The organism is Lactobacillus gallinarum DSM 10532 = JCM 2011 (genome assembly GCF_001434975.1).
Classification (GTDB): domain Bacteria; phylum Bacillota; class Bacilli; order Lactobacillales; family Lactobacillaceae; genus Lactobacillus; species Lactobacillus gallinarum.
On the sequence record NZ_AZEL01000018.1, the window covers coordinates 1 to 57671 of the forward strand.

Below are 57671 nucleotides of genomic sequence, written 5' to 3' on the forward strand. Positions count from 1 at the left end.
GATCATATCTATCAAGCAGCTTAAGTGTTCAATTTATTATTGCAATTTACGAATTTTAAATTAAAGGTTCTCATCCATGTTGAAGGTTAACTTAGACATGTTAATTGAATCAATCATCATTTGGCCCCAAAGCTTTTCAGTTTCCTCACGAGTATGAGCAACTGTCTTTTGGTTTTCCTTAGTCAAGTAATCAGTTAATTCTTCACCTGATTTGCCATCAGCACCCTTAATAATTTCTTCAACACGATCTCTGAAGTAACGGTTAAGTTCAGTTAAGTATGTAGTGTCAAGTTGAACAAATTGTGGGTAATGACTTTCAACAAGTGCAGCAAATGACTTGTAGTACCACCATGCATCATTCATGTTGTAATCCATTGAAGTATTGTTATATGAAGGATCAGTATCATTCATATTAGCAAAGAATGGAACAAATGGAGTAAAGGTTGGACCACCAATACATAGCCACATAATAGCTGCACGATCTTCTGGCACATCACTTCTAATTTGCAAAATGTGGGCATTTTGAGTACGGTTCAAACCAATTGGACGATAGCGGTGCTTTTCTTCTTCAGTACCTTTGCCAAATGGATCATATGGAGTGTCTTGGTAGTGTGAACCCAAAGCAAATTGAATATCTTCTTTAGTGATCTTTTTAGCAGCCTTACGAATGAATGGAATATCACCATCTTGTGGATCTTGTTCAATTTCTGGGTTAAACAACTTTTGAATGTACCATTGACGATTAGTGTTGTAGTGACGGTCTTGTTCAGTGTAAGTACCAAAAATGTGGCGGAAGTTCCAGCCCTCATGATCAGGATTCAAATGATGTTCTTCAACAAATTCTTGAATTCCTTCACTCCACATGAAGTAATCAGGATTATCAAAATCAACTTGTTCAATTGCCACACGGTTACCAGTAGCTGCATAACAATCATCTGGGATACGTTCTGCAACCCAATGGTGACCAGTAACAATTTCCATGTACCAAATTTCGTCTTTATCACTGAAAAGAACTGAATTACCAGCTGGTGAACCATACTTAGCAATCAACTTACCTAAGTATCTAACACCGTCTCTAGCGGAATGAATATATGGCAAAACTGAAGTTTGCATACAGTCTTCATCCAAACCATCTTTAACAAGTGGATCAAATGCTAAAGTACGTTCATTACCATATGTTGATTCAGTACATGACATAGCAACGTTTTCTTCGTTAATACCACTTTCGTCGTAATAACCGCGATGCTTGTAATCAACGTTTGGAACAGCTGGAACACGTTGAGCGTCTTCTGGTAAATCCATTTCAAACTTGTTAAGCCATGACTTAATGTGTTTCTTTTCACCATGACGAGCTGGTTCGATAATAAACTTTTGTGGGGTGATTGGACGGAATGTATCATCATTACGAGCAATCATAGTAGTACCATCGATTGAGGCTTTTTTACCTACCAAGATAGTAGTACATGCACTATATTCTTTCATAAAATTCTCCTTATAAAACTATATACACTTAAACTTTATCACTAGACTAAGCCATGGAAAAGACCAATTGCATAATTTGCGGCATCAAAATCAGCCAAATCTTCAGCTTTTTCACCAAGTCCAACCAATTTAACCGGTAAGTTCATCTCATTACGGATAGCCAAGACTACCCCACCTTTAGATGAACCATCAAGCTTAGTTAAAACCAGACCCGTTAATTTGGTTGTCTTATCAAAATCTTTAGCTTGGAGCAAGGCATTTTGTCCGGTTGAACCGTCAAGAACCAATAATGTTTCAGTTGGTTGGTCAGGCAGAAGCTTTTTAATAGTTCTTTGAATCTTTTCTAGCTCAGCCATGAGGTTCTTTTTGTTTTGCAAACGGCCAGCAGTATCAACTAACAAGTAATCAGCTTTTTCATTAATTGCACGTTCAGTTGCATCATAAACAACAGAAGCAGGATCAGCTTTTTCTTTTCCAGTTACTACAGGAACATCAACGCGTTTGCCCCACTCAACTAATTGTTCTACGGCACCGGCTCTGAAGGTATCAGCCGCAGCCATGATAACTGACTTACCTTCATCTTTAAAGCGTTTTGCAAGCTTACCAATAGTAGTAGTTTTACCTGCACCATTGACGCCGACAAAGAGATAAACATTAGGCTTATCTTCGGGGTGATAAATTAACTTTTCATCTTCACTGTTGCCACCCTTGTCATACAAGTCAACCAATTTTTCAACAATAACCTTTTTCAGATCATCACGAGATTTGGCATTTTGCAATTTGGCTTCTTCACGAAGTTCATCGGTTAATTGTTCTGCTGTCTCATAACCTACATCAGATTCAATCAATAAATCTTCCAAATCATCAAAGAAGTCCTCATCAACAGTTCTAAATTTAGCAAAGAATGCATTAAGTCGAGCGCCAAAACCTTTATTGGTTTTTTCCAAACCTTTTTCATAAAGTTCTTCTTGTGAGGAATCTTCATCTTCTTCTAGTTCTTCAGTTTCAGGTTCTTCCTCGTCTGTTTCGGTTTCCGCCTCTTCAGTAGTTTCAGATTCTTGAGGTTCTGTTTCCTGTTCCTCTTCAATTTCAGCGGTTTCTTCAGATTCAGGCTCTTCTTCATCCTCTGCTACTTCTTCTGAAGCTTCAGACTCGTTATCCTCTTCAATGGGTTCTGTTTCTTCTTGCTTGTCAGATTCAGCAGATTCTTCAGATTGTTCCTCTTGAGCAACTGCTTCACTATCGTCCTGTTTTTGCTCTACTTCTTCTTGTTTTTCCTGCTCTTCTTTTTTCTCTTCTTCGTCATCTTTTTTACCAAAGAGAGACTTTTTAATTCGATCAAATAATCCCAATTATTTCACCCCGTTTTTCTTTTTCATTTCTTTTAATGATACTGACAATACTTGAGATATACCAGATTCTTGCATTACCACACCATACAATTGATCAGCTTGCTTCATTGTTCCTCGTCTATGAGTAATCACAATAAACTGTGTCTTTAAATTATATTTAAGTAAAAATTGAGCAAAACGTGTGACATTTGCATCATCAAGCGCTGCTTCAACCTCATCAAGTAAACAAAATGGTACTGGATTTACCTGCAACATTGCAAATAATAATGTTATCGCAGTTAATGCCCGTTCACCACCAGAGAGCAAACTTAAACGCTGTAACTTCTTGCCAGGTGGCTGAGCGATAATCTCAATTCCTGTTTCTAATAAATTATTTGGTTCAGTTAATTCAAGCTTAGCCTTTCCACCGCCAAAGACAAGTGGGAAAATCCGCTTAAAGCTTTCAGCCACTGCCTCAAATGTTGCTTTAAATCGACTCTTAACCTCTTCATCTAATTCATTCATTGATTTTTCAAGGTCATCACGAGCTTTAAGCAAGTCATTTTGTTGACCATTCAAGAAGTCATAACGCTTTTTAACATCTTCATATTCTTGAATAGAATCCAAATTAACTGGACCAATGTCTTCAAGTGACATTCGATGCAGTTTAACACTTTTAGCTAATTTTTCTCGAGTTTCTTGATCATTTTGACCTTCAGCTTGAGCAATAGCGGCTTCAAATGTTAATGCATAATCATCACACAAAGTTTCTAAGCGTTGATCAATCAAACTATTAAACTTTGCAATTTTAACAGAATAATCTTCCTGTTCGATTGCCGCATCCTTACGCAAATCATAATTTCGACTAGCAACTTGATCTAACTGATTAATTTGCGCATCAAATTGTCCGAGTTGTGAACTAAGCTCATTTAATTTATTTTGCAGTTGTTCGTTCTTTTGTTTAATTTTTTCCTTCTGCTTCTTTAAATCGGTGTTCTTCTTAACAGAAAGTTCTCCATTTTGATTAAGATCTGTTAATTTCTCCTTTAAATCAGCAGCCTGCTTTTCATTATTATCAATTTGATTGCGTTTATCTTTTTCTTGAACAGCTAGATTTTCTAATTTATTTGCAAAAACTGCGATTTGTGGATCAAGCTTGGATAATTCACTTTGCACACGTTGACTTAAATTATTAAAGTTCTTAATACGTAATTGCAATTCATTCATTTGGCTCTTTTTCTCTTCACCTTGCTTAGATAAAAGAGCCTGCTTATCATTTGCTTCTGCAATCCGCTTTTGCAATTCAACTATATGATCATTCCGCTGCTTCACACGTGATTCATATAAAGTATTAGCATCTTGAAGTCGCTTAACCTCTTTTTCTTGATTTTGGAAAGAAATAGCTGCTTCATTAATCGTTTGATTAATTTCTTGCAAAGAATCATGCAATTTTTGCAACTTATTTTCTACTTTAACGCTTTGATCAACCAAATCTTTTAATTGTGCTTGGTCTTCCTTAAATGATCTAGTTAAACTACTGATTTGCTTTTCTAACTGATTAATTTCAGTTGCCGTCTGCAATGGTGAATTATTGCGCAGGTTCTTTTGTCCACCAGTCATAGAACCGCCCGGTGAAACAACATCCCCATCTAAAGTAACTATTCGATAACGACCAATTCGTTGAGAAATTGCCATTGCGTTTTCGATTGTATCGACAATCACAACACTGCCTAACAAGTAATTAATTGCGGCAGTAATATTATGATCCGTTTTGCTTTCTACTAGCTCACTGGCAATTCCCTTGAATCCATTAAAGGACTTCAAGGTAGTTACTGTAGATTGTGGAATGGTATATTGGCGTAACCCATCTAATGGCAAAAATGTGGCACGACCAGCTCTACTGCGTTTTAACTGATTAATTGCATTTTTAGCACTATTACGGCTATCTGTAATCAAATCTTGAACGCCGCCACCAAGAGCTGTAGTCATCGCTGCTTCAAGTTCAGCTGGGAAAGTAAGCAACTCACCTACGGCACCAATTACGCCAGGAAAATCATTTAAATGATTCAAGACGTTACGGACACCGTAGTAATAACCTTCATGACGTTTTTGAATATTAATTAAAGCTTCATGACGGGCTTCGATCTTTTCCAGTTTATTCCGCTCATCATTAACTGTTTGCTGCAGACGCCTAATTTGATCATTCAAGTCATTACTTTGATCACTGGCTTCAGCAAAAGCCGCATTTTTGTCTTTACGTTTAGCAGTTAGATCTTTACCTTCGGCTCGTAATTTTTCCAGTTCTGCTTTAGCTTCAGATAGTTGTTTACCCACATCATTGCTTTGATAAGTGGTGTCAGCCTTACTACGCTTTAGCTCAGTATTCAAGTTAATTACTTGATTGTTAACCGCAGCTTGATCTTGCAATAATTGAATGTAGTCGTTACGACAATCCTCCAGTTTCTTATTGAGTTCTTCTGGATTTTCACTCAATTCACCTGTAAGCTTATCCCGCTTTTCTTGTAAAACCGCTTGTTGCTTCTTAAGGCTAGCTTGATCTTTTTGTAAACTTTCCAAATGAGCGTTCAGTTGTACCAGGCTCTTCTTCAGCGTTTCAACTTGATTTTGATATTCGATCTTAGTAGCATCATCAAATTGACGTGATTGTTCAGCCATTTGCAAGTTAGCATTCAAATCTGATAATTGCTGACTTAATTTTAATAATTCATTTTGAACTTTTTCTCGTTCATCCCGAATTTTTTGGTACTCTGCTCTTTTTTCTGAGACCGCATTTTGAGATTCTTTAACTTCAGCATCTAATTTTGATAATAAAATCTTATTCTTATCAGCTGATTTTTGAATAGTTTCTTTTTGCTTATTAATATCTTCGATTTCAAATGCTAATAAACTCTTTAGTTCTTTATCTAAACCAGCCTTTTGAAACTTATATTCTTTGGCTAGCGAACTTTGTTCATGCAGCGGCTCTAAGCGGCCCTCAAGTTCTTTTACTAAATCATTAATTCGAATCAAATTATCTTGAGTCTTCTTAAGTTGCCCTTGAGCTGCTTCTTTTTGCTGTTTAAAGTGAAGCACACCCGCAGCTTCTTCAAAAATTACGCGGCGCTGTTCCGGACGTGAATTTAAGATTTGATCAACTCGTCCCTGAGAAATAATAGCTAAGCTATTTTGCGATATACAAGAATCGAGAAAAAGCGTCCGTACATCACGCATGCGGACTTGCTGTCCATTAATCAAAAACTCACTATCGCCAGAACGTAAAATATTTCTAGTAATTGAAACTTCGTCCGTATCAAATGCTAATTCACGTTTGCGATTATCAAAAATTAAGGTAACTTCAGCTTTATTTAATGGCTTACGATATTGACTACCAGCAAAAATGACGTCCTTCATGTTTGTTCCACGAAGAGACTTAGCGCTGGATTCACCCATTACCCAACGAATAGCTTCTGTAATATTACTTTTACCACTACCATTAGGACCAACAATACCAGTTATTCCATCATTAAAATGAATAGTTGTTCTGTCAGCAAATGATTTAAAACCATCGAGCACTAATTCTGTTAATGGCACCTTTTTAAATCCCCTTACTCTAATTTTTGTAAAGCTGCTTTAGCGGCTTGTTGTTCTGCAGCTTTCTTGTTATGACCTTCACCTTGTGCTTGAACTTGATCATTAATCTTTAATTCAACTACAAAATGTGATGGCAATTGTGATTCACTAAGTACCGAATATTCAATATTTACTGGACCATTTTGTTGTAATAACTCCTGCAAATCGGTCTTATAATCACGTGAATCATCAAATTCGCCTTTATCAATCAATGGATAAACAGTTAAATGCAAAAAATGTTCAACTGCTGGCATCCCTTGGTCAAGGAATAAAGCGCCATTGAATGCTTCAAAAACGTCTTCCAACAATGTTTTACGATTACGAGCACCAGCTTTTTCCTCACCATTACCTAAATGAATTTCATTTTGAAAACCACATTCAATCGCAAATTCAGAGAATCCTTCAGTTCTAACAATATTAGATCTTAACCGTGTTAATTCTCCTTCATTTAATTTAGGATAATGACGGTATAAATAATCAGAAACAGCCAATTCAAGAACGGCATCACCTAAAAATTCCAACTTTTCATAATCACGAATTCCATCGTTAGGATGCTCATTTGAATATGAAGAATGCGTAAATGCTTCTTCTAATAGCTTTTCATTATTAAATTCAATATTATATTCATCTTTTAATTTTTTTAGAAATTTTGTACTTACCATAAAATTGCCCCTTTTATACCTTTAAATTATACCAGTTTTAGTGCTATATTTTGAATGCAAAAAAGTCACTTCTAGAATTAGAAGTGACTTTTCGTTTTTAAGCTTAATTTTACTTAGTATAAGCAACATTGTACCAGTTAGGGAAACCATTACCCATTGAGTCAGATGGCTTAAGTGAGTAGCCAGTAAGTTTCTTGTTAACTGCAGTAATAGTGTAACTGTTTGATACAGGAAGAACGTAAGCTTCGTCATCCATGTACTTTTGCCATTCGTGGAATTTATCAATTCTGTATTGGTGGTTAAAGGCCTTTTGTGAGTCCATTTCATCAAGAAGTTGAGTGTTCTTCTTAGTTACGAAACGAGAATAGTTCATTGGAGCTGTTTGACTGTAAAGGTCGTTTGGTGATGGTTCACTTGAAAGTGACCATGCACCCATGAACATATCAACTGATGGGTCATCGTTTTGAACCTTGTCGTAGAATGAGTTAAATTCAATTAAACGACCGCCAGTAAGCTTAACGTTCAAACCTTCCTTCTTCCATTGTTGGATGTAGTTTTGGATGATTGGTTCTTGGTTAGCATTACCACTCATAGCTGCAAGATGAATAGTCAAAGGCTTACCGTTAGGTTGTACACGATAAGTACCCTTCTTCTTGTATCCAGCCTTGTCCAAGATTTCGTTACCCTTCTTAATGTTGTATGAGTAACCCTTAACATCCTTGTCGAAGTAGTCACCGAATTGCTTAGGAATCAAAGTAGGAATTCTAAAGCTTAAGCCGTATGAGTAACGCTTAGCAACTTGGTTAACGTTCATACCGTAACCAATGGCTTGACGAAGAGCCTTGTTGTTCATCTTGGACTTAGGGTTCATTACGTTTTCGCCCTTCTTAGCGTCCCACTTACCTACCTTAAAGCCAAGGTATGAGTATGAAAGTGGAACAGTAGCAATGAAGTTAACGCCCTTAGTATTCTTAACGTTTGGCCATTGTGAGTTGATAACTTGGATAACGTCAAACTTGTTTGACTTAATACTTTGAGCAACTGAGTTAGGATTAATTACACTAGCAGTAATCTTAGTAATCTTTGGCTTGCCCTTGTAGTAATATTCGTTAGGAACCCAAGTGGTTGATTGACCACGAACAAGTTTTTGTAACTTGTATGGACCAAAGAACAACGGTCTCTTACGAATCTTATCACTAGACATTAAGTCTTTGAATTTAACATCTTTTAAGTAGTGGTATGGTGCAGCTGCTTCCCAAATATAGCCGTTACCACTAGTGTTCATGCCTGGCTTCATATTCTTAAAGTGAAGAACAACCTTACGACCATTTTCACCATCTGGCATTTCAAGACCAGAAATAGTGCTTGCCTTACCTTCGTGGTATTCTTTCAAACCTACCAAGTCAGCTAAACTTGCAGTGTAACGTTGTGACTTAGAATCCTTGTTAGCAATGATTTCGTAAGCATATTCATAGTCTTTAGCGGTTACTTGCTTACCATCTGACCACTTAACACCCTTCTTAATGTTAATAGTTGCAGTCTTAGCCTTTTGATCAATCTTAATAGTAGCTGCACCCTTATTGTTGAACACATAGTGATCATCGGTACCAAAAAGACTCTCAGCACCATATTGCATAACTTCACTATCAGTATTAGAAGTTGAAAGTTCATCATTAAAAATTCCAGTAAATGGTGTATCAGTTTCAACCGCAACCTTTACTGTACCACCATTTTTAGTGGCTTTAGTTGGAACAGCTTGGCTAAATTTAGCGGCGTTAGAAGCTTCATTGGCATTAGAGCCAGATTTACCACAAGCTGCTAGTGTAAGGGCAACACCTGATAAAAGTGTAATGCCAGCAAAAACTTTTGCCTTTTTCATTAGTAAAAATCCTCCATAACTTGGAACAAGTTGACTTATCCATAATATCACTATTACAAAAAAGTTACAACAGCATGAAAACGGCAGGTATCTTTTTTAAGATATCTGCCGTTTTTTTATATTAGTTATTAGATTTTATAATATGAAAGTTTATGTAAAGGATTATTTATTGTTTATAATTTTGGAGATTTTTACTAGTGTGCCTAATTACTTAGCGTAACCTACTTGGTACCATAATTGGTGCCCGTTGTTGTTTTGTGATGGCTTAGTTGAGTAACCGGTGATCTTGTTGTTTACAGCATTGATACTGTATGAGTTGCTGGTTGGGATTACAAAGGCTTCATCGTACATGTACTTTTGCCATTGGTGGAAGACCTTTACGCGGTACTTAGTGTTAAATGACTTCTCTGAGTCCATTTCAGCAAGCAACTTGTTGTTTTCTGGAGTTACGAAACGTTCGTAGTTCATTGGTGAAGTTTCACCGTACATGCTTCCTTGTGATGGTTCAGAAGCTAAGTTCCAACCTGCTTGGAAGAAGTCGATATCCTTAGAATCGTGTTGAACCTTGTCGTAGAATGAGTTGAATTCCATCAAACGACCACCAGTAAGCTTAACGTTCAAACCGATCTTGTGCCATTGTTGTAAGTAGTTTTGAGTAATAGCTTCAGCGTTTGGTGAACCTGACATAGTAGCAAAGTGAAGTACTAATGGCTTACCGTTAGGTTGTACACGCCACTTACCCTTCTTCTTGTAGCCAGCCTTGTCCAATAATTGGTTAGCCTTCTTCAAGTTGTAGTTGTAGCCCTTGATGCTGCTGTCGTGGTATGCACCGAAGCCTGAAGGAATTAAAGTATTAACTCTGAAGCTCAAGCCTTGGGTGTAACGCTTGTTAACGGCATCAATGTTCATTGCGTAACCAATAGCTTGACGCAATGACTTGTTGGCAACCTTGGAGTTCTTATCCATGACATTCTTGCCAGTCTTAGCGTCCCATTTACCCATCTTAAAACCAACGTAGCTGTATGCCAATGGAACTTGAGCAACCCAGTTAACACCCTTGGTGTTCTTAACTTGATCCCATTGTGAGTTAATTACGCCAGTGATATCGAACTTGTGACTCTTAATAGCTTGTGAAGCTGAGTTAGGGTTAACTACTTGGATTACAACCTTGTTTAACTTTGGTTTACCTCTCCAGTAGTACTTGTTTGGTACCCAAGTTACTGATTGACCACGAACAAGCTTATCAAGCTTAAATGGACCAAAGTATAATGGCTTCTTTCTGATTTGGTCACATGATTGAAGCTTGTTAAATGGAATATTCTTTAAGTAGTGGTATGGTGCAGCTGATTCCCAGAAGTAGCCGTTACCTGAGAAGTACATACCTGGTCTCATTTGTTTGTAGTGAATTACAATTGTACGGCCATTTTCACCATCTGGCATTTCAATACCGGAAATAGTCTTAGCCTTGCCTTCGTGGTATTCTTTCATACCTTGAATTGATTCAAGAGTTGAATCGTAACGTTGTGCTTGAGTCTTCTTGTTTGCCAAGATTTCGTATGGATATTCAAGGTCTTTAGCATTTACTTGCTTACCGTCTGACCACTTAACACCCTTCTTAACAGTGATGGTTACTGTCTTGGCCTTACGGTCAAGTTTCATAGTTGCGGCACCTTTATTGTTAATTCTGTAATAATCATCAGTATCGAATAATGATTCTTCACCAGGTGCAGCTACACTTGAGTCAATTGCGGAGGTTGATAATTCATCTGAAAAGATTCCAGTAAATGGAGTATCAGTTTCCAATGCTACAGAAACGGTACCACCTTGCTTGGTAGCTTTCTTAGGAGTTGAATCTGGAAACTTCTTAGCATCCTTTGCTCCTTGGTTATTACTGCTACCGCTTTGACCACAAGCAGCCAATGCTAATGCGGCTGCGGAAACTACTCCTACAGAACCTAAAATCTTTGCTAATTTCATATAATTATTCCTCCATCTAGGACATCTTTTATGTTTTTTATTAATAATCTTTGAATCAAGTTGATGATTAAATAATACCACGATATATTAGTTTTTCAATAGTTTTATGAAATTAATTTTAATTTTTATTTTATTAGAATTGCATAACTTTATTATTATGCAGACACAAAAACAGCTCTATCAAGCGATAGAGCTGTTTTAATATATTTATTAGATTATTAATTTTCACGTTGTCTTGCGTCACCTGCACGTTGTAAGGCACGACCAACATAGTTAATACTTAAGGAAATAACCAAAAGCAAGATAGTAGCTGGGAGCCATAACCATGGACGGTTAATAACGTTAACTGGGTCATTAGCAAATCCAATCAAAGTACCAAGTGATGGTGTAGTGGTTGGCAAACCGTATCCCAAGAAGGACAAACTAGTTTCAATACCGATGTTACCAGCAATAGTCAAAACAACGTCGATGATAATCATTGAAGTGATGTTAGGCAAAACTTCACGGAACATAATTTGGAAGTTAGATGAACCTGAAGTCTTTGATGCCAAAACATAGTCACGGTCACGCTGTGAAAGGATGAATGAACGGTAGTAACGTGCCGTCGGCGTCCATCCAAACATGGCAATCAAGAATACCAAAGTTACAGCGTTGTAGTTAGGAATAACTGTAGTCAAAACAATGATAATTGGCATTTGTGGCAAAATTTGAATGAAGTCAACTATTCTCATGATGATGGCATCAACAACACCACCGTAGTAACCAGAAACTAATCCGACTACCAAACCAACAATTTCAGTAATTACAGTAACTGAGATACCGATCATGATTGAGTTACGTCCACCCATGATGAGCAGTTTCAAAATATCACGACCACCATCGTCAGTACCTAGAAGGTGACCCCCTTGGCCCCAACCGTAGTATGCGTCAACGATGTTCATTTCAGTAATTTGTGCTCTGTTCAAAAACAATGAACCACCGAAAGTAAGCAATAAAATTAAAATAATGATAATTAAAGCTGTAAGTGCAGACTTAGAACGTAAAATTTCACGTACAGCCACCCTGAATCCAGAAGGTGGGAGAGTAGCCTTCGGTGTAGCGTCTTTTTTACTTGCTTTCTTTGTAGCAGTATCTTTCTTTTTATCAGCCATTTCTTCTCTCCTCCCTATTGAATTCTAATACGTGGGTCAATAATACTCATGATGATATCTGAGAGCAAGTTACCAATTAGAGTCAAGATACCAAAGATAAGAATCAAAGCAGTTAAAGTGGTGTAGTCACGTTGACTGATTGAGTCAAGGAACAACTTACCCATACCAGGATAACTGAAGACACTTTCAATAATCATTGAACCACTAAGAAGACCAGTAATAGTGTTACCAAGGAAGGCAGCAATTGGCAATAATGAATTTCTCAAAATATGCTTATGGAAAACTACATTTTCAGGAACACCCTTACTGCGGGCAGTTCTAACGTAGTCCTCAACCTTGTTATCAACAATACCTGTTCTCAAGTACTGTACAGTACCAGTAGTAGCAATCAAGGCATACAAAATAGCTGGAAAAATCATGTGGTAAAGTCTACTGCCAAGTACACCCCAGAATCCTGAGGCGTTGGCTGAAACTGAACCTGAAATTGGGAACCAACCCAAGGTAAAGCCGAAGAGCCATAATCCTAAGATATAGAATACGAAGCCCGGTGTAGCTAAAGTAATGTAGTTAAAAATTTGTACACCAGTATCTTGCCATTGGTCTTGGTGACGACCAGCAGTAATACCAAGAGGAATCGCAATACTATAAGTTAAGATAGTTGTCAAAAGTGATAACCAGAAAGTATTATTTGCACGGTCTGCAATTAATGATGTTACAGGTACGTGTTGAATATAACTTGTACCAAGATCACCATGGAATAAGTTGCCTACCCATCTAAAGTATTGAACATACCATGGATCATAAAGACCAGCAGCTCTTCTTAAAGCTTCGATTTGTTTAGGGTCGGTGTTAGGGTTAATTGATCCACTGAATGGGTCACCTGGCATCATCTTAGCAAGCAAGAAGACCAACAGACTCAAGATAATCAATTGTGGGATCATGATTAACAAACGCCGTAAGATTGTTTTCCACATGCTTAATCACTCTCCTTTTCTTCTCGTTCTTCGAGTTCAGCTTCTTGAGCCATATCTTCAGGCAATGCTACCCAGTGCTTAGGTGCAACCTGTTGCAATGGATATACACGTCCGTCCTTGTCATACCATTTGCCTTGGTTTTCCTCGAATTCTTTTTCTACTTGTTCACGGTGTTTCTTATGTTCTTCACGATGTTCAACGTCAACTTGAGGAATAGCAGAAAGAAGTCGCTTAGTATAAATGTGAATTGGGTGCTTGTAAATTTCTTCACGACTACCTAATTCAACCAAACGACCACGGTGCATAATAGCTAAGTTTTCTGACATGTGCTTAACAACACCTAAGTCGTGAGAAATGAAGAGATATGCAATGTTGTATTGTTGTTGAATATGCTTCATGAAGTTCAAAACCTGAGCTTGAACTGATAAGTCCAAAGCAGAAGTTGGTTCGTCGGCAACAATTAATTTAGGGTTAGTAGCAACGGCACGAGCGACACCAATTCTTTGACGTTGACCACCAGAGAATTCATGTGGGTACTTGTAAATTGCATCACTAGGCATCCCTACGATGTCAAGCAAGTCCTGTACACGATCACGTTCTTGATCGGTAGTCAAATTTTCAAAGTTTCTAATTGGTTCAGCAATGATGTCTTCAATTCTCTTACGAGGGTTCAAACTTGACATTGAATCCTGGAAAATCATTTGAACATCTTTGTTATAATCAAGCTTCTTACGATTGCTTGCCTTAGTGACGTCCAAACCCTTATACATGATTTGTCCGCCAGTAACTTTTTCAACCCCAACGATTGCTTTACCGGTAGTTGATTTACCAGAACCAGATTCACCAATCAAACCGTAGGTTTCACCTTCGTTAATTGAGAAGTTTACACCATCAACGGCACGAACATAATCTGTAATTCTGTTCCAAAAGCCGGAGCGAATTGGGTAATAGACTTTTAAATCTTTTATTTGGATAATTTCTTTTGCCATAAATTACTCCCCGCTTGCTGCTGTTGCTTTTTGCGTACTGTCTTCATCCTCAAAGTGGAATGTCTTCCAGCAGGTACATCTTACCCAGTGACCAGGTGCTACCTCATGAACACGTGGCTCCACCTCATGGGCACTTGCAGGAATCCAAGGAATTCTTGCAGCAAATCGATCACCACTACGTGGCATATTCTTAAGAGATGGTACAGTACCCTTGATAACATGAAGGTCTTCATCAGTATCATCAGATTGAGGCATTGAATTAAGAAGTGATCTTGTATATGGATGAAGTGGATTTTCAAAAATTGTCTTAACATCTGATTTTTCAACAATTTGTCCAGCATACATAACCGCAACTTCATCAGCAGTCTCAGCCACAACGCCCAAGTCGTGGGTAATCAAGATAATACCTGAATGTGACTGTCTTTGAATATCTTCTAGCAAGTCCAAAATTTGAGCTTGAATAGTTACATCCAAAGCAGTAGTTGGTTCATCAGCAATAATTACTTCTGGCTTACATGCAATAGCCATCGCAATAACTACACGCTGACGCAAACCACCTGAAAGTTCATGTGGGTACATCTCGTACATTTCTTCAGGTCTAGGCATTCCTACTTGATTAAATAATTCAATAACTCGTGCGTGACGTGCTTTTTCATCCATATCAGTATGGTAATAAAGGGTCTCGGCAACTTGGTCACCAACACGCATTAATGGATTTAAACTAGCAAGTGGATCCTGAAAGATCATCCCGATCTTATCTCCACGAATCTTGTTGAACAATGATTCATTCAAACCAACAAGGTTCAATTCATTATAAAGAATGTCCCCTGTAACTTTAGTATTTTTATGGTCGTACAATCCAATAATACTTGAAGCGATAGTACTTTTACCACAACCAGATTCACCAACAATGGCTAAAATCTCGTCGCGCTTTAAAGTTAAATTAATATCGTCCGCAGCATCATAGAACTTCCCTTGCAAACGGTACGCCGTATGCAGGTGCTGTATATCTAGTAATAGATCACTCTGCTTTTCCAAAGGTCATTCCTCCATTTATAGCTTTTTTTATTAAAAGCTGTTTAATCTTTTCTATTTATTTTCTAATTATAAACACAAAGTCGGTCGTATGCAAATAACGATAGGGCTTTTTTTTAGGAAATTAACCTTGATGTGACTTAATATATAATACAGCGTCACCAACGGTCTTAATTTTCTCAGCTTCGTCATCAGGAATTTCTGAACCAAATTCATCTTCAAGTTGCAAAATAAATTCAACTAAGTCGATAGAATCAGCGTCTAGATCATTTGTAAAATTAGTATTTTCAGTAATTTTATCTTGATCAACATTAAAATTATCGGCAATTAAGGTTTTAATTTTATTAAAAATTTCTTCTTCTGTCATACAAATTCTCCTTTTTAATAAACTATTGTACTATTTTGTAGCGAATTCGTCTTTAAAATCTTGCACCAAATTTTCTTTAATCATTTTATCAACTTGTTTTAAAGTGAAATAAATTGGACGTTCATTAGAGCGGCCATGAGTTTTAACCACTGGTGCATTAACTCCAAGCAAAACTGCACCGCCATACTTAGCTGTATCAAACTTTGATTTAAGACTTGATAAAGAGCCCTTTACCATCAAAGCTCCCAATTTGGTCATAACACCACCGTTTAACAAGCTATCTTTTAGCAAATGCAAGATTACGCTTGATGTACCTTCAATATTTTTAAGAACAGCATTGCCAGTAAAACCGTCTGTAACTACTACATCGGCTTTGCCTAGTAATAATTCATTCCCCTCAATGTTACCTTGGAAGTTAAGGTTACTATCTTTTAATAATTCATAGGCAGCTTGGTGAACCTCATCCCCTTTATCACTTTCAGAACCATTATTTAATAGCATGATGCGAGGAGTTTGAATGCCACGAATTTTTTCAGCATAATATGATGCCATTTCTGCCCATTGAAGTAAATATTCAGGTTTGCTCTTAGCATTGGCACCTACATCGACCATATTAAAGCCATCATCACTATTTTGAACTGGTAAGGTTGGCATTAAGCCTGGACGAGTAATGCCCTTAATACGACCGATGATAAAAATACCACAGGCTAATAATGCACCAGTATTACCTAAAGAAAGAAGAGCATCGGCCTTTCCTTCTTTAACAAAGTTTGCTGCTACAACCATTGAAGAATCTTTTTTTCTTCTAATTGCCTTAACGGGTTCATCTTCATCGGCAATCACTTCGGTGGTTGCAACTACGCCCAATTGATCATTAATTCGATCAGCAGGAATTAAATTACGTAATTGTTCTTTATCACCGAATAATAAAAACTTAGTTTCAGGCATTTCATCTTTTGCCTTTAAAACAGCTTCAACGATTGCTTCAGGCGCATTATCTCCGCCCATCGCATCAATAGCAATTGTTCTCAATATAATTCACCACAATCTTTTAAATTCTATTTTGTTCTAATTGTTTATATTCTAGCACTTGGTTAAGTGTCTGATGATCAGCTAATTTCGGATCTTGCTGAACTAATTCTCGTGCCACTTTTTGCGCAACAACCAAGGTATTGTAGTTATTAACTACATCTCCCACGCGAAATTCAGGCAATCCAGATTGAGCTTTACCAAAAAGATCACCCTCGCCACGCATTTTAAGGTCTTCTTCTGCTAATTTAAAGCCATCATTGGTAGCAGCAATTATTTTCATTCTTGCTTTACCAGAATCAGTTTTCGGATCAGCTATAAAAACGCAATAACTTTGCGTCTTACCACGTCCAATTCTTCCGCGAAGCTGATGCAGTTGACTTAATCCGAAACGATCCGCATTATAGATGACCATCATATTGGCATTAGCCACATCGACTCCAACTTCAATTACGCTAGTTGTAACCAAAATATTTATTTTTCCACTAGCAAAAGCGGTCATAATTTCGTCCTTTTTAGGACCGGGCATTTGACCATGAAGCAAAACCACATTTTGATTAGGAAAATCATGACTTAACTTAGCATGTAATTCCTCCGCATTCTTTAAATCCAATGTTTCAGATTCAGTAATCAGCGGCGTAACAGCATATATTTGAAAACCTTGTGCAAGTTGCTCCTGCATTTTCTGATAAACATCTTTCATCTGACTACTAGTCTTCCAAGATGAAATGATTGGTTTTCTACCGGCAGGCATATGATGAATTTCAGAAACAGTCATATCTCCATATACTGTTAAAGCCAGCGTTCGAGGAATTGGAGTGGCCGTCATAGCTAGAATATCAGGCTGATCACCTTTATTAATTAAAGCCTGTCTTTGTCCAACGCCAAAACGGTGTTGTTCATCAATGATTACCAAGCCTAACTTTTTAAAAATGACACTGTTCTGAATTAAAGCGTGTGTGCCAATTACCACATTAATTGTGCCATCAGTTAATTCACGATAAATTTCTCTACGCTCGAGTGTTTTGGTATTACCTGTTAATAGAGCAACTCTTACGCCCAAGGGCCTCAGTAATTCATCAATCTTTTTAAAGTGCTGTGTAGCTAAAATTTCAGTTGGCACCATCAGAGCTGCTTGATAACCCGCAGTAATCGCCGCAAAAATAGCATAAACTGCAACAACAGTTTTACCAGATCCTACATCCCCTTGTAACAGACGACGCATTTGACCTGATGAATGCATATCAGCAAAAATTTCATTAACAACTTCTTTTTGATCGTCTGACAATTCAAACGGTAAAGAAGAGGTCAATTGAGCTATTTCTTTTAAATCATAATTTTTAGGATAGCCTGCTTGTTTGCCATCATGGCTAGCCAAAAGAGCTAGCTGCAATTCAAAAATAAAAAATTCTCGAAAGATTGCACTTCTTTTAGCTAGATTTGCTTCAGTACTATTTTTAGGATGATGCATTTTTTGAATAATCTCTTGATCAGTCAACAAACGATATTTTTCTCTAATGCTCTGGGGAACAATATCTTGTACTTTATCTAAGAAACTATCTACCGCTAAATTAATCAAATTAACTAGCTTTTTTTGTTTAACATGACGATTAACAGGATAAATTGGCGCCATGCCACTATCCTTTTCTTTTACTGCAACAAATTTAAAGGCAGAAAGACTTTGACGAGCAACATTATATTTACCATAAATTGCTACTTCTTCGCCAATTTCAATCTTGCTCTTAAGCCATGGCTGATTAAAAAAATTGACCATGATTACATCATGGTCAATTCTCATTTTAAAACTTAGGCGACTCTTCTTATAACCAAAACGACTAACAAAAGGTTCGGTGGCTACAATTCCCTTTAGCATTACTTTTTGACCATCCATGATTTGATCTAAAGGCAATGTCTGCAATTCGTCATAACGAAAAGGAAAATAAAAGAGCAAATCATAAATACTATAAATGCCTAAGCTACCTAGATCAGCCGCAGTTTTTGTTCCTACACCTTTTAAATCCGTTACAGGAGCAAATAATGCGTTTTCTATCATTTTTTATTCAACTGATACTAAGAAGTGATATACAGGTTGACCACCATCATGAATTTCAAATTCAAGATCATCATGACTGGCTTCAAGAGCTTCAACAACCTGTTGTGCCTCATCTTCGCTTGCATCACGACCATACATAATAGTGATAATTTCTGAATCTTCATCAAGCATCTTTTCGATCATTTCGGTAGTAGTCTTGATCAAATCAGCGTTATCAACCTTAATATTACCGTCGATGATACCAAGGTAATCATTCTTGTGAATTTCTACGTCGTCAATTTCAGTATCACGAGTAGCTTGAGTTACTTCACCTGAAACTACAGTGTCGAGATCTTCTGACATAGCTTCAACGTTATCATCAACGGAAGCATCTGGGTTAAATGAAAGCATTGCAGTAAGACCTTGTGAGATAGTCTTGCTTGGTACGATACCTACTGGAATGTCACTAACTTCTGCAGCTTGCTTAGCAGCCATCACGATATTACCGTTGTTTGGCAAAACAATTGCCTTCTTAGCACCTGACTTCTTGATTGCATCAATAAAGTCTTGGGTTGATGGGTTCATTGTTTGACCACCAGAAATAATTCTGTTTACGCCTTCGCTTTCAAACAATTTTCTAATACCGTTACCAGAAGCTACGGCAATAACAGCAAAGTCAACTGATTCTTGTTGTTCTTCATCTTGATCAACGATGCTTTCGTGTTGGATACGCATGTTGTCGATCTTGATCTTGCCTAATTGACCGAATTGACTACCGTACTTGAAGACATCACCAGGGTGTTCGGTGTGAACGTGAACCTTAGCAATTTCACCATCAGATACAGCTAAAAGTGAGTCGCCCAAACCTGACAAGTGCTTTCTGAATTCTTCCAAATCGAATTTCTTCTTGTTTGGCACGTCAGCGTTAAGGTCAACCATAATTTCAGTACAGTAGCCGTTCTTGATATCTTGAGTAGCTAGTTGACTTTGTACAGAAGATTGGTGGTGCATTGCGTTGATCATTTCATCCATTTCAGTTTCGTCAGGTTGATATTGATCAGCAAAGTTTTCACCAAGAAGACCTTCTAAGAAACCTTCATAAATGAACAAAAGTCCTTGACCACCTGAGTCAACAACACCAACTTGCTTCAATACTGGAAGTAAATCTGGAGTTGATTTAAGAGCCTTCTTAGCACCTTCAACAACTGCCTTCATTACTTCAGTAACATCATCAGTGTCATTAGCCTTAGAAGCACCTTCTTGAGCAGCAACACGAGCTACAGTCAAAATAGTACCTTCGACAGGTTTCATTACTGCCTTATAAGCAGTAGCTACACCATTTGAAAAGGCGTTAGCCAATTCTTGTGCAGTTAAGGTCTTCATGCCTTGAGTAGCTTTGTAAAAGCCGCGGAACAACTGTGAAGTAATAACACCACTGTTACCACGTGCACCCATCAACATTCCTTTAGCTAAGCTTTCAGTCAAATCACCAACATTTCTGCTAGGATTTTCAGAAACGGCTCTTGCCCCACTTTCAATAGTTAAATTCATGTTGGTACCAGTATCACCATCAGGAACTGGGAACACGTTCAATGAGTTAACAAACTCAGCGTTCTTACCAATTCTGTGGGTGGCAACACGCACCATATCTCTAAATTGCTTACTATCTATTTCATTTAAAACCACTATTTAAAACCTCCGCTTACGTTATTCGTCAAGTACCTTTACACTTTGAACGATTACATTAACGGCTTTAGTGTTAATTCCTAATTGATTAGAAAGATTAAATTTAACACTATCTTGAACATTCTTACTTACTTCAGAAATCTTAAGCCCATAGCCTACGATAATGTACACATCAACAGTGATTTCGTTATCTTCTGACTTGACAACAACACCGCGCTTATAGTTGGCACGATTAAGAATTCCATCGAATCCATCACGAATGGCATTTTTTGAAGCCATTCCTACAACGCCATAATTAGACGTAGCTGCGCCACCAACAACAGTTGCGATTACACCGTTTGAAATATCAATCAAACCATCTTTTGTCTTGATCTTAACAGCCATGTTCTTCCTCCGTCTTATTATCTACATATACGATTATTATTTTATCATAGTACTGCCGTAATCAATAAATAAAATACGTCCTAAAAAAAGTTGAATTGCGACCAAACATATGATAACCTAATTAAGTATGACACCATATATAAAGGAGGTTTAGCAAATGGCTAAAGATTACGTAACAGGTAAGAAGACCACATTCGGTAACAAACGTTCACACTCATTGAACTCAGCTCGTCGTGCTTGGAAGCCAAACCTTCAAAAAGTTCGCATTCTTGTTGACGGTAAGCCAAAGCGCGTATGGGTTTCAACCAAGGCTTTAAAGTCTGGTAAAGTTACTCGTGCCTAATAACCAGCCTTGCAGATTTATCTGTAAGGTTTTTTGTTTGCTAAAAATTTTGTACATCAAAAAAGGACAACTGATTTTTCAGCTGTCCTTTTTTAAATTATTTCATAATATTATGATTTTTATCATCATTTGAAATTTCATCAGCCATTCTTTCCTTAATTGGAGTATAGGCATATTCAGTAATCATTTCGCTCAATTTAGTTGGCAAGCCCAAGTCTTGGTAAGTAACGTTTCTAGCAAGGCCATTAATAGTTGCTACTTCCTTCTTCTTTTTCTTATCAAAAACGTGAACATGGTTTTTGTGCATTTAATTTTCTACATTTTGTTTTGCGCGATCAAGTCTTGCTTCATAGCGACCATCTTCAAAAGCGGCCACATTCTTTTCAAAATCAATATATTTCATAATTAATCCTTGATTCTTTTTCCTCTATTTTAAGCCAATCATTAAAGATTATGAAAGCGATTAACATCTTTTGAATAAATCGCCGCAAGCATCCCTTTTTCAAAATTAATTTCAAATTGAGAAGTATTCGGCAAAAATTCATTTGAAGAAAACACTCGTGGATAATCTCCAGAATAATGGTGCAACTCATAACGGGCACCTAAAATATTAAAATCTTTAATTGCAGTTAAAGCAGCAAAACCAATATATGGGTACTCTGATACTTTCTTTATTACATGACGTCCCGGATTGAAAAAGACAATTTTATTTTGCTTATCCATTATTGAGACCTGTTCAGCAAATTGTCGCAGAGATGGATCGAGCAGCATTAATAAATTAATTAAAAAATGATCTATTCTGCCCCCTGTTGCACCCAAAATATTTAAATTATCAATCTGATAATCATCAAAAACTGTATGCAGCATCAATTCAGAATCAGTCAAATCTTTAACCGGATTTGAATAACGAATATCTCTTACATTACTTTCAATTTCCGCTAGATCTGCTTTTTTTAATGAGTCAAAATCCCCCAGCGCTACATCAGGAGTTATTCCTAATTCTTCTAAGTACAAAGAACCACGATCTACTCCAACGATAAGATTATTCGTCTTTCTTGCATCTTTAAGTATTTCTTTGATGTTAACAGGCCACAAATCTGTTGGTCCACCTAATAATGCATATGCTTCCATTACTTAATAATTTTTTCTAATTTATGTACTTGATTTGCAATATTACCATTTTCATATAAATAAGAGCCAACTACAAAGACATCAGCACCTGCATCTTTGGCAATTTTAATCGTACGGTCATTAATGCCACCATCAACTTCAATTGCCATGTTTGGTCCTACAATTTCTCTGACTTGCTTAATCTTCTCAGCTGAATCAGCAATAAAGCTTTGACCACCAAAACCAGGATTGACGGTCATGACTAAAACTTGTTTAATTTTTGGCAAAAATTTTTCGACAACGTCAGCTGGAATATCCGGTTTAATTGCTAAAACAGCCTCAACTCCATTAGAAGCCAAATAATCAAGCCAATAATTCAGCTTGGATTCACTCATCGCACCATAATGCAGCTCCATGATATCTGCTCCGGCTTCAACAAAGGCTGGAATAAGATCATCAGGATTATTACTCATAAAGTGAATCTCAGCATCTGTCATGGGAAATTCACGTTTAAAATCACTAATTAATTGTGGTCCAAAAGATAAATTTGGCACAAAATGTCCATCCATAATATCAATATGGAAACGATCAATGCCTACTGCAACAGCATCTTTAATATTTTCTTTTAAATTTAAATTATCTGCGTTCAAAATTGATGGCGCAATAATCATTTTCTTCTCCTATTATTTTAAATATTCGGGTAATCGGCCTTCACTAATTTCTGTCCGCATTGCCAGATAATCATCATAACGATGAGGCATTATTTGGCCTTCTTCAAGCAACTTTTTAACTTCACAGCCAGGTTCCTTTAAATGTTGGCACCCTCTAAATTTACATTTGCTGCTAGCACGTTTAAATTCAACGAAATAGTTACATAATTCATTCAATTTGATCGGTGTTAAATCAATCGAAGAAAAACCTGGTGTATCAGCTAAGAACCCTTCACCTAATTTAAATAATTCGACTTTTCTAGTAGTATGCTTACCACGGTTTAAACTAGTAGAAATTGCTCCCGTTGCCTGATTAGCATCCTTCTTCAACTGGTTAAGTAAAGTAGATTTACCTGCACCAGATTGTCCTGCCAATGTCCAAATTTGCCCTGCTTTAATCATTTGAGGAATTTGAGCTTCTACATCATGATAATCAGTAAACACTGGATAACCAATTTCTTGATAATATGATAGTTCTTCTTTAATTTTAGCTAACTTGTCACCTTTTAATAAATCGCTTTTAGATAAATAAATAGTGACTTGTACTTTTTGCCAAGAAAAGAAAGTTAAAAAGCGATCCAATAATTCTAAAGAAAAATCAGGTTCAACCGCAGAAATAACTAACAATACATGGCTGACATTGGCTACAGCGGGACGACCAATTCTGTTGAGTCGCGGTAAAATCTTTACCAAGTAACTCATACCCTGATCATCTATTTGAATTTCTACATGATCACCTACTGCAGGTTTTTGCTTTTTTTGACGAAAAACGCCGCGAGCACGCGTTCTAACGATACCCGCAGCAGTTTCCACATCATAATAACCAGCAATTAACCCGACAACGGTTCCTTCTGCTAGTTTCATTTATTTTGTCACCTTTTCATTCAAAACAGTTTCTCCGTTACGAACTACGCGCAACTGGCCGTTTCCATCCTTAATTGAAAATGGAATTGAGAAACTCATATCACGTTTAATATATAAGTCACGATAGATATTACTCAAGGAGTGATCATCATCTTTGATATAAATCTGAACATGGTCGACTTTACTATTGTCTTCCTTAGTGTCAGTTTCTCCACTTTTACCATCGGATTTATCATCCTTTTTCAGATCGCTGCCAACATAATTAACAGTAAATGTCTTCGTAATAGTAGTATCTTTTTCTTCTTTTGGACCGTGTGAAACTTTAATGGTTACCGTAGATCCACGATCAACCTTAGTACCCGCTTCCGGCTGCATTGAGATAACCAAACCTCGCTCAACTTCATCAGAATATTCTTGATTAATCTGTAAAGTTAAGCCATGTTCCTTAGCATAATCTTGCGCACTCTTTAATGAGTAATTGTGCAAATCTTTTAAGGTAACGGTATTTATCTTTGGCTTTATCTGTTTTCCTCGAGAAACCACCAAAGTAATTGTAGTCTGCGTTGGTTTTACTTCTACACCAGCAGCAATACTCTGAGAAATGATGTTGCCTTTAGCCATTTTATTTGAATATTGATCTTCTCTAACAACATCGAAGCCTTGATTTTCTAATTTTTCTGCAGCTTCATCGTAATTATCCCCGACTACATCAGGTACCTTTACCATGCTGGTACCACTAGAAACAATTAAAATGATAGCCTTTCCTTGATCCACTCTATTACCGGCTGCTGGTTTAGTACCAATTACATGACCTTTTTTAATGTCATCAGACTGGCGTCTAATTACTTTTCCCACTTGTAACCCGGCGGCTTCTAACCGTTTTTCAGCACGCTTTTCAGTTATATTAGTTACATCAGGAATATGAACTTGACGTGGTTTATTATTATTGCCACTTAGTGCGAAAATCATAATAAAAATAATTAATCCAGCGGCAATAACTGAAAAAATCCACCACCATTTATGACTTTTAACATTTTGCCAAAAGTCTTTTTTCTTTTCCTTTTTATCAGGTTTATTTTCCTCTTCAGATTCTACAGTCTGCTCTTTTTCAGGGGCTTTAAAACCTGGCAGAACGATTGTTTTATCATTATTGTTACCATGATTAGGCACAAAAACCGGCTCATCTGCTCTTTCGGGATCTAAGCTACTATTTAGGTCAGCCTGCATGGCTTGTGCTGTAGCATATCTATCTCGTGGATCCTTAGCAGTTGCTTTTAACACAACATTTTCTAATGCTTGCGGAACACTTTGATCCTTCTTTCTAATAGAAGGTATTGGTTCCTGCGCGTGTTTTAACGCAATTGAAACAGGAGTATCACCATTAAACGGCACAGTGCCTGTAATCAATTCATACAGAATAATCCCTAAAGAATAAATATCGGACTGCTTAGTAACCAATCCGCCTCTAGTTTGTTCAGGTGACATATAATGAACTGATCCCATGACAGAATTAGTCTGCGTCACAGAGCTCTGATTCAAGGCAACCGCAATACCAAAATCAGCAATCTTAATATTGCCTCTCTTGTCCATCAAAATATTTTGTGGTTTAAGATCACGGTGGATGACATTATGTTTATGAGCCAAAGCAACTGCACTTAGAATTTGATCCATAATGCGAATCACTTCATGCAAATCCAAAGGAGCATTTTGACGAATATACTCTTTCAAATCTGGACCATCAACATATTCCATTACCATATATGGCAATCCATGATCAGTTCCTACATCAAGAACAGAGACAATATTAGGATGACTTAATTCACTAGTGGCTAAAGCCTCTCTTTGAAAACGAGCTTGTGTTTGAGGTTCATTTTGTAAATCTAACCGTAATATTTTAACTGCTACTTTACGTTGCAGAATAATATCTTCAGCCAGATAAACATTGGCCATACCGCCTTCGCCTAAAGTATCAATAATGCGATAACGTTCACCAAGCAGATAACCTTTATCGATCACTGCTCTCGTCCTCCTTATTCCAAATTAGGCAAACGGTAATATTATCACCACCACCTAATCGATTGGCTTCACTAATTAATTTATTGCATCGTTCTTTTAAGCTTAATTCTTTTGTAGCTAAAACTTGTTGTATTTGTGGATCACTGAGTGAGTTCGTTAATCCATCAGTACATAGCAAAATGATGTCGTCATCATCAAGCTTAATTTCCTTAACTTCAGGATCAATTGTACTAGATACACCTAGGGCTTGAGTAATAATGTTCTTTTGGGGATGATGCTTAGCCTGTTCCTTAGTAATTTGCCCCATTTTGACTAGCTCATTAACTAAAGAATGATCTTCAGTTAATTGGACAAACTTTCCCTCGGAATAACTATAAGCACGTGAATCGCCCAAATGAGCTATCAACGCATTATCCTTAAATGCAAAAGCTAAAACAATTGTCGTACCCATTCCATTTAAGTCAGGAAATTTATCAGCTGTTTTTAAAATTGTTTCATTTTCAGAATTTAATTGCACATCTAGCCATTTTCGAGCAATATTAGCATCAGTAAAATCTGTTATGCCAAAATTATGTCCTAGGTGAGTGACAGCCATTGTAGAGGCCACATCGCCGCCTTGATGGCCACCCATACCATCACAAACAATTGCTAAGGTAATTCCCTTACGATTCTCAAAAACTTGTACAAAATCTTGATTGCTTTTTCGTACCTTGCCGATACTTGAAGCGTATGCTGTTTCAATCAAAAATCTAACCTCGTAATCTAAATTTTGCAATGAAAAATCCATCATTGCCATCTTGATCAGGCATTATTTTTAACATTCCTGTCTTGGACTCAAGCTTGCTTAATAAAAATGGTTTTAATTCAAAATCAGGATGAGTTCGCAAGAATTGCTTAACTACTTCTTCATTTTCTTCCATTGAAATTGAACAAGTTGAGTATACTAATTCTCCCTCAACTTTTAACAATGTGCTAACAGAATCTAAAATCCCTAACTGAATTTTTTGTAAGCTCTTCAAATCTTGCAAACTCTTGGTATAACGAATCTCAGGCTTGCGTCTTAATAGTCCCAAACCTGAACATGGAGCATCAACTAAAATTTTAGTGAACTCACCTGCATTAAACATTTCTTGCGCTTTTCTAGCATCACATGCCTTAGTTGTTACTTTGTCCGACACATGCATGCGGCGAGCATTTTCTTTTACTAGACGTAATTTCTTTTCATGAATGTCTAGTGCAGTTACATCACCAGTGATATTTTCAGCAATCTGGACAGTTTTCCCGCCAGGTGCACTACATGCATCTAAAACATGTTCAGCTTGATTTTTATCAAAATCAAAAGCTTCTACCACTAAGCTAGCGGCTTCATCTTGAATTGTCAACTCTCCTTGTTCAAATAAATCACTTTCGCTAATGCCACCATGACTTAAAACGGCGTCATTAAGAGATAAATTTGACCATTTCGGTTGATATCCTTCTTTTGTTAATTGATCAAAAACTTGATTTTTATCTGCTAGTGATGAAATTCGCACACTATTTTTGGCTGGTTCATTAATACTGCTTAAAACTGATTTTGCTTTTTGCATTCCCCAATTGTCAATTAAATACTTAACTAACCATTTAGGAACGCTTTCTTTAATACTTAAATATTTAACGGTATCCTTTTCATCAGGTAAAATCACACCGCGTCTAATAAATGCACGCAAGATTCCGTTCACTACTCTATAGCCTGAAGAATGATGTTTGCCAAACTGCTTAGCTAGTTTATTAGCTTCATCTAGTACAGCACGGTTAGGAACCTTGTCTAAGAATATTATCTGATAAAGTGACATCAACAAGAGCGGCTTCAAATATTTTTCAGTGATTTTTGTTTTAAGCAAACCGGTCAATTGATATTCCAAAAAAAGGCGATATTGAATCGTTCCGTAAACAATCCTAGTTGCTAAATTTTGATCAGCAATCGATAAATCAGAATGCTTTAAACTATTGTTCAAACTAATATTTGAATATGAGCCATTTTTTAAGACTTTAATTAAAGTATCTAAGCTAATTGCACGGGCACTTTTATTTGTCGACAATTTCTTCTCCTGGGGCAAATTTACTACCTTGACCATTTAAAAAGTTCTTAATATCCATCTTCTTCTTGCCGCTTGGTTGTACCTCGAGCAAGTTTAAAACAGTACCATTAGCAAAGCTAATTGCAAAGCGGTCCTTATTAGCTACTACGCAACCTGGCTTTAAATCAGTACTATCCTTAGCAACTTCTGCTTTCCAAACCTTGAAGCGCTTGCCTTCAAGCATCATATAAGCACCTGGATCTGGATTAAGAGCACGGATCATATTGTTAGCTTCAGCAGCTGTCATAGTAGGAACGATGCGTTCTTGTTCTTTAGTAATATTAGGTGAAAAGACTACCTTATCTGGATCTTGAGGAATCTTTTTAACGCTGCCATCAATAATCGAAGGTAAAGTCTCCAAAAGTAAGTCTCTACCTACAATTGATAATTTATTAAATAAAGTTCCTGCATTGTCATCTGGCTCAATCTTAATTGCTTTTTGAGAATAAATATCACCAGCATCCATTTTCTTTACCATTTCCATAATAGTGATACCAGTTTCTGCATCCCCATTAATGAGTGAATATTGAATTGGTGCACCACCACGATATTTTGGCAAAAGTGAACCATGGACATTAACAGCAGCAATTTTTACTGAGTTTAAAAACTTAGTTGGCAAGAACTGACCGTATGCGGCGGTGACGATTAAGTCAGCATGCATATCAATCAATTGTTGCATTTCTTCTGAGCCAGACAATTTCACTGGTTGAAAAACAGGTAAATTATGCTTTTCTGCAGCAATTTTAGCTGGGGTCTTAGTGATCTTTTGTTTACGACCAACCTTTTTATCAGGCTGCGTTACAACAGCCTTAATTTCATAATTATTTTTGATTAAGCCTTCTAATACTGGAACTGAAAACTCTGGTGTTCCCATGAATATTACTGATGTCATTAAAACAACTCCTTACATTACTCTTTCTGGTTCATTATCGATAAAAATACTTAAACCATATTTCTTAGCTTCTTGAGCAGAATCTTGAACATGGTGTAATAGTTTATTTAAATTTGGTTCTTTTTTATATTTTACCAGTATTTGGTAATAATATTGATTTTTTACTCTAGAAATTGCACTTGGCGATGGTCCTAAAATTATTGCTTGATTATTTAAATGCTGCAATAAATATCTTTTTATCTTGAATGCTTCTCTAGCCGCATTTTGCTCTTTTTTAGCGGCAACTGATATTAATACTGTATAAAAATATGGTGGGTAATTGCCAGCATGACGCATATGCATTTCATAACCATAAAATCTTTCATAATCCTGCGTTTGTGCCAATTGAATGGCATAGTGTTCTGGATTATAAGTTTGAATTAAAACTTCGCCTTCCTTGTCAGCACGTCCTGCACGTCCTGCGACTTGCGTCAGCAACTCAAATGTTTTTTCTGATGCATTATAATCCGATAACCATAATCCCGTATCTGCGCTAATTACGCCAACTAAAGTTACATTTGGAAAATCTAATCCTTTAGCAATCATTTGAGTTCCTAACAAAATATCCGCCTCATGGTTACCAAATGAATCCAAAATCCGCTTATAACTGCCTTTTCTCCTAGTTGTATCAACATCCATTCTTAAAATTCTAGCTCCTGGTAAAAGTTCTTCAAGTTCTTCTTGAACTTTTTGGGTTCCAGTACCTAAAAAACGGATTTTTGAACTTTGACAATTAGGACATCGAGTAGGAATTGGCTCTGTATGTCCGCAATAGTGACATTGCATGCTATTAGTATCTTTATGCAAATTAAGTGAAACATCACAATTAGGACATTTCAAAACAAAACCACATTCCCGGCAAAGCATGAAATTAGCAAATCCTCGCCGATTAAGCATCAAGATGACTTGCTCTTTTTTCTCTAGTCTTTTCTTAATTGCATCGACTAATTCAACAGACAAGTCAAATTGCCCACCTGCAAATTGAACATGCTTAAGATCAATCAAATTAACTTTAGGTAATTTTTTATGATTTGCACGTTTAGTTAAACGTAATAGATGATATACATCTTTTTGAGCACGTGCTCGACTTCCTAGTGATGGAGTAGCACTTCCTAGTACTAATGGACAATGGTGATATTTACTACGCCAGAGTGCCACATTTTTAGCATTATAACGAGGATTGGTCTCTTGTTTATATGATGATTCATGCTCTTCATCAATTATGATTAATCCAATATTATCTAGCGGAACAAAAACTGCACTTCTTGCTCCAACTACTACTTGAATTTCACCACGACGAATTCTACGCCATTCGTCATATTTTTCCCCTTCAGATAAAGCACTATGTAAAACGGCCACTTTATCACCAAAACGTGCCTTTACTTGCTTTACCATTTGCGGTGTTAACGAAATTTCTGGCACTAGCATCAAGGCATTTCTTCCTTGAGCCAAAGCTTGTCCAATTGCATGCAAATATACTTCTGTCTTCCCACTACCAGTAATTCCTTCAAGTAAAAAGGTCTCTGCATTACGCTGATCAATTGCGCTATTAATTTGATCCAACGCAGCCTGTTGTTCATCATTTAAAGTCACTAGAACTGGCTTTTTTTCATCTTCAAAACCAGCTAAGGGATTACGATAAACTTCGACAGCTTTTCTTTTTAGCCAACCTTTTTTAACAGCTGAATTTAAATTAGCAGCCGATAAGCCTAACTCTTTTATCAAATCACTTTGACTTTTAGGATAATCATCTTTATTTTCAATAATATCCATCATCAATTGCTTTTGCTTAACCGCATTTTGACGCAAAGTATTGTAAATCTTGGTGTATTCTGCAGAATCTAGCGCTAATTCATACTGATTTTCTTTTTTCTCTTTAGCTCTATTTTCTACAACATATTCTATTTTGGCATCATCATTTTTCAGCAATTGATGAACTTTTTTTATTTGCTTCAGATCCGTCATTTTAGCTAAATCAATGGGATCACCTTGAAAGAACGGCATCTTTTTAGCTTTTTTATTTGCAGGTACTAACAGTTTACGATAGCCTGCCCGCATTACCCATGGCAACATTGCTTGTAAAATGGTAATTCGATATGAAAAAATATTTTGTGCCAAATTTTCAGACAATTTTATTAATTCTGGTGTAAGTGGTGGCATTTCATCCACTGTCACTAAAAGATCTTTTAACTTACCTGTAAATTGACTTTTTGCCTCTATGCCTACTACAAAGCCTTGCACTTTTCTTCGACCAAACGGTACTATTACTCTTGAACCAATTTTGACATCTTTTTCTAATTCAGCCGGAATATGATATTCAAAAATACGATCTGTTTGCTTGGTTGCAACATCAACAATAACCTGAGCAATCATCTAATCACCTGTAAAAAAGACCTCCACCCAAAGGATGAAGGTCAGTAAATTAGTCTTCGAGGTTAACCTCGGCATGAGCTGGGTCAACCGTTACTTTACCAGCGGCAATTTCTTCAAGTGCCTTACCAACTGCCTTATCACACTTGAAATGATCTAAAGTTGGTGGATCGCCAGCTTCAAGTTCATGTGCTCTCTTAGCAGCAAGTACAGATAATGAATAACGTGAATCAACACGTGACAACAATTTATCAATTGATGGATAAGTAATTCTCATGATTAATCCTCCTTGACCATCTTACGATAGTCATCAATTACACGCTTAACACTGACATGCTCTGCATCAACAATTGCCTTGATATGGTCTACTGCATTAGCAACTGTATCATTTACAACTGCATAATCATATTCTTCCATTTCCAAGATTTCATTTCGAGCTTGTTTAATTCTACCACGAATTACATCTTCTGACTCAGTACCACGATGTTCTAATCGCAGGTGCAATGTATGCAAATCTGGTGGAGTTAAAAAGATGAACACGCCATCAGGCATTTTCTCACGGACCTTAGCGGCACCGTTAACGTCAATCTCCAATAAAACGTCTTTGCCATCATGTAACATCTTTTTTACAGGACCTAATGGCGTACCATAATAATGTCCAACGTAATTATTATATTCTAATAACTCACCATTTTTAATAGCTTCTTGAAAACGTTCTTCACTTACAAAGAAATAATCTTTTCCATCGACTTCGCCGGGACGAGGCTTACGAGTAGTCATTGAAACTGAATACTCAAATGGAAAGACTTTGTTTTCAACAATAGCACTTTTTACAGTTCCTTTACCAACACCTGAAGGACCCGAAAGTACTAATAACAAACCTTTATCTGCCATGCTGAACTCCTCTTAGTAACTATTAATATATCTAGTTTGCACTAAAATCAATAGTTTTTCAAGTTTTCTCTTTATGTAGTTCAACCGTAGACGTCTCAAGGCATCAAAAAAGTAGACTGATAGCCTATTTTTTGCCTCAATCTACTTTTTCAAAAGTCTCACAAACTACTTCAGTATTTTCACTAAAAATAGTGTTTAAATTTTCTCGACATTCCCATGCAAAAAAATTTTCATGAATTTTTCGCCAATAATCATATGAGCGATCTCCTTCACCCTCTAAATATGCATGTTCAGCAGAAACATTTTTAAATGGCATAATTTCCACGGTTTTATTTCGAATTACGCACACTGGTTTATTTTCTCCATTTAAAACAATAGCATATTGACCGACTGTGGGAACATCTTCATCTGGATCATATACGCTTGTAGTAGCGGTTTTAATGCCACGATTAATTAAATCGCTTAATACATCAGCATCTTGGCTATTTCCGCCAAATGCATAAGCACCTTCTAATTCTCCCGGATTAACATGATGTTTTTGACAAAAATCCATCCAAAACTTATTGATACTATTCATCTTTAATACTCTTAATCAAATCAGCAGCGTTCTTTTTAGCCGCATCTGTTACATCTTGTCCTGCCATCATTTGAGCAATTGCAGTAATAGTTTCTTCCTTGCTTAAAGGTCCTATTTGAGTAAACGTAGAACCATCTTTTACTTGTTTTGCAACTAAATAACGTTGATCACCTGCAGCTGCAACCTGTGGAGAGTGGGTTATAGCAATTACCTGCTTGTCTTGACCAATAGAATGCATCTTTTTACCAATTGCGGCAGAAACACGTCCTGAAACACCTGTATCAATTTCGTCAAAGATCATCGTTCCAACAGGTTCAACATGACTAAAGATAGCCTTCAATGCCAATATTAATCTCGATTGCTCACCGCCTGAGACAATTTTTACTAACGGCATTAGATCTTCACCTGGGTTAGGTGCAATCAAGAATACAATTGCATCTGTACCTTTAGCCGTAAAAGTTTTGGTTTCTTCAAAATTAATAGAAAAGCGGGCCTTTTCCATATAAAGATCTGCTAATTCTTGTTTTATTTGCTCTTCTAGTGAATGGGCAACTTTTTCTCGAATTAGGTGCAATTGTCTAGCTTCTTTGGTCATCTTTTCTTCAACTTGTGCCACTTCTGCTTGCAGCTTTTCTTCATCTAAACCGCCAGTTTCAAACTGACCAAGTTCTTTTTGCACTTTAGCGTAAAAAGCAAAGACATCTGCCAACGTTGGACCATACTTTTTCTTCAATGAATTCAACGTATCTAAACGATTAGTTACATATTGGAAACGTTCTTCATCAAAATCCATCTGATCCATCAAATTAGACAACTCACTACGAGCGTCGTTTAAAGCATACACTCCGTCATCAACAGTCTTAGCAAAATCTTTAAATTTTGAACCAAATTCCGTTAAATCTGTCGCTGCATTTTGTGCATCCCCTAATAACGTTGCAATTCCGTGCTCGTCATCATCGTACAGCTGCATAAAATAATTGGCAGTATCTGCAATTTTTTGATAATTATTTAATTCGTTAAATTCTTCCTCTAATTTTTCATCCTCATCAGGATCTTCCAAATTAGCAGACTCTAACTCATCATTTTGAAATTGAAGAATATCTTGTTTTTGGGCCAATTCTTGTGCATCTTGACGCAAATGACGCAGTTGATTAGTTAACTTTTGCCAATGGCGATAATCCTCTTGATACGCTGATAATTCTTCTTTAAAAGAATCAGATGCATAATCATCAACTAAATCAATTTGACGATCTTGATCCATTAATATTTGCTGATCATGCTGACCATGAATATCAACTAAATAATTGCCGATTTCACGTAAAACATTGATAGTAGTTAATTGACCATTAATACGTACTATATTTCTACCCTTTATTGCTAATTCTCGGCTAATCACTAATTGATCGTCATCATGAGGCAGACCATACTTTTCACAAAGCTCCGCAATCTTTTCTTTTTGATTATCAAGTACAAACAAACCCGTAATTACAGCCTTTTGTTCTCCAGAACGGATCATCTCTTTTTGACTACGGCTTCCCATCAATAATGAAACCGCATCAATGATTATTGATTTACCAGCACCAGTTTCACCGATAATCACGGTCATTTTTTCTTGAAAGCGAACTTTTAAGCTTTTAATAATCGCAAAATTTTTAATATCTAGTTCAACTAGCATTTTTCCACTCCTAGAGACTATTTACAGCACGTTCTACTACTTCTGCTGGGGTACTTGACCACAAATTACGACCACCGTTAGCTTCGTCTTTTTGCAAATGAATCAAAAATTCAATGTTTCCTTTACCACCTTTAATTGGTGAATAATCAACATCTAAAACATTAAAACCAATTTCCATTGCCTTTTGCATAGTATGTTCAATTACATTTTTATGGACTTCATGATCGTGAACAATACCATGCTTACCAACGTTTTCTGGACCTGCCTCAAATTGTGGCTTAATTAGACAAACAGCATCACATTGATCCTTTAGGATTTCATACATTGGCGGCATGATCAAATCAAGTGAAATAAACGAAACATCAGTCATCGCAAAATCAGGTAAGCCTTGATTAAAATCTTCAGGTTTAGAATAACGGAAATTCTGCTTCTCCATTACTACTACACGTGGATCATCTCTTAATTGCCAAGCTAATTGATTGTAGCCTACATCTAACGCATAAACCATCTTGGCCCCGTTTTGCAGAGCAACATCGGTAAAGCCACCAGTTGAAGCTCCAATATCTAAACAAATCTTATCTTGTAAGTCGATGTCAAAAACCTTCAATGCTTTCTCAAGTTTGAAACCACCACGAGAAACATATTTTTTACCATCATCTTTGACGTAAAACTTCTCGCCTTCAGGGAACTTAGTTCCGCTCTTATCAATTCTTTGATGATTATGATCTGAAACTAAGCCCGCCATAATTGCTCTTTGCGCAGCAGAACGAGAATGAAAGATTCCTTGTTCAGCTAATAAAACATCTGCTCTTTGCTTTGCCATTTACAACACCTTTTGATATAGATTCAAAAAACCAGCTAATACTTCTCCATTCAAGCCATGCAAATCATCTTTAGCTTGATCAATCAAATCCTTTAATTCCTTCCGGCTTTGATTAATTCCCAATAAAGTTAAAGTATTATTTTTGCCTTCTTCTTTATCCTTATGAGTAGCTTTGCCGGCTTCTTCACTTGTCTCAACCACATCAACTAAGTCATCATAAATTTGATATGAACGACCAAATGCTTTGGCAAAATCGATTAATTTAACTTGTTCAATATCGCTAGCCTTAGCATAAGTAGCTGCCATTTCCGCACTGGCTTGAATTAAACAACCGGTTTTTAGCCATTCCATCTTGTTGATAAACTTAGCGTCATCAGCCACACTTGCATTATTAGTGGAATCAATATCAAGATATTGACCACCAACCATACCGTTAGGCCCAACTGCCTGTGTAATGATGGCAACTAACTTGGCAGAACGACTGCCTTCTGCTATCCATTGAATGCCTAATGGTAAGAGTGCATCCCCAGCTAAAATAGCCTCAGCTTCACCCCATTTTTTATGACTAGTTAACTTACCACGACGATAATCATCATTATCCATTGCAGGTAAGTCATCATGAATCAAGGAATATGTGTGAATTAATTCAATCCCACAAGCAATTCTAATTTCAGGCTCTTCTATTTTGCGTTCTAATGTATTCAAGATTGCCAAAAACAAAAGGGGTCTTAATCTTTTACCACCAGCCATAACTGAATATGCCATGATCTGACTAATTTTCTTGTCATCAACCTCTGAAGCTAAATGTTTAGCTAGATAATCATCAATTACTGGTGTCCAATCTTCTTTAAAATATTCAAATGCTGTCATATTAATCCTCTGGAGCTGCTGCATTATTTGGATCTAGTTCATGTTCAGTACCATCACTATCAATCAACTTGGCTACAGTTTCTTCTGCACTAGTCAACTTTTTATCTAGTTCACGACTAATCTTTACTCCTTCTTGAAATTCCTTTAAAGCATCTTCAAGTGGTACATTTCCGTTTTCAAGATTAGTGACAATTTTTTCTAAACTATTTAATTGTTCTTCAAAATTATTTTTCTTTGTTGGCATATTTATTTCCTTACCTCTGTAACTGTTGCTGTAACTTGTCCATCTTTAAAATGAAGATTTAAATGATCATCTTTTTTAATTTGATCAACTGAACTAATAGTTTCTCCATCTTCATTAGTAGTATAAACAAAGCCACGTTCTAAAGTTTTAAGTGGACTATAATCATCAAGTTGTTGAACTACTTTACTAAAATCACTACGCTTACTCTTTAGATAATGACGCATATTGTCATTTAACTGTTTAGTCAAAAAATTTTCTTGTTGTTTCATTCCTGCAATTTGCTTATCAGGACTAACGCTGAGCAAACGCTGTTTTAATAAACGATAATTTTGCAAAGAATTATTCACTTTATTTTGAATACTATTTTGCAGGCGCTGCTTTAATAAATCAACTTGTTGAATTTGTTGATCATAAAGTCGGGTAGGTTCTCTCATAATTACAGAGTTTTTAATTCGATTTAAACGATCACGTTTTTGGCTAATATTATTTTGCATTCCTGCAATTAACCGACTCTGTAATTGATGAATTCCTGCCAATTCATCTGCCAAATTAGGCGTCGCATACTCAGCGGCTGCAGTTGGCGTAGCCGCCCGTGCATCAGCTACTAAATCACATAAAGTAGTATCTGTTTCGTGTCCTACTGATGAAATAACCGGCATTGGCATTGCATAAACTTGCCGTACTACTTCCTCTTCATTAAAAGGCCACAAATCTTCTAGTGATCCACCACCACGACCAATAATCATGACATCATATTTATCGCCTTGTGCAGCAATCTGGCGCATGGCTTTAACTAATGAATCAGCCGCAGTATCGCCTTGTACTTGTGCTGGGAATAGATCAATTTCCGCATGAGGAAAGCGGCGGTTAGCTGTCACCATAATATCATGAATAACAGCTCCAGAAGCACTAGTTACGACTGCGATCCTATCAGGAAAACGTGGCAGTTTTCTTTTATGCTCTGGATTAAATAAGCCTTCCTTAGCTAATTTAGCTTGAAGTTGCTTTAATTGTTCATAAAGCGCTCCAAGCCCGGCCGGTTCCATATTCTCCGCATAAAACTGATATGAGCCCTGTGGTCCATAAACGCTAACATAGCCAACTACATATACCTTCATTCCTTCTTCAGGCTTGAATTTCACCTTATCAAAGTAGGAACGAAACATCACCACATTAATTTTAGACTTTTCATCTTTTAATGAAAAATACTGATGTGAATTTCGACGATAACGAAAGTTAGACAATTCACCTTGCAAAAACACCTTATGCAAGTAAGGATCATTTTTAAATTTTTGCGTAATATAATAATTTAAATCTGTAACCGTTAAATACTTATTATCGGTCATTTATTTTGTCTCCTAGTCAATTTAACTACTGCTTCCATCAAGAATTGCACAGTTAAGGGACCTACACCACCTGGAACAGGAGTAATATAACTGGTCTTTTCTTTTACTTTATCAAAATCTACATCACCGACTAATTTACCATCAACGTGGTTCATACCAACATCAACCACAACTGCACCATCTTTAACCATATCTGCTTTAACTAAAAATGCCTGACCAGTTGCAGAAACTAAAACATCTGCCTTTTTAGTAATTTCACCCAAATTCTTAGTTCTTGAGTGCGCAATCGTAACTGTAGCATTTTGTTCCAACATTAAAGCTGCTAAAGGCTTACCTACAATATTGCTGCGGCCAATAATTACAACGTTTTTACCTTCAAGTGGAATTTCATAATGCTTAAGTAAAGCAATGATCCCTTCGGCAGTAGCTGGTTCTACAAAATGGTTACCCATCCAAAGATGACCAATATTAGCTGGAGTTAATCCATCTACATCTTTATTAGGATCAATTCTTTCTAGCAAGGCATCCGCATCAATTTGTTTAGGAGCTGGCAATTGTACCATTAAACCATTGATTGCTGGATCTGCATTTAATTTATCAATTAAAGCTAAAGCTTCTTCTTGCTTTGTATCAGCCGACATTTGATAAATGTCTTGGATAATACCCATTTTTTCAGCACGACGCTTTTTAGTTCGAACATAGATTTTGCTTGCAGGATCGTCCCCAATATTTATTACGCAAAAATGTGGCGTTATTCCCTCATCTTTTAATTTCTTAACCTTTTCTTTAAGATTTTGACCTAATAAATTTGCAAATGCCTTACCATCAAGAATTTTTTCCATTATTTTTTCTCCTTATTACTAAAAAATAGCCGGCAAAGCTGCCGGCTATTCAATCGTTATTAAACAAAGTTTGCTAACATACCATTAATAAATGGTTTTTCTTTTGGCTCAGCAAATTCGTCACATAAATTTAAAGCTTCATTAACTGCTGCCTTAGGATCAATTTCATCACTATTCTTAATTTCAAAAAGTGCAACTTCCATAATAGCAACAACTATTTGACTTACACGTTCAAGACGCCAGCCCTTTTTCAAATGACTAGTTAATTCAGACTGCAAATCTTCACGATTTTCAAGTACGCCTTCAATTAGTTTCTTTGAATAGGCAGAAAGCTGTTTTAAATTAAGTGTTGCGACGACTTTTGCTTCCACATCTTCAGCAGTTAAATCTGGCTCTTGATTAGCCAAATATACTGCTTGCATAGCAACTTTTCGACTTTCGTGTTGGTTCATTATCTCTCTATTCATCCTCCGGAAACAGCTCTGAGGTAGTTTGACTTTCTTCAGCGTCATTTTCATCTTCTGGGAAAGCTAAGCCTACCACATGAACATTGATTGACTTAAGTTCAAGGTCAGTCATTTGTAACAATTGAGCCTTCAATTCCTTTTGAATTTCCATTCCCACTTTAGGAACATTAACGCCACTTTCAAGGTAGACATAAACATCAGCAATTAATTTATTATCTTCGTCAACTTTTACGTTAACGCCCTTACCGTGATCTTCACGGCCAAGAACCCAATTAAGTCCTGACTTTAAGCTACCACGCATTCCAGCAACACCATCAATTTTTTCAGCAGCAATCCCCAAAATAACTTCTAGAACACTTGGATCAATTTTAATTTGTTCGCTGTTTTCTTCACCACTTAAGAGAATTTTTGAACTATCTGCCATTTTGTTACCTCAAAAAACTACTTATTTGCACGTGATACGTATGTACCATCAGAAGTGTTGATAGTTAATACGTCACCTTCGTTAATAAAGAATGGTACGTTAACTACCAAACCAGTTTCCATAGTAGCTGGCTTACCACCACCTGATGAAGTATCACCCTTGATGTTTGGTTCAGTCTTAGCTACCTTCAAATCAACAGTATTAGGTAATTGAATACCTAAAGTTTCACCTTCGTGCATGATTACGTTAACTACCATGTTTTCTAACAAGTAGTTAGCTTCATCCTTGATTTGTTCATTTGGAATAGCTAATTGATCGTAAGTTGAAGTATCCATGAATACGTAACTTGAACCGTCATTGTACAAGTATTGCATTGACTTAGTTTGAATATCTGCAGTTTCAACCTTTGCAGTTGAACGGAAAGTATATTCTTGAACAGCACCGGTTCTCAAGCTCTTAAGCTTTGAACGTACGAATGCACTACCCTTACCTGGTTTTACGTGTTGGAATTCAACAATACGCCATAAATCGTTATTGTATTGAATAGTTAAGCCATTCTTGAATTCGTTTACTGAAATCATTGTCATAATAAGTCCCTCATTTCTACAATTATTATCTTACCAATCTTAGACCGTTTTGGCTATAACTTCGGCCTATTAAAATATTAACTATAATGAAATTAACTCATCTTTAGGCAAAGTAGATAAAGTTTCAGGCGCTTGATCATGAATCAAAATATCATCTTCGATTCTAACGCCGCCTTTATCAGGCAAATAAATCCCTGGTTCAACAGTGTGAACTATATTATTAACTAGTTTAGTTGTCCTAAAAGGCAGAGCAGGTTGACATAATTCATGGATTTCAAGACCAATTCCGTGACCAATACCATGACCAAAGTATTTACCATAACCTTGCTCAGTTATATAATCACGAGCTGCCTTATCAACATCGTGGCCTGTATTTCCCACAACGGCTGCTTCAATACCTCGGCGCTGTGCTTCATGGACAATATCATAAATCTTGTGCATTTCCTCATCAACGTCACCTAAGGCAACCGTTCTAGTAATATCAGCCGCATAACCATGATAAAAACTACCAAAATCAATGACGATCATATCGCCTTCTTCAAGTTCCTTGTCACTAGCTACGCCGTGAGCCCAAGCCGAGCGCACACCTGAAGCAACAATTGTCTCAAAGTCTGGGCCGTCTCCACCATTTACTTTAAAAAGATAATCTAGTTTAGCACCAATTGCACGTTCCTTTACGCCAGGCTTGATCATTGGCAAAATACCTTTGAAACTTTCCATTGATATATCAATAGCTTTGCGTAAAGCAGCAATTTCAAGTTCATCTTTTACATTTCTGACACGTTCGACTAGTTCTTCAACCATTTCAAAATTAAGATCTGGATTTAATTCCTTTAATTTTGAAAATTCACTAGCTGAAACAAATTCGCCTTCTACCAAAACCTTTTTGATATCCATTTTCTTAAGGGCTTTAGTCAATTCTTCATAGTCACTTGAATGTTTCATTATTACATTCATTTCACCTGGAGCTTGCGCCTTAATTTGTCCTGCAAAACGTGAATCTGACAAAAGAATTCGCTCACCACTGGCCGTCAATATTAATTGTGCCTCTTCGCCGGTAAAATTAGTAAGATAACGATAATTAGCTTGATTAAAGATAATCATAACATCTGCGTTATGTTCCTTAATCAAAGCTGTAACTTGATTAATACGATGGTTAATTAATGTAAGTAATTCCTCTTTATTTTCCATAATCAGATACCTTCTTTGCGTAATATATTTATTAATTATACTAAATCTGCTATGGAAAATACCATAAAAAAAGACGGGTGGCACTAGCTACCCGCCTTATTTTATATCTGAATTACTTAGCTTCTTCAGCTGGGTATACAGAAACTTGCTTCTTGTACTTGCCAAGACGTTCAAACTTAACAACGCCGTTAACAAGTGCAAATAAAGTGTCGTCTCCACCTTGACCTACGTTCTTGCCTGGGTGAATCTTAGTACCACGTTGACGGTAAATAATAGTACCTGCGTGGATAGTTTGACCGTCACCAGCCTTAGCGCCTAAACGACGACCAGCTGAGTTACGACCGTTGGCAGTAGAACCGCCACCCTTGTGGTGGGCAAATAATTTCATACCTAAAATATTCATAATCATTTCACCTCTGAATTAAGCTTCAATCTTTTCAACTGTAACCTTAGTGTAAGGTTGACGGTGACCATACTTGCTGTGTGAGTGCTTCTTAGGCTTGTACTTGAAAGTTACAACCTTCTTTTCCTTACCTTGCTTTTCAACTTTAGCAGTTACCTTAGCACCATCTACTAATGGAGTACCAACCTTAACGTCGTCGCCATTAGCAACAAGGATAACTTCGTCAAAAGTTACTGAGCTACCTTCTTCAGCATCAAGCTTTTCTACAAATACGCTGTCGCCTTCTGCAACTTTGTATTGCTTACCACCGGTCTTAATAATTGCGTACATTTGTACACCTCCAAAAAAATACTTAGACTCGCCGAACTGAGGTGCTTCTTACTCAAGAAGACTTCTAACCCCGAGCCGTGCGGTTGCAGATGTGGAGGTCTCCACAAATACAACTCTTATAGTTTACTACCTAAAAAAGAATTTATCAATAAAAACAAAGCAGATATTAGTTATCTTTTGCTTCTTTATAGTCAATTGTTTGTGTTCCCTCGTAAGCAGGTAATTTATTTTCCGCACGATATAGTGCTCTTTCAAATGACCTATAACCTTTTGATGACGAAACTGCAAATTTCACCCCATATTTTGAAGCAAATTCTTGAATATTCCAAGTCGCATCATGAGCAGCATATGCTGTCATCAAAATCACAATATCAAGATCTTTAATTTGGCGTTCCATGACCTTCTTTTTACCTTCAAAGGCATCAATTGGAATCGGAATGCCATTATAACGATTAACTATTCCCTCTAAAACTCCTTCGTTTTGATTATCACCAATTGCAATACCTACTCGTTGATAGTGCAGATTCATATCTAATTTAGTTAATTCTTCTGCTGCTTTATCTTTGCTCTTGTCTTTCTTCTTATAAGAAAGGTCTGATTGTTTAGGTGGATCTACTTGATAAATCCAGCGAATTTGTACGGCATCAGCAGGATTTTTCTTAATGCGAACATCCCCAGTATACCAAGCTAAATCAACAATTGAGCCATCTTCCAAATGAATATTTTCACCTTGATAATAGCTTGAATCTACTGGAATGGTTATTGCCTTACCTCTGATGCGTAATTTTTGTCCTTTAATATTACGCGTAATTGCCAATTGTCCAGTTCGACCTTGCACAACCGCATAACGAAATTCCTCAATAGGATCATAATCTCGCGTACGTAATTTGCGATAGCCAACAACACGCAAAATTTCAGCTTCAAAATGAGGATTCTCTCGATCTTCTAGTGCTTCTACAATATCTCCGCTTTTCAAATTAAGCGAATGAATTTGTGATTCCTTAATGCGATAAACAATTTGACCATCATCATTAATTAAATTGCAACCAGAAAGTGCACGGATAACTGTATAGCGTCTACCTTTACGATAATCACGCTTAGGTTGCTCTTTAGGCTTCATCGCATCTTCAAAAATCTTTTTATTGACTGCCTCTTTAGTAGTCTTTGACTTTTGAATCGCTTGGTCTAGTTTGCCTAAAACATTGCCATAACGTTTACCCACACCAGGAACAAAAGTTAATTTATGTAGAGCTTCCAATGAAGTTTTCTTAGCTTTTTCATTCCCTGGTGTTTCGATTAAATTAGTTAATCCCATCAATAGTTGCTTAAATTGCTTCAAATCTGCATTTCGTTGGGCAATTGATTGAGTATTGGCATTTTTCTTTGGAGCGCTTTTTACTTTTGGTTTGTCCACATTTCCGCCATCAGCCATAGCAATAATTGCTTTGATGGCATTTAAACTGTTGGCTAAACTTTTGTCGTCTGCCTCCGTTTTATTTAAAATTACTTTAATATTATTACGATAATCGTACATATTTTCACCACTTTTTCAATTTAGCTATATTGTTTTATTTTTACTTACTTTAAGTATATATCAAACCTTTTGCTTTTTAAGTTAAGTCTCACTATAATCTAATAAAAATGATATTGAGACAACGAGGAGGACAATTATGGCTAAAACTCATCCCGAAGACTTAGACTGGAATAAACTCGGCTTTAAGTATCACGATTTGCCTTATCGCTGGGTTGATGAATTTAAAGATGGTAAATGGCAAGGCGGCCACTTAACCCAAGACTCATCAATTACCTTTAATGAAGCAGCTGAAGAACTGCACTATGGCCAAGAGGTCTTTGAAGGACTTAAAGCTTATCGCAGAAAAGATGATGGCATTAATTTATTTAGACCTGAACAAAATGCTAAAAGAATGGCTAACTCTGCAAAACGACTATTAATGGAGCCTTATCCTGAATACGAATTTATTAAAGCCGTTAAGGAGGTTGTTAAAGCTAACCAAGACTTTGTTCCTCCTTATGGTTCTGGCGGAACGCTCTATATTCGCCCATTCATGATGGGGATGCAGCCAATTGTCGGCGTGTCACCATCTGAAACTTATCAATTTAGAATTTATGCCACTCCAGTCGGAGCTTATATTAAAGGACTTAAGCCAATGCCTTATGAGGTCAGCGATTACGACCGTGCAGCTCCAGCCGGTACTGGCCAAGCAAAAACTGCCGGTAATTATGCCAGCAGCTTAATGCCATCATTAATTGCCAAGAAAAATGGATTTGCGGATGCTCTTTATTTGGATCCTAAAGAACACAAATACATTGATGAATTTGGTGGTGCCAATTTCTTCGGTATTACTAAAGATGGTCAATTCCAAACACCTAAATCAGATTCTATCTTGCCATCTATTACTAAGCGTTCAATTTTAAAGATTGCGGAAGAGCTTGGACTTAATCCAATTGAAACAAAAATTCCAATCGATGATGTTGATCGCTTCGTTGAAGCAGGTGCAATGGGAACGGCCGCAGTTATTTCACCAGTCGGCTCACTTACCTACCAAGGTAAAAAGCATGCCTTCGGTGACGAAACCAAAGTAGGCCCAATTACACAAAAACTTTATGATACGTTATTTGGCATCCAAGTCGGCGATTTAGAAGACAAATATAATTGGATAGTTAAGTTAAGTTAAATTAATTTTATCAAGGATTTATCTCGATATTTTATCGAAGTAAGTCCTTATTTTTTATCCAAATTTTCATACAATGGCGCCAAGTCCATAATTGCCTGTGTAATAAAGTCTTCCATATTAACATCATGTTGCTGATCTCTAAAAATAAATTTCCCTATCAAAAACGTTGCATCTTTGAGATCTGATTTAAATTGTGTCTGAATATCGCTTTGCTTTAAATAATCATTTAATTTTGTATGCTTATCAAATTCAGAAGACATTTCGCCATTCCAAATATACCAGTCTTGCAAATCAATTTGCTTACTCCAACTAGGAATGTCAGCCAATAATTTATTATATTGTTCAGGAGCCATTCTTCTTTTTTCACTCTTATAATGCTGAAACATCAAATATACTTGCAATTGTTTCTTATCCAGCATTACGCCAATACAAGGATTAGCATCTGCTAAGTCTTGCAAACGATATGAAGCCCAGTAATGATCGCGCAAATTCCAACCATTAGTCCAGCTCTCTACATGAACTTTAGCAAATTCGCCCGCTGGCAATTTTTTTGCTACAACCTGATTAACAGCCTTCCAAGTTTGCCATACGCCTTTAAATTTGTCCTTTAATTCTGCTACTTCTGCTTCAGTGTGCTGCATTTTGATCTTCTTAAAAGAAAATTCTGGTTGATCAAAAATTTGAAACATTTCATCAGTTAATTGCGTCATATTTATCCCCTAATCCTAAAACGAAAAAATAATCTTTCGCCGATGCAAAAGATTATCTTCAAATTATTAAGCCCTCCATTCTCCGCCTTGACCGTATGAATGCTTACCTAATTCATTAATAATGACATGAATATGTTCCTTAGGAGCGCCTGTATTTTTATGAACGGCTTCAGTAACATCCTTCATTAAGTTAGTAATTTGTTCGTCAGAACGACCTTTAATTAATTCAATGTGTACAAATGGCATAATTCATCCTTCTTTCTTTTTTCCTTTAATTATACAAGTTTTTTCATCGTTTTGTTTCTAAAATTCTCCGATTAAAAAGCACCTCCGCCGCTGCCGCCACCTACACCGCCGGAGGAGCCACCGGAAAAGCCGCCACTGCCGCCAGATGAGGACGACGAACCATAAGATACACCTTCAGAAAAACTACTAGTAAAGTTTCTTTCAAAGCCATCACTACCCGTACTATAGAAAGAACTGCCAACGATGAAGCCAGTCGCATTCAATTCATCTTCAGAGAATTCAAGTCTTAATTGCTTTAAAACTTTTTTCGACAAACCAAAGGCAACCGCGTATGGCATAATATCTTCCCATAAAATCAGGTCACCGACATCTTTCATTTTAAATTTGCCAATGTCATCTAGCATCTTTTCAAATCCACGCACTTGATCAGTTTCAAGCGCGCCTTTTTTTGTATACAGACTAATCTTATTATTGCCGATAAAGAAAGCGATAAATTCAATGATAATTAGTAAAATTCCACCACCAACAACACTGGCTGTAGATGAACCAAGTTGGAATATTGCAATCGCCCAGGCAGCAATACTAATCATAATTCCTATGATAACTAGACTACGATAGTGACTTCTAACCATTTTTAATCCATGATCTAAAAATCCATCTTTTTCGGTCTGTTTATATCTTTTCTTGCACCAGCTATCGAATTTTTTGCCTAATTTTCTGGAAGTATAATTCCTTAATCCCTTGGTTGTAAAAGATTTTCCATCTCCTACCTGTTTAAAGAGAAAGTATAACAAATCATCATCTAAGATACTTTCATCTACAACAGAAATTCGATAATTGGTCTTCTTTAAGTGCTTTGTCTTAAACTCCTCAATTTTAATTTTCTTTTTACCAGCAAGTTGCATTAAATATGCTGTAAATGCCTTTGTATCTGGCCAGGCAGCATTATCTAAAACCTGGGCAGTTACTGGATCCACATTAGGAATTTCATAATTATGAGCAAGATCCCGCTCCTTTTTAGGTTTAAAACCTAATTTTTTACCAAAGAATCCCTTGATAATAACTGCTAACCCACTAATCAAAGAAACAAAGGCTAAGCCCCAACCAAAGTATGATTTTCTTTTTCTTCTTTCATTAGCTTCTTTGGCTAGTTGTGCCTCTTGCTTTTCAATCGCTGCTTTTTTATTCTGATCAACAAAATTTTTATTTGCTGCTGTGACAGCGGTAGGGAAAATCGCATGCACTTCGATTCCAACATCACCTGCTACGCCGTCTGCTTTCATAATGACTTTACCCTTTTGTGGCAAAACTTGAGTATAGCCATCTAACGAGCCATGAGCCCATGCTTTTAGCCCTTTTACCGGTTCAGGAAAAACAACTGTAGCTTGAGCATGATCAATGTCGGTATCCCAACCATTCCCAATAATTTTAAAATTTAATTCAGCAGTATCTTTATAATTAGTGATTAAATTTAAAATTTTATAAGAGTATTCAACTTTAATCCGGCTATCTTCCGAAATTCGATGAAAAACCTTAAACCTATAGGAATTATCTTCCTTGGTTAATTGATAAGTATTATTTTTCTCGTTATTTGTAGCAACCACCGGTTGATTATTTACCTTTACTTGAATATCCTTAATTTGCTGTTTTTGCGTTAAATTTTGTCGATAAAAAACGCCATGTGCATCGCTGTCAAAATCATAATATATCTTTCGATGGATCATAACTGAACCATCACGATTAACCTTAGCAGTAACATTCATATCAGTAATGTCATAATCAACATCAGCCTTTACAGGTTGAGTCCAAATTACAAAAATACTTATTAAACTAAGTATTCCTATTAAGTTTAGAAGTTTCTTTTTCATTATTTCCCTCCTTACTTTTTCCAATTTATTTGAAATAATCATATCTTACCAACACAAAAAAGCGCAAGCAAATTCTGATAAACGAATTCACTTGCGCTTCTATTTATTTTTTATTAATTAAAAGTTACCACACTTAACATACATGTTTTTACCAATACGGTAATAGCTCTTACCATTAATGTAGAATTTTGAACCATATGTCTTAATTGGAGTGCCTTTTCTTAATACACGCCAGCTAGCACGAGAATAACCATTATTCTTATAAACATAAGCATTATGCTTTAAGACACGAGAGTTACCTAAAACATTGCTTGCCATAATGTAACGGTCTGTGCCAACTCTAATAGCGGTCTTACCATTATCAAGCTTAGTTGCTCCACCATAATAATTAATATTGGTATACGCAGCATATGAACCACTTACACGTTCACCCTTCTCATTGTAAACGTATGACTTCTTCATAATGTAGCCAGTAGTTGTTGGTTCATTGTTAGCTGGTTTTGAACTAGCAGTAGGCTTACTTGGAGCTTGAGAAATAGCACCATTGTTTGAAGTTACATTTCCATCAATTGACAATGGAAGAACTGCAACATTACCGTCAACGTTTAGGCCACGCCAGTTATCAGTAAATTGCCAAATTGATACACCGTCCATTGATGGGAAGTAATTAAAGTTAGGATTATCAATTCTACCTGAAATAGCATATGAAGCTACCCATAATGAGTTAGGGTACTTAGCAAGTACGCTGCTGGTATCAATGTTGTTTTGCAAAACAGATGAACTTGCGTAAAGAAGTGGTTGGTAACCAGCTGCCTTAATTGTGTCCATGAATGCAATGATTGCGTTAGCAGTTGGCGTCTTACCACCATAAATGTTGTTGCCTTGGCCAGTTTCATAGTCACAAGCAATATATGAACCCTTTGGCAAACCAAATGCTTGCGCTGCCTTAACAGCATAGTTTGCTTCTGCTACGGCAGCACTTGAGTTAGAACTAAAAGTAGCAAAGTGGTATGCCATTGGCATCATGTTGTTAGAAATAGCTGTAGAAATTTGGCTTGAAGCCTTGGGATTACGATAAGAGGTTCCTTCACTTACCTTAACAATAGCAAATTGTGAACCTGCTTGAGCATGACTTGATAAGTCAGCATTTTGGTAACTGGCAACGTCCACACCAAGTGAACGTGCGGCAACAGATGTAGTTGATGCTTGAACAGTAATTTGTGGTCGATTAATTTTAGTTACTGCTACTCCTGCAGTTCCTAATACGGTTGCACATGCCAATTTAATAATTAATTTTTTGGTTGTAGTCAATCTTCTTTTCCTCCACTATGTGAAAAAATTCAAATTCACACTTGTTGATCTTCTTAATAATACGAAATCAAACTTAGAATAAGCTCGTTTGAGATTTTAGTCAATAGATTCGCTTTAGATGTAAGGTTAGCTTAATTTTTGTCATAATTTTGTATCATACAAAGCTAGTAGATTTACAGCCAAGTTTCTTCATAAATATTTTCTTTAAAACCGCAGGTCAAATGATCATCATCAACGACAAGTGGACGCTTAATCAACTTACCATCTTTAGACATCATCTCGGCAGCTTCTTCAATCGTCATATCAGGAATCTTATCCTTCAGTTTTTGCTGGCGGTAATGTTGACCAGATGTATTGAAAAAGTATCTCAAACCGCGATCTTGGTACTTATTCATCCACTTAATCAAGTCTTCTTTTTTAGGTGGCTCTTCAACTAAATCTTGGAATTCATATTTTACACCATGATCGTCTAACCATTTTTGAGCTTTCTTTGAAGTAGAACAACGTTTATAGCCATAAAATTTAATCATATTAATCCTTCTTCATATGTTCTCTAAAGAATTCAATTTCTTCATCATTAGCAATATCAGCTATTTCATCTTTTTGATTTACGAAAAAGACGTGGTGGCGAGGATGATCTTTATCGCCGTAGGATTTACAAATTGCATGTACACCGCGACCTAGCAAGAAACCGAACAAAGTAAATTGCATATCATGCAAGAAATCTTCATTAGAAGTAATTAAAAATGTTGGTAAGAAATTGGAATCAATGTATTTTTCAACGTCAAGTTGCTCGCGGTGCTTATTTACTGACTCTGGAGTAAAGTAAAGACTTTCAAGACCTTCAAGGCTTTCTGGCGTTAAAACGAATGAAGCAGCGCAGTTAAGCCCGACTGCTCTAAATTTTAAGTTAAGTGGCTTATATGGGAACAATTTAGCATAATCTGGATTAGTTAAAATCGTTACATATTGTTCAGCCATTTGACCACCGGCACTGTCGCCAACAATAAAGACATTATTTCTATCTAAACGATATTCTTCTGCATGGTCATCGACCCAGTGCATGTAGCGGTCGACATCGTCCAACTCATCAGGAAATTCAGCATTTTCTGGAGCAAGACGATAATTAGGGTTAACAAAGGCAAAACCACGTTTAGCTAAGCCCATACCATAATATTGATAGGTTTCTTTAGTACCATAAACCCAGCCACCACCGTGGATATTAATAATTACAGGGAAAGGCTTGTCAGCTTTTTTAGGTAGATAAACATCTAATGTATGCCACTTATCCGGACCGTAAGACAAATCATCAATTCGTTCAACTTCGGGAATATCATGAGGCAAGTCTTTATCACGTTCATCGTCGCTCTTCTTGCATCCCGCTCGATATTCTGCGACAAATTTTTCAAGTCTCTGTGAAAGTTCCATATTGCTTCTCTTTTCTATTATTATTGATCACAAATTCATTATACTTGCTTTGAAAACAAAAGAATAAATTTTTTCAAAAAAATCCTTGCATTTTAAATAGATATTCCCTATAATAGTTTATGTTCTGTTGAGGACATACAAACATACAGATGGTCTGGTAGCTCAGCTGGATAGAGCAACAGTCTTCTAAACTGTGGGTCGTGGGTTCGAATCTCACCCGGATCACCAAAGTAGCAACGCTTGTGGGCGTTGCTTTTTTGTTGCAAAAAATAGGCCAAAGAAAAATGCCGATAATCTTTGCTTTACGCATTGATTGTCGGCATTTTTTTATCTAGTTAAACAGATTTCATGATCAAAGATCTTCTGCATCTCATCATTAAAATTATGTGCGATAAACACAATCGTGGCATCGGTTTTAACTAATCGTTTCAAAATTCTCATTGTTGCAGTTTGGTCAATTGCACTTGTTCCTTCATCAATCAAGATTAGCTTACTATCATGAACCTTACTACGAGCTAAAACTATTTTTTGCCTTTGACCACCTGAAACGTTTAATTTATTCAAATCAATTTCTGTTTCAATTCCATCTGGAAACTTCGATACGTCACTAGCTAGCTGCACATCGTTAATTGCTCCAGAAACAAATTGTTCTAGTTTATCATTAAACATCGTAATATTCTCGGCAATCGTCGCTGGGAACAGCACTGGAGATTGTGGCAAATAACCAATTTCGGCTAAATCTGGCTTAACTACTTTCCCACTCTCATCAAAGTATTCAATTTCACCATGAGTGGCTTTTTCTTCGCCTAAAATCAACTTAAATAAAGTACTCTTACCAGAACCAGAGTCACCAGTAAGTAAGACCTTTTCACCAGCATTAACTTGAATATCAGGGAAAGCTACTTCTTCACCGTTCTTAAATTTGATAGCTAAACCTTTAGTTGAAAACGACACTGGCTGTTTCAAATCAACCGATTTTTCATCAATGATCTTTTTCCTGGCCTGTAAAATTTGCTTACGCAAATCCTTAGTCGCCTTCATTCGACCGCCATAATCAGCTATTCCTTGAAGCGAAGCAAACATTGCTGAACTAAAGTTACCAATGCTTGCAATTAAACCAAAAGCAGCCCAATTATTAACCACCAAAAATCCAGTTAACAGGAAAATCAATGCATCCCCAACTGAATAAGCCAATTGATTTAAATAGTCCAGTTTTTGATCTACCTTTTGTTTTTCAACGTTAGCATTTTCCAATTTACCTGAACTCTTAGCAATCACGTCAAACAACTTTTGTCCTGCTAAATATCTGCGCAGTTCTGAAAGACCAATGAGCCAATCACCCAATGTCTTCAGATACTTTTTATTTGCATCAGATACTAGACTGGTAACCTTCTGTAATTGCTTATCCATCAGTTTAGGCAAATAAATCTGCACTGCCGCAAAAATTAAACACGCAAGAAGTAAGCTCCATTGAAATGTAAACAGTGTAAGGGCTACGCTAAACACGCTAACGAGCATCCCTGCCACATAACGAAATGAGTTTAGATAATCATTGTGTAGCAACGTTAAATCATTAGTCATTCTGTTCTGCACGCTGCCCGCATGATGACTCTTACCATCTTCAAAATAATGATCCGTCAATTCTTGCCTAATCAAATGAAGATACCTTTGCACGTGCTTTTGCCAGATAATTCCCGCAACATTATAAAAAAGATAGACTAAAACGTAACAGACAATCTGCAAAACGGTCCAAAAGATGAACATCTGTAAGTTGCGATTACGTACTGCATTAAATTGCAGCGTTAAAAAGTAAGCTACCCCAATTTCACCTGCTGCACCGGCCATTTGAAGTAAAAGTGCAATGCTAAAACTCCACGGATTTAATTTGAACAATTCTTTCCAGCTCATTATTTACCCTCCAAGTGAATTTCACGATCAAACAACGCCCTTTGCTCTTCACTCAAGTTGTGTGCAATCATCAAAAGTGTTTCTTTGCCCTGCGTTAAATTACGTAAAATCTTCGTCGCACCCTTTTGATCAATCGCACTAGTTGCTTCATCTAAATATAAAATTGACTTTTCATGAACCATTGCCCGCATTAAGACGACTTTTTGTTGCTGTCCGCCTGAAAGCAAATTATGCTTTACTTCAATTTCAGTAGCTAATCCATCCTTTAGTTTTTCTTCATCATGAACAAAAGCATTTGCTTCAACTGCAGAATTAACACGATCGTTCAATTTTGAATTAAACATTGTGATATTCTCCAAAATTGATGCGTCAAACATCGTTAAATCCTGTGCTAGATAGCCTATTTGATTAAAATCTGGATGAATAAGCTCATCATTTTTATTCTTATAAATTACCTCACCACTGCTTAGCTTAATTTGTCCTAACAATACTTTTAATAAAGTAGACTTACCGGTACCGCTATCGCCTATAAGTAGAACTTTTTCACCACGGTTAATGACAAAATTAGGATAAGCAATCTTCTCACCATGCTCATATTTAACAGACAAATTCTTTACTTCAATTGAGGCAATTTCATCAATCGAATCATATTTCTTATCTGCTTCAATTTTTTGCAATTTGGCTAGCTGATCTCTCAAGGTTTTAGTTGATTTAAGCTGAATATACTTAGTTACACAACTATTTACACTGTAAAAGATCCCATTAGCAAAATAGCCAGCAGTTAGAATTGCACCTAAGCTCACTTGATGATTGAAAAATAAAATTCCAGCAATTACTGGTACACCAACACGCCCCATAACATCAAAAATGGCTGCAACCATCCCTACATAAATCATTGACTTATCACGTTGATATTCGCTTTGTTCAAGCTGATGACTTGATTCACCAATTTTCTTTTTCAAAATTGATTTATTTTTATATCTCCGAAGTTCTTCAAGTCCATTGAACCAATTTTCGATTAAATTCAAAAACTGTGCATTCTTGGAAGATACTTTTTCGGTTGCCTTATTTGTATATTTTTCTAATAACCTAGGCACTACAATTGCGAAAAACGAAATCACAAGACTATATGCCACCAATATCCAGTGAAAAGTGAATAAAGTTCCAATTGTAAAGACGATATAAATCAAATCACAGGCAAAGTAGAAATAAACATCATAGTAGCTTGTCTGAATCATCTGCAAATCATTACCCAGATGATTTTCCATATCAGCCACTTTTTCTGGTTTCCGATAATAATGTTTAACAATATTTTGACGCACCTGATGAAATAAATTCTGCGTCTGCTTAGTATTTTGAATATTTGCAACGTTAAAACTTGAATTGCAGATTTGACCAAACACAAATTGCACAGCAATTAATTCAATAAATAAGGCAAATTTTCTTTGTGAAATTGCATTAAGTTCTGGACTAGTCAAGTACGTATAAAAAGTAGTTGTAGCTTGTGTGAGCGTGATTAAAAACAATACTAAAAATGCACGCCTATAGTTTGTTTTAAGATAATCTTTTAGACCCATTATTTTTCCTCGTTATTACTTTTACAACAAATTGACGAACTGTTTTACATCCCTAAACTGATTTATCGCAAAGAAAAAGCACTGTCATTCGCATTCGAATTAACAGTGCAACAAATAAAGGTCGATTTTATAAAGAACCGCCTTAGATTCGCCTACTGCTAATACTGATTGCAAAAAATGGGTACACTAAATAAAGTGTCACTAGTTCATTTTCTAATTAACAAATCAAGTATTAGAGATTCAATAAGCGAATCATAAAGCAATTATCCTCTTTTTCTATAAGTTAATTAAACTATATCATCTATTTTTAATTTTGCAAGATAATTTTTATTTATTTTCATCCAAGTACTTTTGCAATACTCTAAACACACCATTTTCGGTATTGGCCGGTGCAATAAACTTGGCATGTTTCTTAACCTTGTCCATACCGTTAGCCATAGCGTAAGAATACTTGGCAAAATCAAGCATTGGGATATCGTTGCCGCCATCACCAAAGGCGATCAAATCATTGCCGGTCATGCCCATCTTGGCAAGCAAACGTTCAAGACCACTACCCTTACTTACGCCCTTAACATTAACGTCAATTGCAAAAGTAGCTGAAGCAAAAGCCGAAATCTTATTTTCGTGATTCTTGTTAAACGCTTCTTCAACATCAGCTGCATGCTTACTGTCCATGCCAAAAGTAATTTGATAAATATCATCTTCTGGCAAATCATTCCAGTCATCAATCACATCACTATTACCAGCAAAATATGCCAGGAAGTCACGTTCATCCTTGTTAATTTCACTGTGTAAGTATGCAATATCCTTTTGAAAGACCATAGTTGCCATCTTGCCGTATTTAGCTTGAACGTCATCGAGCAGTTCTAAAACGTCTGCTCTATTCATTGGGTAACTTGCGGCATCCTTACCCTTGATAATCAAACGTGAACCATTCAAGGTTACAAAATCCATTCTATCGGCAAAGCCCTTGAAGTCTTGCTTTAAACGGACATAAGGTCTACCTGAAGCTACGATAAAGTGAGCTCCACGCTTTTCAAATTCAGTTAAAAGTTGATCGAATTGTTCATGATCAAATTGCTTACGATCATCCAAAAAGGTACCATCCATGTCAACTGCGACTGCTTTAAATGGTAATGTCATTCTCTTCACCTCAAAAAATTTTTTCAACAGGTTTTATCTTATCATCTAAAGCCGCTCTCATGGCAAATATTTTATCTAATTTTCAACTGCATCCTCCTGCTCCTACGCCAAATTAGTACATTCATCGCAATCAAGATCACTGTGGTAATGACAAAGATCACATTATCATTCCAAAATTCCATCCAACCATACTTAGTAAGCGAACTTGGCGTAACTAGTTCAAGCACAAAGGCATAAATATAAGACACACCAAAAATGCCTGCAATCACACAATTAATTCCTGCTAAAAAGTACACCAAATATGCGCCAATTTTTGCTCGATCTTTGAGTAAATGAATGCCCATGAACATCAACACAAACGAAATGCAAAATGGCAAAACGTAAAATAGCCAAAAGCCCATATCTATCCCTCCATTTTTTGAGATTATTATGTCCAAGATTTTTAAAATTTTGGTAAAACCGTAATTAAGATTTCCCAAAAGGTGTCATCTTTTCTATACATTTTTTATTCAACTATAATTAGGAATAAAGGGAAAAGAAGGCGATTAACTTGTACTAATGAAAGATAGCATTATTAATATAGATGTAGATTGAAGGCATTTTTATGAAACCAGAAAATTTAAAAAAGCTCCTGCACCAAAACAGGCATAAGCTGTTGAAGAATCACTTTAAAGAAGATCAATTAAATATTAGCTATGTAAAAATAAATGATTTAAAAACAGCAAATAAGGCATCGGCCTTTAATATCAAACGCAATAAAGTCATCGATGAGCAGTTAAATAAATATATGCATCCCAACTCCATCCACATTCGCTTAAAGCCCTACTTTGACTCTGGCACTTGGATCAAATGGATCGGCGTCTTGGGGGATGTAACTTTGCCGAATAAAACCAATCTCAACGGTTCATTATTAATTGACAAAATTTCTTGTTACTCAGATAAAGTCGAAATCCTCGATTACCATGCTTGGCTCAATATCGAAAATATTAAATACATTGAACATCATAACCAGCAGCTAGCAATCGGCGACTATATCGAAGGTATCAGTCAAGTTAAGCAATATGGTCAAGGTAAATATGGCTTGGCTGCTACCTATATTAAAAAAGCTGGCATGTTTATCGGCACCAATAGAGCCGAAACATTGGTCAGCACCTATGATAGACAAGATTCTTGGGTGGTTGAATTAAGCAACAATAATCTGACGAAGAAGAATTATAGTGAAAACTTTATAAATAAAGATCTCGCTGAATTTGCTTCAATAGGTGCGCATGTCGATGCTAAGTTCCAACCAAGTCGGTATGAAAAGTTCCAGCAGCGTCTGCAAAATCTGCAACAAGGCGAATCTGACGATGTTTTGCCACTAATTGACAAAAATAAGCAAAAATACACTGCTACGGTTGTTCGTAGCCGTGCAGTAAAGATTCCAAACATCGCCCACAAGATGCCGCAATTAGAGATTAAAGACGTCACGGTCATTGATAGCGGTCGCTTGGTCTTTGCTAGATATTCCTTGCCTTATGTGGGCGACATTAAGAAGCTAGGTGAATTGCGCACTGATGATCAAATCAGCTTCTATAGCGAAGCTGCACCAAATAGTAGCAATTCGTTCAATATGGTGACCAACTTTGAATTGCTTACAAGGCATGATTTTATCCCGCTTCCATCTAATCCAAATGCCTTTTTGGGCTACATTATGTGGCGCCACCCAGAAGAAGGCGAATCGACTTACATCGCCAACTACCAAAACTGGGCTTTGGCTAAGCAGATCCATACTGAAGAGATCGATCATGAGATCGATTCAATTCGCCCTACTTCCAATTTAACTGAGCTTGAATTAGCCAACAATTTAAGTATCGATCAAAAATTGGTTGCCAACGCAAGAAGGCAAGGCTTGATCAAACCGGTTACCAGCAATGGATTAACCAGACGATACGATAGTGATGCTTGGAATCTGCTTAGACAAGTTATCGGTGCTCAAGATAGTACGACAATTGAGCAGTTAAAGCAGATTTATCCAATTTATACCACGGATGATATCGTGAAAAAGACTGGCGTGGATCGTAGCGAAGTCGACACTCGGATCCGTCAAGAAGAATTTTTCCCACTAAACGGACTGCATTGTTCGATCAATATTTATGGTCCAAAGGTGTTTGATCTGTTTAAAGCACGTAAAACTGTGCAAGATCTTTTACCAAATAAGACTGGTGTGGTCACTAAGCGTGAAATTCCGGTTAATAAGTCGCTGCATGAAGTAATTGAAAAAGCTGAAGCTGAAAATAAAGAAAAGCAAAAAGCTGAAGTAACTGAACCTAAGAAGCCAGCGATCAAGTTCATCAAGAGAGCTGAGCCAAAGCCACAAATTACGCAACCTCAACCTAAAGTTGAAAAATCTACTCCAGCAGCTACAAGCTCTATCATTATTATTTCTACCTTTGCCGATGAAAAATATGACTATGTTGCAGCTGATGCCAATAAGGCAATCGCTGAAATCATGGCGGCTGCTGAAAAAACGATGGTTAACAAGATGCTGCAAGTTAAAGACCACACTACAGGTCAGCCTGCAATCATCTCTGTCAAGGCCATCATGAAGATGGAATGTAAGCGTTAAAAACCGAAGTATCTTAAAACCCCACCTTGGCTTGTGATAAGATGGGGTTAATTATATTCAAAATTTATATGCAGCTTGCCTACACTTGGTTTGTCTGTCAGAGTTGATTCATTGGGTAATTTATAGAGCAAATATTTTAGATATTTTTCTGGATCTAAATCATTGCGTTTTGCAGTTTCAATCAAACTAAGAATGATAGCTGAAGATTTGGCTCCGTTAAAACTCTGAGAGAATAACCAGTTCTTGCGCCCAATTACTAGCGTCTTGATTGCCCGTTCAGCGGGTTGGTAACCTGCTTGAGGTCATCCAGCAGCCGATTGAAGCCTACCCTATCGTTGGAGATGGCATAGTCATTAACTTTTTGGCCATTAACCATAATGCATACGTTAGACTTTCGGCTGCTAACGTCAATACCGAAAACAGTTTTCAATAAA

53 protein-coding genes, 1 tRNA gene, 2 pseudogenes and 1 other annotated feature (1 of these 57 running past the window's edge) are annotated in these 57671 nt (G+C 36.7%); of the genes and pseudogenes, 4 read left to right on the top strand and 52 right to left on the bottom strand.

Going from position 1 to position 57671, the window contains the following annotated elements:
- Window positions 1–60: 60 nt before the first annotated feature.
- The 15 genes from FC37_RS03000 to FC37_RS03070 all read right to left on the bottom strand — a co-directional run bounded on the left by FC37_RS03000 (window position 61) and on the right by FC37_RS03070 (window position 20608).
- Window positions 61–1482 (bottom strand): C69 family dipeptidase, encoded by a 1422-nt coding sequence (locus FC37_RS03000; protein ID WP_025005827.1) that lies wholly within the window; start codon window positions 1480–1482, stop codon window positions 61–63.
- A 41-nt stretch (window positions 1483–1523) separates the two neighbouring features.
- Entirely contained in the window at window positions 1524–2834 is a 1311-nt protein-coding gene (ftsY, locus tag FC37_RS03005) for a signal recognition particle-docking protein FtsY (RefSeq protein WP_025005828.1), read from the bottom strand.
- Window positions 2835–6404, bottom strand: coding sequence for a chromosome segregation protein SMC (gene smc / locus FC37_RS03010; RefSeq protein ID WP_025005829.1), 3570 nt, complete (start codon window positions 6402–6404; stop codon window positions 2835–2837).
- Window positions 6405–6418: 14 nt separating this feature from the next.
- Window positions 6419–7105: a ribonuclease III gene (gene rnc / locus FC37_RS03015; RefSeq protein ID WP_025005830.1), complete on the bottom strand. Its 687-nt coding sequence runs from the start codon at window positions 7103–7105 to the stop codon at window positions 6419–6421.
- 109 nt (window positions 7106–7214) lie between these two features.
- The gene (locus FC37_RS03020; RefSeq protein ID WP_056945476.1) at window positions 7215–8984 is read right to left on the bottom strand and encodes an oligopeptide ABC transporter substrate-binding protein; all 1770 of its coding nucleotides are present in this window, start codon (window positions 8982–8984) and stop codon (window positions 7215–7217) included.
- A gap of 207 nt (window positions 8985–9191) precedes the next feature.
- Window positions 9192–10961: an oligopeptide ABC transporter substrate-binding protein gene (locus FC37_RS03025; protein ID WP_025005831.1), complete on the bottom strand. Its 1770-nt coding sequence runs from the start codon at window positions 10959–10961 to the stop codon at window positions 9192–9194.
- 218 nt (window positions 10962–11179) lie between these two features.
- Window positions 11180–12112 carry an ABC transporter permease gene (locus tag FC37_RS03030; RefSeq protein ID WP_025005832.1) on the bottom strand — a complete coding sequence of 311 codons (933 nt, stop codon included), beginning with the start codon at window positions 12110–12112 and terminating at the stop codon, window positions 11180–11182.
- 14 nt (window positions 12113–12126) lie between these two features.
- A complete protein-coding gene (gene opp4B, locus FC37_RS03035; protein WP_025005833.1) occupies window positions 12127–13086 on the bottom strand; it encodes an oligopeptide ABC transporter permease in 960 nt (319 codons plus the stop codon).
- 2 nt (window positions 13087–13088) lie between these two features.
- Window positions 13089–14075, bottom strand: coding sequence for an ATP-binding cassette domain-containing protein (locus tag FC37_RS03040; protein ID WP_025005834.1), 987 nt, complete (start codon window positions 14073–14075; stop codon window positions 13089–13091).
- A 3-nt stretch (window positions 14076–14078) separates the two neighbouring features.
- The gene (locus FC37_RS03045; protein ID WP_025005835.1) at window positions 14079–15113 is read right to left on the bottom strand and encodes an ABC transporter ATP-binding protein; all 1035 of its coding nucleotides are present in this window, start codon (window positions 15111–15113) and stop codon (window positions 14079–14081) included.
- Between the two features lie 121 nt (window positions 15114–15234).
- Window positions 15235–15477 carry an acyl carrier protein gene (gene acpP / locus FC37_RS03050; RefSeq protein WP_025005836.1) on the bottom strand — a complete coding sequence of 81 codons (243 nt, stop codon included), beginning with the start codon at window positions 15475–15477 and terminating at the stop codon, window positions 15235–15237.
- Window positions 15478–15507: 30 nt separating this feature from the next.
- Window positions 15508–16509 (bottom strand): phosphate acyltransferase PlsX, encoded by a 1002-nt coding sequence (gene plsX, locus FC37_RS03055; RefSeq protein WP_025005837.1) that lies wholly within the window; start codon window positions 16507–16509, stop codon window positions 15508–15510.
- Between the two features lie 19 nt (window positions 16510–16528).
- Window positions 16529–18559, bottom strand: a complete 2031-nt coding sequence (gene recG / locus FC37_RS03060; protein WP_025005838.1) for an ATP-dependent DNA helicase RecG — start codon at window positions 18557–18559, stop codon at window positions 16529–16531.
- 3 nt (window positions 18560–18562) lie between these two features.
- Entirely contained in the window at window positions 18563–20224 is a 1662-nt protein-coding gene (locus tag FC37_RS03065; RefSeq protein ID WP_025005839.1) for a DAK2 domain-containing protein, read from the bottom strand.
- A 21-nt stretch (window positions 20225–20245) separates the two neighbouring features.
- Window positions 20246–20608, bottom strand: coding sequence for an Asp23/Gls24 family envelope stress response protein (locus FC37_RS03070; protein WP_003547910.1), 363 nt, complete (start codon window positions 20606–20608; stop codon window positions 20246–20248).
- A 157-nt stretch (window positions 20609–20765) separates the two neighbouring features.
- On the opposite strand from FC37_RS03070, the gene rpmB reads away from it, so the two are divergent.
- Window positions 20766–20951, top strand: a complete 186-nt coding sequence (gene rpmB, locus FC37_RS03075; RefSeq protein WP_025005840.1) for a 50S ribosomal protein L28 — start codon at window positions 20766–20768, stop codon at window positions 20949–20951.
- 97 nt (window positions 20952–21048) lie between these two features.
- Here rpmB and FC37_RS03080 read toward each other — a convergent pair whose 3' ends face one another.
- The 25 genes from FC37_RS03080 to FC37_RS03200 form a co-directional block, all read right to left on the bottom strand.
- Window positions 21049–21258, bottom strand: coding sequence for a hypothetical protein (locus FC37_RS03080; protein ID WP_025005841.1), 210 nt, complete (start codon window positions 21256–21258; stop codon window positions 21049–21051).
- 137 nt (window positions 21259–21395) lie between these two features.
- Window positions 21396–22082: a thiamine diphosphokinase gene (locus tag FC37_RS03085; RefSeq protein ID WP_025005842.1), complete on the bottom strand. Its 687-nt coding sequence runs from the start codon at window positions 22080–22082 to the stop codon at window positions 21396–21398.
- Window positions 22082–22732: a ribulose-phosphate 3-epimerase gene (rpe, locus tag FC37_RS03090; RefSeq protein WP_056945477.1), complete on the bottom strand. Its 651-nt coding sequence runs from the start codon at window positions 22730–22732 to the stop codon at window positions 22082–22084. Before rpe ends, FC37_RS03085 begins: the two co-directional genes overlap by 1 nt.
- A gap of 12 nt (window positions 22733–22744) precedes the next feature.
- On the bottom strand, window positions 22745–23635 hold the full coding sequence (gene rsgA, locus FC37_RS03095; RefSeq protein WP_025005843.1) for a ribosome small subunit-dependent GTPase A: 891 nt from the start codon (window positions 23633–23635) through the stop codon (window positions 22745–22747).
- Window positions 23636–25651, bottom strand: coding sequence for a Stk1 family PASTA domain-containing Ser/Thr kinase (pknB, locus tag FC37_RS03100; protein WP_025005844.1), 2016 nt, complete (start codon window positions 25649–25651; stop codon window positions 23636–23638).
- Window positions 25641–26396, bottom strand: coding sequence for a Stp1/IreP family PP2C-type Ser/Thr phosphatase (locus FC37_RS03105; protein WP_025005845.1), 756 nt, complete (start codon window positions 26394–26396; stop codon window positions 25641–25643). The genes pknB and FC37_RS03105 overlap by 11 nt, the downstream gene beginning before the upstream one ends.
- A gap of 4 nt (window positions 26397–26400) precedes the next feature.
- Entirely contained in the window at window positions 26401–27765 is a 1365-nt protein-coding gene (rsmB, locus tag FC37_RS03110; RefSeq protein WP_081776568.1) for a 16S rRNA (cytosine(967)-C(5))-methyltransferase RsmB, read from the bottom strand.
- Complete coding sequence (fmt, locus tag FC37_RS03115) at window positions 27716–28660, bottom strand: methionyl-tRNA formyltransferase (protein ID WP_025005847.1); 945 nt, start codon at window positions 28658–28660, stop codon at window positions 27716–27718. Before fmt ends, rsmB begins: the two co-directional genes overlap by 50 nt.
- A 12-nt stretch (window positions 28661–28672) precedes the next feature.
- On the bottom strand, window positions 28673–31072 hold the full coding sequence (priA, locus tag FC37_RS03120) for a primosomal protein N' (RefSeq protein WP_056945478.1): 2400 nt from the start codon (window positions 31070–31072) through the stop codon (window positions 28673–28675).
- A gap of 49 nt (window positions 31073–31121) precedes the next feature.
- A complete protein-coding gene (rpoZ, locus tag FC37_RS03125) occupies window positions 31122–31346 on the bottom strand; it encodes a DNA-directed RNA polymerase subunit omega (protein WP_003627587.1) in 225 nt (74 codons plus the stop codon).
- Window positions 31347–31348: 2 nt separating this feature from the next.
- Window positions 31349–31963, bottom strand: coding sequence for a guanylate kinase (gene gmk / locus FC37_RS03130; protein ID WP_025005848.1), 615 nt, complete (start codon window positions 31961–31963; stop codon window positions 31349–31351).
- Between the two features lie 136 nt (window positions 31964–32099).
- Complete coding sequence (locus FC37_RS03135; RefSeq protein WP_025005849.1) at window positions 32100–32540, bottom strand: ASCH domain-containing protein; 441 nt, start codon at window positions 32538–32540, stop codon at window positions 32100–32102.
- Window positions 32533–34215: a DNA repair protein RecN gene (recN, locus tag FC37_RS03140; protein ID WP_025005850.1), complete on the bottom strand. Its 1683-nt coding sequence runs from the start codon at window positions 34213–34215 to the stop codon at window positions 32533–32535. Before recN ends, FC37_RS03135 begins: the two co-directional genes overlap by 8 nt.
- Window positions 34216–34225: 10 nt before the next feature.
- Window positions 34226–35038, bottom strand: coding sequence for a TlyA family RNA methyltransferase (locus FC37_RS03145; RefSeq protein ID WP_056945479.1), 813 nt, complete (start codon window positions 35036–35038; stop codon window positions 34226–34228).
- Entirely contained in the window at window positions 35039–35908 is an 870-nt protein-coding gene (locus FC37_RS03150) for a polyprenyl synthetase family protein (RefSeq protein ID WP_025005851.1), read from the bottom strand.
- Between the two features lies 1 nt (window position 35909).
- A complete protein-coding gene (locus tag FC37_RS03155; protein ID WP_025005852.1) occupies window positions 35910–36152 on the bottom strand; it encodes an exodeoxyribonuclease VII small subunit in 243 nt (80 codons plus the stop codon).
- A gap of 2 nt (window positions 36153–36154) precedes the next feature.
- Complete coding sequence (gene xseA, locus FC37_RS03160) at window positions 36155–37498, bottom strand: exodeoxyribonuclease VII large subunit (RefSeq protein WP_025005853.1); 1344 nt, start codon at window positions 37496–37498, stop codon at window positions 36155–36157.
- On the bottom strand, window positions 37495–38340 hold the full coding sequence (locus FC37_RS03165) for a bifunctional methylenetetrahydrofolate dehydrogenase/methenyltetrahydrofolate cyclohydrolase (RefSeq protein ID WP_025005854.1): 846 nt from the start codon (window positions 38338–38340) through the stop codon (window positions 37495–37497). Before FC37_RS03165 ends, xseA begins: the two co-directional genes overlap by 4 nt.
- A gap of 59 nt (window positions 38341–38399) precedes the next feature.
- Window positions 38400–38792 (bottom strand): transcription antitermination factor NusB, encoded by a 393-nt coding sequence (gene nusB / locus FC37_RS03170; RefSeq protein ID WP_025005855.1) that lies wholly within the window; start codon window positions 38790–38792, stop codon window positions 38400–38402.
- 7 nt (window positions 38793–38799) lie between these two features.
- Entirely contained in the window at window positions 38800–39231 is a 432-nt protein-coding gene (locus FC37_RS03175; RefSeq protein ID WP_025005856.1) for an Asp23/Gls24 family envelope stress response protein, read from the bottom strand.
- Between the two features lie 17 nt (window positions 39232–39248).
- Entirely contained in the window at window positions 39249–39818 is a 570-nt protein-coding gene (gene efp / locus FC37_RS03180) for an elongation factor P (RefSeq protein WP_025005857.1), read from the bottom strand.
- Window positions 39819–39899: 81 nt separating this feature from the next.
- Window positions 39900–41009: a M24 family metallopeptidase gene (locus FC37_RS03185; RefSeq protein ID WP_025005858.1), complete on the bottom strand. Its 1110-nt coding sequence runs from the start codon at window positions 41007–41009 to the stop codon at window positions 39900–39902.
- 112 nt (window positions 41010–41121) lie between these two features.
- Window positions 41122–41412, bottom strand: coding sequence for a 50S ribosomal protein L27 (gene rpmA / locus FC37_RS03190; protein ID WP_007125344.1), 291 nt, complete (start codon window positions 41410–41412; stop codon window positions 41122–41124).
- An 18-nt stretch (window positions 41413–41430) separates the two neighbouring features.
- Complete coding sequence (gene rplU / locus FC37_RS03195; protein ID WP_003627604.1) at window positions 41431–41742, bottom strand: 50S ribosomal protein L21; 312 nt, start codon at window positions 41740–41742, stop codon at window positions 41431–41433.
- 14 nt (window positions 41743–41756) lie between these two features.
- Window positions 41757–41837, bottom strand: a sequence feature (ribosomal protein L21 leader region).
- 71 nt (window positions 41838–41908) lie between these two features.
- Complete coding sequence (locus tag FC37_RS03200; RefSeq protein ID WP_025005859.1) at window positions 41909–43276, bottom strand: DUF2325 domain-containing protein; 1368 nt, start codon at window positions 43274–43276, stop codon at window positions 41909–41911.
- A 133-nt stretch (window positions 43277–43409) separates the two neighbouring features.
- On the opposite strand from FC37_RS03200, the gene FC37_RS03205 reads away from it, so the two are divergent.
- Window positions 43410–44438 (top strand): branched-chain amino acid aminotransferase, encoded by a 1029-nt coding sequence (locus tag FC37_RS03205; protein ID WP_338107498.1) that lies wholly within the window; start codon window positions 43410–43412, stop codon window positions 44436–44438.
- A gap of 47 nt (window positions 44439–44485) precedes the next feature.
- Here the strand turns inward: FC37_RS03205 and FC37_RS03210 are convergent, their stop codons facing one another.
- The 6 genes from FC37_RS03210 to FC37_RS03235 all read right to left on the bottom strand — a co-directional run bounded on the left by FC37_RS03210 (window position 44486) and on the right by FC37_RS03235 (window position 50001).
- Entirely contained in the window at window positions 44486–45148 is a 663-nt protein-coding gene (locus FC37_RS03210; RefSeq protein ID WP_025005861.1) for an HI_0552 family protein, read from the bottom strand.
- Between the two features lie 66 nt (window positions 45149–45214).
- On the bottom strand, window positions 45215–45394 hold the full coding sequence (locus FC37_RS03215) for a 2-hydroxymuconate tautomerase (protein WP_003547962.1): 180 nt from the start codon (window positions 45392–45394) through the stop codon (window positions 45215–45217).
- 71 nt (window positions 45395–45465) lie between these two features.
- Window positions 45466–47262, bottom strand: a complete 1797-nt coding sequence (locus tag FC37_RS03220; protein WP_056945480.1) for a DUF2207 domain-containing protein — start codon at window positions 47260–47262, stop codon at window positions 45466–45468.
- Window positions 47263–47379: 117 nt separating this feature from the next.
- Window positions 47380–48573, bottom strand: a complete 1194-nt coding sequence (locus FC37_RS03225) for a GH25 family lysozyme (protein WP_056945481.1) — start codon at window positions 48571–48573, stop codon at window positions 47380–47382.
- Window positions 48574–48746: 173 nt separating this feature from the next.
- Window positions 48747–49103: an arsenate reductase family protein gene (locus tag FC37_RS03230; RefSeq protein WP_025005862.1), complete on the bottom strand. Its 357-nt coding sequence runs from the start codon at window positions 49101–49103 to the stop codon at window positions 48747–48749.
- A 1-nt stretch (window position 49104) separates the two neighbouring features.
- The gene (locus FC37_RS03235; RefSeq protein ID WP_025005863.1) at window positions 49105–50001 is read right to left on the bottom strand and encodes an alpha/beta hydrolase; all 897 of its coding nucleotides are present in this window, start codon (window positions 49999–50001) and stop codon (window positions 49105–49107) included.
- Window positions 50002–50152: 151 nt separating this feature from the next.
- Here FC37_RS03235 and FC37_RS03240 point away from each other — a divergent pair.
- Window positions 50153–50229 (top strand) — tRNA-Arg (locus tag FC37_RS03240).
- 99 nt (window positions 50230–50328) lie between these two features.
- Here FC37_RS03240 and FC37_RS03245 read toward each other — a convergent pair.
- The 4 genes from FC37_RS03245 to FC37_RS03260 all read right to left on the bottom strand — a co-directional run bounded on the left by FC37_RS03245 (window position 50329) and on the right by FC37_RS03260 (window position 55030).
- The gene (locus tag FC37_RS03245) at window positions 50329–51909 is read right to left on the bottom strand and encodes an ATP-binding cassette domain-containing protein (RefSeq protein ID WP_025005864.1); all 1581 of its coding nucleotides are present in this window, start codon (window positions 51907–51909) and stop codon (window positions 50329–50331) included.
- Complete coding sequence (locus tag FC37_RS03250) at window positions 51909–53486, bottom strand: ATP-binding cassette domain-containing protein (protein ID WP_025005865.1); 1578 nt, start codon at window positions 53484–53486, stop codon at window positions 51909–51911. Before FC37_RS03250 ends, FC37_RS03245 begins: the two co-directional genes overlap by 1 nt.
- Window positions 53487–53813: 327 nt before the next feature.
- Window positions 53814–54629: a Cof-type HAD-IIB family hydrolase gene (locus FC37_RS03255; RefSeq protein ID WP_025005866.1), complete on the bottom strand. Its 816-nt coding sequence runs from the start codon at window positions 54627–54629 to the stop codon at window positions 53814–53816.
- A gap of 71 nt (window positions 54630–54700) precedes the next feature.
- Window positions 54701–55030, bottom strand: a complete 330-nt coding sequence (locus tag FC37_RS03260; protein WP_025005867.1) for a hypothetical protein — start codon at window positions 55028–55030, stop codon at window positions 54701–54703.
- Window positions 55031–55233: 203 nt separating this feature from the next.
- Here FC37_RS03260 and FC37_RS03265 point away from each other — a divergent pair, with 203 nt between their 5' ends.
- The gene (locus FC37_RS03265) at window positions 55234–57237 is read left to right on the top strand and encodes a hypothetical protein (protein ID WP_025005868.1); all 2004 of its coding nucleotides are present in this window, start codon (window positions 55234–55236) and stop codon (window positions 57235–57237) included.
- Window positions 57238–57284: 47 nt separating this feature from the next.
- On the opposite strand, the pseudogene FC37_RS10955 reads toward FC37_RS03265, so the two are convergent.
- A pseudogene (locus FC37_RS10955) lies at window positions 57285–57518 on the bottom strand (transposase domain-containing protein); the annotation flags it as partial.
- Window positions 57518–57671, bottom strand: a pseudogene (locus FC37_RS03270) (IS110 family transposase) (its annotated part continues 5 nt past the right edge of the window); the annotation flags it as partial. The pseudogenes FC37_RS03270 and FC37_RS10955, both read right to left, overlap by 1 nt.

What these genes read in the sequence shown, in the direction of transcription:
- FC37_RS03000 (WP_025005827.1), bottom strand. Translation starts at nt 1,482, where the DNA reads ATGAAAGAATATAGTGCATGTACTACTATCTTGGTAGGTAAAAAAGCC.
- rnc (WP_025005830.1), bottom strand. Translation starts at nt 7,105, where the DNA reads ATGGTAAGTACAAAATTTCTAAAAAAATTAAAAGATGAATATAATATT.
- FC37_RS03020 (WP_056945476.1), bottom strand. Translation starts at nt 8,984, where the DNA reads ATGAAAAAGGCAAAAGTTTTTGCTGGCATTACACTTTTATCAGGTGTT.
- FC37_RS03025 (WP_025005831.1), bottom strand. Translation starts at nt 10,961, where the DNA reads ATGAAATTAGCAAAGATTTTAGGTTCTGTAGGAGTAGTTTCCGCAGCC.
- FC37_RS03030 (WP_025005832.1), bottom strand. Translation starts at nt 12,112, where the DNA reads ATGGCTGATAAAAAGAAAGATACTGCTACAAAGAAAGCAAGTAAAAAA.
- opp4B (WP_025005833.1), bottom strand. Translation starts at nt 13,086, where the DNA reads ATGTGGAAAACAATCTTACGGCGTTTGTTAATCATGATCCCACAATTG.
- FC37_RS03040 (WP_025005834.1), bottom strand. Translation starts at nt 14,075, where the DNA reads ATGGCAAAAGAAATTATCCAAATAAAAGATTTAAAAGTCTATTACCCA.
- acpP (WP_025005836.1), bottom strand. Translation starts at nt 15,477, where the DNA reads ATGACAGAAGAAGAAATTTTTAATAAAATTAAAACCTTAATTGCCGAT.
- recG (WP_025005838.1), bottom strand. Translation starts at nt 18,559, where the DNA reads ATGATAGAAAACGCATTATTTGCTCCTGTAACGGATTTAAAAGGTGTA.
- FC37_RS03070 (WP_003547910.1), bottom strand. Translation starts at nt 20,608, where the DNA reads ATGGCTGTTAAGATCAAGACAAAAGATGGTTTGATTGATATTTCAAAC.
- rpmB (WP_025005840.1), top strand. Translation starts at nt 20,766, where the DNA reads ATGGCTAAAGATTACGTAACAGGTAAGAAGACCACATTCGGTAACAAA.
- FC37_RS03080 (WP_025005841.1), bottom strand. Translation starts at nt 21,258, where the DNA reads ATGCACAAAAACCATGTTCACGTTTTTGATAAGAAAAAGAAGAAGGAA.
- FC37_RS03085 (WP_025005842.1), bottom strand. Translation starts at nt 22,082, where the DNA reads ATGGAAGCATATGCATTATTAGGTGGACCAACAGATTTGTGGCCTGTT.
- rpe (WP_056945477.1), bottom strand. Translation starts at nt 22,732, where the DNA reads ATGATTATTGCGCCATCAATTTTGAACGCAGATAATTTAAATTTAAAA.
- rsgA (WP_025005843.1), bottom strand. Translation starts at nt 23,635, where the DNA reads ATGAAACTAGCAGAAGGAACCGTTGTCGGGTTAATTGCTGGTTATTAT.
- rsmB (WP_081776568.1), bottom strand. Translation starts at nt 27,765, where the DNA reads ATGGTCAAGGTAGTAAATTTGCCCCAGGAGAAGAAATTGTCGACAAAT.
- fmt (WP_025005847.1), bottom strand. Translation starts at nt 28,660, where the DNA reads ATGACATCAGTAATATTCATGGGAACACCAGAGTTTTCAGTTCCAGTA.
- priA (WP_056945478.1), bottom strand. Translation starts at nt 31,072, where the DNA reads ATGATTGCTCAGGTTATTGTTGATGTTGCAACCAAGCAAACAGATCGT.
- rpoZ (WP_003627587.1), bottom strand. Translation starts at nt 31,346, where the DNA reads ATGAGAATTACTTATCCATCAATTGATAAATTGTTGTCACGTGTTGAT.
- gmk (WP_025005848.1), bottom strand. Translation starts at nt 31,963, where the DNA reads ATGGCAGATAAAGGTTTGTTATTAGTACTTTCGGGTCCTTCAGGTGTT.
- FC37_RS03135 (WP_025005849.1), bottom strand. Translation starts at nt 32,540, where the DNA reads ATGAATAGTATCAATAAGTTTTGGATGGATTTTTGTCAAAAACATCAT.
- recN (WP_025005850.1), bottom strand. Translation starts at nt 34,215, where the DNA reads ATGCTAGTTGAACTAGATATTAAAAATTTTGCGATTATTAAAAGCTTA.
- FC37_RS03145 (WP_056945479.1), bottom strand. Translation starts at nt 35,038, where the DNA reads ATGGCAAAGCAAAGAGCAGATGTTTTATTAGCTGAACAAGGAATCTTT.
- FC37_RS03150 (WP_025005851.1), bottom strand. Translation starts at nt 35,908, where the DNA reads ATGACAGCATTTGAATATTTTAAAGAAGATTGGACACCAGTAATTGAT.
- FC37_RS03155 (WP_025005852.1), bottom strand. Translation starts at nt 36,152, where the DNA reads ATGCCAACAAAGAAAAATAATTTTGAAGAACAATTAAATAGTTTAGAA.
- xseA (WP_025005853.1), bottom strand. Translation starts at nt 37,498, where the DNA reads ATGACCGATAATAAGTATTTAACGGTTACAGATTTAAATTATTATATT.
- FC37_RS03165 (WP_025005854.1), bottom strand. Translation starts at nt 38,340, where the DNA reads ATGGAAAAAATTCTTGATGGTAAGGCATTTGCAAATTTATTAGGTCAA.
- nusB (WP_025005855.1), bottom strand. Translation starts at nt 38,792, where the DNA reads ATGAACCAACACGAAAGTCGAAAAGTTGCTATGCAAGCAGTATATTTG.
- FC37_RS03175 (WP_025005856.1), bottom strand. Translation starts at nt 39,231, where the DNA reads ATGGCAGATAGTTCAAAAATTCTCTTAAGTGGTGAAGAAAACAGCGAA.
- efp (WP_025005857.1), bottom strand. Translation starts at nt 39,818, where the DNA reads ATGACAATGATTTCAGTAAACGAATTCAAGAATGGCTTAACTATTCAA.
- FC37_RS03185 (WP_025005858.1), bottom strand. Translation starts at nt 41,009, where the DNA reads ATGGAAAATAAAGAGGAATTACTTACATTAATTAACCATCGTATTAAT.
- rpmA (WP_007125344.1), bottom strand. Translation starts at nt 41,412, where the DNA reads ATGAATATTTTAGGTATGAAATTATTTGCCCACCACAAGGGTGGCGGT.
- rplU (WP_003627604.1), bottom strand. Translation starts at nt 41,742, where the DNA reads ATGTACGCAATTATTAAGACCGGTGGTAAGCAATACAAAGTTGCAGAA.
- FC37_RS03200 (WP_025005859.1), bottom strand. Translation starts at nt 43,276, where the DNA reads ATGTACGATTATCGTAATAATATTAAAGTAATTTTAAATAAAACGGAG.
- FC37_RS03210 (WP_025005861.1), bottom strand. Translation starts at nt 45,148, where the DNA reads ATGACGCAATTAACTGATGAAATGTTTCAAATTTTTGATCAACCAGAA.
- FC37_RS03215 (WP_003547962.1), bottom strand. Translation starts at nt 45,394, where the DNA reads ATGCCATTTGTACACATTGAATTAATTAAAGGTCGTTCTGACGAACAA.
- FC37_RS03220 (WP_056945480.1), bottom strand. Translation starts at nt 47,262, where the DNA reads ATGAAAAAGAAACTTCTAAACTTAATAGGAATACTTAGTTTAATAAGT.
- FC37_RS03230 (WP_025005862.1), bottom strand. Translation starts at nt 49,103, where the DNA reads ATGATTAAATTTTATGGCTATAAACGTTGTTCTACTTCAAAGAAAGCT.
- FC37_RS03235 (WP_025005863.1), bottom strand. Translation starts at nt 50,001, where the DNA reads ATGGAACTTTCACAGAGACTTGAAAAATTTGTCGCAGAATATCGAGCG.
- FC37_RS03245 (WP_025005864.1), bottom strand. Translation starts at nt 51,909, where the DNA reads ATGAGCTGGAAAGAATTGTTCAAATTAAATCCGTGGAGTTTTAGCATT.
- FC37_RS03250 (WP_025005865.1), bottom strand. Translation starts at nt 53,486, where the DNA reads ATGGGTCTAAAAGATTATCTTAAAACAAACTATAGGCGTGCATTTTTA.
- FC37_RS03255 (WP_025005866.1), bottom strand. Translation starts at nt 54,629, where the DNA reads ATGACATTACCATTTAAAGCAGTCGCAGTTGACATGGATGGTACCTTT.
- FC37_RS03260 (WP_025005867.1), bottom strand. Translation starts at nt 55,030, where the DNA reads ATGGGCTTTTGGCTATTTTACGTTTTGCCATTTTGCATTTCGTTTGTG.
- FC37_RS03265 (WP_025005868.1), top strand. Translation starts at nt 55,234, where the DNA reads ATGAAACCAGAAAATTTAAAAAAGCTCCTGCACCAAAACAGGCATAAG.